General features: G+C 60.7%; 55 protein-coding genes (2 of these 55 cut by a window edge). 31 read left to right on the top strand and 24 right to left on the bottom strand.

From position 1 onward, the window contains the following. A protein-coding gene (locus J5X93_RS00555; protein WP_250034256.1) for an aminopeptidase crosses the window boundary here: on the bottom strand, positions 1 to 684 show its 5' portion. Its footprint begins 408 nt before the window's first position; only the first 684 of its 1,092 coding nucleotides appear in the window; its start codon is at positions 682 to 684; its stop codon lies beyond the left edge, outside the window. A gap of 66 nt (positions 685 to 750) precedes the next feature. Here J5X93_RS00555 and J5X93_RS00550 point away from each other — a divergent pair, with 66 nt between their 5' ends. Both J5X93_RS00550 and J5X93_RS00545 read left to right on the top strand, forming a co-directional pair. Next, positions 751 to 1,167 (top strand): PA0061/PA0062 family lipoprotein, encoded by a 417-nt coding sequence (locus J5X93_RS00550; protein WP_043207649.1) that lies wholly within the window; start codon positions 751 to 753, stop codon positions 1,165 to 1,167. 78 nt (positions 1,168 to 1,245) lie between these two features. Next, positions 1,246 to 1,659: a PA0061/PA0062 family lipoprotein gene (locus J5X93_RS00545; RefSeq protein ID WP_043207647.1), complete on the top strand. Its 414-nt coding sequence runs from the start codon at positions 1,246 to 1,248 to the stop codon at positions 1,657 to 1,659. A 20-nt stretch (positions 1,660 to 1,679) separates the two neighbouring features. Here J5X93_RS00545 and J5X93_RS00540 read toward each other — a convergent pair whose 3' ends face one another. Then, the gene (locus J5X93_RS00540) at positions 1,680 to 1,913 is read right to left on the bottom strand and encodes a DUF1161 domain-containing protein (protein ID WP_043207645.1); all 234 of its coding nucleotides are present in this window, start codon (positions 1,911 to 1,913) and stop codon (positions 1,680 to 1,682) included. 70 nt (positions 1,914 to 1,983) lie between these two features. Continuing rightward, on the bottom strand, positions 1,984 to 2,409 hold the full coding sequence (locus J5X93_RS00535; RefSeq protein ID WP_043207643.1) for an OsmC family protein: 426 nt from the start codon (positions 2,407 to 2,409) through the stop codon (positions 1,984 to 1,986). 151 nt (positions 2,410 to 2,560) lie between these two features. Between J5X93_RS00535 and J5X93_RS00530 the strand changes: the two genes are divergently transcribed. Next, the gene (locus J5X93_RS00530) at positions 2,561 to 3,565 is read left to right on the top strand and encodes an LLM class flavin-dependent oxidoreductase (protein ID WP_070575681.1); all 1,005 of its coding nucleotides are present in this window, start codon (positions 2,561 to 2,563) and stop codon (positions 3,563 to 3,565) included. 82 nt (positions 3,566 to 3,647) lie between these two features. Here the strand turns inward: J5X93_RS00530 and J5X93_RS00525 are convergent, their stop codons facing one another. Both J5X93_RS00525 and J5X93_RS00520 read right to left on the bottom strand, forming a co-directional pair. Next, positions 3,648 to 3,869, bottom strand: a complete 222-nt coding sequence (locus J5X93_RS00525; protein WP_043207638.1) for a DUF1161 domain-containing protein — start codon at positions 3,867 to 3,869, stop codon at positions 3,648 to 3,650. A 106-nt stretch (positions 3,870 to 3,975) separates the two neighbouring features. Continuing rightward, a complete protein-coding gene (locus tag J5X93_RS00520; protein WP_043207635.1) occupies positions 3,976 to 4,191 on the bottom strand; it encodes a dodecin in 216 nt (71 codons plus the stop codon). Positions 4,192 to 4,345: 154 nt separating this feature from the next. Between J5X93_RS00520 and J5X93_RS00515 the strand changes: the two genes are divergently transcribed. Continuing rightward, positions 4,346 to 4,669, top strand: coding sequence for an ElaB/YgaM/YqjD family protein (locus J5X93_RS00515; protein ID WP_043207633.1), 324 nt, complete (start codon positions 4,346 to 4,348; stop codon positions 4,667 to 4,669). Here J5X93_RS00515 and J5X93_RS00510 read toward each other — a convergent pair. After that, positions 4,666 to 5,562, bottom strand: coding sequence for a LysR family transcriptional regulator (locus tag J5X93_RS00510; protein ID WP_043207631.1), 897 nt, complete (start codon positions 5,560 to 5,562; stop codon positions 4,666 to 4,668). The genes J5X93_RS00515 and J5X93_RS00510 overlap by 4 nt on opposite strands. Before the next feature lie 161 nt (positions 5,563 to 5,723). Here J5X93_RS00510 and trpB point away from each other — a divergent pair, with 161 nt between their 5' ends. Together trpB and trpA are read left to right on the top strand one after the other, a co-directional pair. Further along, positions 5,724 to 6,941: a tryptophan synthase subunit beta gene (gene trpB / locus J5X93_RS00505; protein ID WP_043207629.1), complete on the top strand. Its 1,218-nt coding sequence runs from the start codon at positions 5,724 to 5,726 to the stop codon at positions 6,939 to 6,941. After that, positions 6,938 to 7,747 carry a tryptophan synthase subunit alpha gene (trpA, locus tag J5X93_RS00500; RefSeq protein ID WP_043207627.1) on the top strand — a complete coding sequence of 270 codons (810 nt, stop codon included), beginning with the start codon at positions 6,938 to 6,940 and terminating at the stop codon, positions 7,745 to 7,747. Before trpB ends, trpA begins: the two co-directional genes overlap by 4 nt. Positions 7,748 to 7,831: 84 nt before the next feature. On the opposite strand, the gene J5X93_RS00495 is transcribed toward trpA, so the two are convergent. After that, positions 7,832 to 8,161: a DOPA 4,5-dioxygenase family protein gene (locus tag J5X93_RS00495; protein ID WP_043207625.1), complete on the bottom strand. Its 330-nt coding sequence runs from the start codon at positions 8,159 to 8,161 to the stop codon at positions 7,832 to 7,834. Positions 8,162 to 8,215: 54 nt separating this feature from the next. On the opposite strand from J5X93_RS00495, the gene J5X93_RS00490 reads away from it, so the two are divergent. Further along, positions 8,216 to 8,833 carry an NAD(P)-dependent oxidoreductase gene (locus tag J5X93_RS00490; protein WP_090344094.1) on the top strand — a complete coding sequence of 206 codons (618 nt, stop codon included), beginning with the start codon at positions 8,216 to 8,218 and terminating at the stop codon, positions 8,831 to 8,833. A gap of 45 nt (positions 8,834 to 8,878) precedes the next feature. Here J5X93_RS00490 and J5X93_RS00485 read toward each other — a convergent pair whose 3' ends face one another. Further along, positions 8,879 to 9,778 (bottom strand): choline sulfate utilization transcriptional regulator, encoded by a 900-nt coding sequence (locus J5X93_RS00485; protein WP_250034255.1) that lies wholly within the window; start codon positions 9,776 to 9,778, stop codon positions 8,879 to 8,881. A gap of 109 nt (positions 9,779 to 9,887) precedes the next feature. On the opposite strand from J5X93_RS00485, the gene betC reads away from it, so the two are divergent. The 3 genes from betC (at position 9,888) to J5X93_RS00470 (ending at position 13,998) form a co-directional block, all read left to right on the top strand. Further along, a complete protein-coding gene (gene betC, locus J5X93_RS00480) occupies positions 9,888 to 11,405 on the top strand; it encodes a choline-sulfatase (RefSeq protein ID WP_043207615.1) in 1,518 nt (505 codons plus the stop codon). A gap of 14 nt (positions 11,406 to 11,419) precedes the next feature. Next, the gene (choX, locus tag J5X93_RS00475; RefSeq protein ID WP_102082100.1) at positions 11,420 to 12,346 is read left to right on the top strand and encodes a choline ABC transporter substrate-binding protein; all 927 of its coding nucleotides are present in this window, start codon (positions 11,420 to 11,422) and stop codon (positions 12,344 to 12,346) included. 86 nt (positions 12,347 to 12,432) lie between these two features. Next, the gene (locus J5X93_RS00470; protein WP_250034254.1) at positions 12,433 to 13,998 is read left to right on the top strand and encodes a SulP family inorganic anion transporter; all 1,566 of its coding nucleotides are present in this window, start codon (positions 12,433 to 12,435) and stop codon (positions 13,996 to 13,998) included. A 27-nt stretch (positions 13,999 to 14,025) separates the two neighbouring features. Here the strand turns inward: J5X93_RS00470 and aroE are convergent, their stop codons facing one another. Next, positions 14,026 to 14,850, bottom strand: coding sequence for a shikimate dehydrogenase (gene aroE, locus J5X93_RS00465; protein ID WP_070575653.1), 825 nt, complete (start codon positions 14,848 to 14,850; stop codon positions 14,026 to 14,028). A gap of 24 nt (positions 14,851 to 14,874) precedes the next feature. Next, positions 14,875 to 15,786, bottom strand: coding sequence for an oxygen-dependent coproporphyrinogen oxidase (gene hemF / locus J5X93_RS00460; RefSeq protein ID WP_043207607.1), 912 nt, complete (start codon positions 15,784 to 15,786; stop codon positions 14,875 to 14,877). Positions 15,787 to 15,918: 132 nt separating this feature from the next. Between hemF and J5X93_RS00455 the strand changes: the two genes are divergently transcribed. Next, positions 15,919 to 16,896: an NADPH:quinone reductase gene (locus tag J5X93_RS00455; protein WP_250034253.1), complete on the top strand. Its 978-nt coding sequence runs from the start codon at positions 15,919 to 15,921 to the stop codon at positions 16,894 to 16,896. Positions 16,897 to 16,976: 80 nt separating this feature from the next. Here the strand turns inward: J5X93_RS00455 and J5X93_RS00450 are convergent, their stop codons facing one another. The 3 genes from J5X93_RS00450 to dprA form a co-directional block, all read right to left on the bottom strand. Continuing rightward, positions 16,977 to 17,285, bottom strand: coding sequence for a hypothetical protein (locus J5X93_RS00450; RefSeq protein ID WP_043207602.1), 309 nt, complete (start codon positions 17,283 to 17,285; stop codon positions 16,977 to 16,979). Positions 17,286 to 17,641: 356 nt separating this feature from the next. After that, a complete protein-coding gene (gene tsaC / locus J5X93_RS00445; RefSeq protein WP_043207599.1) occupies positions 17,642 to 18,199 on the bottom strand; it encodes an L-threonylcarbamoyladenylate synthase type 1 TsaC in 558 nt (185 codons plus the stop codon). A gap of 37 nt (positions 18,200 to 18,236) precedes the next feature. Further along, the gene (dprA, locus tag J5X93_RS00440) at positions 18,237 to 19,334 is read right to left on the bottom strand and encodes a DNA-processing protein DprA (RefSeq protein WP_372240774.1); all 1,098 of its coding nucleotides are present in this window, start codon (positions 19,332 to 19,334) and stop codon (positions 18,237 to 18,239) included. 208 nt (positions 19,335 to 19,542) lie between these two features. On the opposite strand from dprA, the gene def reads away from it, so the two are divergent. From def to J5X93_RS00415, 5 genes are read left to right on the top strand one after another with little or no spacing between them, the layout of a single operon-like run. After that, positions 19,543 to 20,049: a peptide deformylase gene (gene def, locus J5X93_RS00435; protein ID WP_016394290.1), complete on the top strand. Its 507-nt coding sequence runs from the start codon at positions 19,543 to 19,545 to the stop codon at positions 20,047 to 20,049. 60 nt (positions 20,050 to 20,109) lie between these two features. Next, positions 20,110 to 21,042: a methionyl-tRNA formyltransferase gene (fmt, locus tag J5X93_RS00430; protein ID WP_043207598.1), complete on the top strand. Its 933-nt coding sequence runs from the start codon at positions 20,110 to 20,112 to the stop codon at positions 21,040 to 21,042. Continuing rightward, positions 21,039 to 22,349 (top strand): 16S rRNA (cytosine(967)-C(5))-methyltransferase RsmB, encoded by a 1,311-nt coding sequence (rsmB, locus tag J5X93_RS00425; RefSeq protein ID WP_250034252.1) that lies wholly within the window; start codon positions 21,039 to 21,041, stop codon positions 22,347 to 22,349. Before fmt ends, rsmB begins: the two co-directional genes overlap by 4 nt. A 22-nt stretch (positions 22,350 to 22,371) precedes the next feature. Continuing rightward, complete coding sequence (gene trkA / locus J5X93_RS00420; RefSeq protein ID WP_043207594.1) at positions 22,372 to 23,745, top strand: Trk system potassium transporter TrkA; 1,374 nt, start codon at positions 22,372 to 22,374, stop codon at positions 23,743 to 23,745. A gap of 12 nt (positions 23,746 to 23,757) precedes the next feature. Further along, positions 23,758 to 24,072: a tetratricopeptide repeat protein gene (locus tag J5X93_RS00415; protein WP_043207591.1), complete on the top strand. Its 315-nt coding sequence runs from the start codon at positions 23,758 to 23,760 to the stop codon at positions 24,070 to 24,072. A 95-nt stretch (positions 24,073 to 24,167) separates the two neighbouring features. Here the strand turns inward: J5X93_RS00415 and J5X93_RS00410 are convergent, their stop codons facing one another. Both J5X93_RS00410 and J5X93_RS00405 read right to left on the bottom strand, forming a co-directional pair. After that, complete coding sequence (locus J5X93_RS00410; protein WP_043207587.1) at positions 24,168 to 25,055, bottom strand: lysophospholipid acyltransferase; 888 nt, start codon at positions 25,053 to 25,055, stop codon at positions 24,168 to 24,170. A 41-nt stretch (positions 25,056 to 25,096) separates the two neighbouring features. After that, the gene (locus tag J5X93_RS00405; RefSeq protein WP_043207586.1) at positions 25,097 to 25,648 is read right to left on the bottom strand and encodes a DNA-3-methyladenine glycosylase I; all 552 of its coding nucleotides are present in this window, start codon (positions 25,646 to 25,648) and stop codon (positions 25,097 to 25,099) included. Positions 25,649 to 25,735: 87 nt separating this feature from the next. Here J5X93_RS00405 and glyQ point away from each other — a divergent pair, with 87 nt between their 5' ends. From glyQ to J5X93_RS00385, 4 genes are all read left to right on the top strand, one after another. After that, positions 25,736 to 26,683: a glycine--tRNA ligase subunit alpha gene (gene glyQ / locus J5X93_RS00400; RefSeq protein ID WP_043207584.1), complete on the top strand. Its 948-nt coding sequence runs from the start codon at positions 25,736 to 25,738 to the stop codon at positions 26,681 to 26,683. Continuing rightward, positions 26,680 to 28,734 carry a glycine--tRNA ligase subunit beta gene (glyS, locus tag J5X93_RS00395; RefSeq protein WP_250034251.1) on the top strand — a complete coding sequence of 685 codons (2,055 nt, stop codon included), beginning with the start codon at positions 26,680 to 26,682 and terminating at the stop codon, positions 28,732 to 28,734. Before glyQ ends, glyS begins: the two co-directional genes overlap by 4 nt. A 3-nt stretch (positions 28,735 to 28,737) precedes the next feature. Next, positions 28,738 to 29,265: a D-glycero-beta-D-manno-heptose 1,7-bisphosphate 7-phosphatase gene (gene gmhB, locus J5X93_RS00390; protein ID WP_043207580.1), complete on the top strand. Its 528-nt coding sequence runs from the start codon at positions 28,738 to 28,740 to the stop codon at positions 29,263 to 29,265. A gap of 64 nt (positions 29,266 to 29,329) precedes the next feature. Further along, complete coding sequence (locus J5X93_RS00385) at positions 29,330 to 30,100, top strand: lysophospholipid acyltransferase family protein (RefSeq protein WP_070575627.1); 771 nt, start codon at positions 29,330 to 29,332, stop codon at positions 30,098 to 30,100. A 249-nt stretch (positions 30,101 to 30,349) separates the two neighbouring features. On the opposite strand, the gene J5X93_RS00380 is transcribed toward J5X93_RS00385, so the two are convergent. Both J5X93_RS00380 and J5X93_RS00375 read right to left on the bottom strand, forming a co-directional pair. After that, the gene (locus tag J5X93_RS00380; protein WP_043207576.1) at positions 30,350 to 31,972 is read right to left on the bottom strand and encodes an MFS transporter; all 1,623 of its coding nucleotides are present in this window, start codon (positions 31,970 to 31,972) and stop codon (positions 30,350 to 30,352) included. A gap of 96 nt (positions 31,973 to 32,068) precedes the next feature. Further along, a complete protein-coding gene (locus tag J5X93_RS00375; protein ID WP_043207574.1) occupies positions 32,069 to 33,715 on the bottom strand; it encodes a GMC family oxidoreductase in 1,647 nt (548 codons plus the stop codon). 238 nt (positions 33,716 to 33,953) lie between these two features. Here J5X93_RS00375 and J5X93_RS00370 point away from each other — a divergent pair, with 238 nt between their 5' ends. Continuing rightward, a complete protein-coding gene (locus tag J5X93_RS00370) occupies positions 33,954 to 34,841 on the top strand; it encodes a LysR family transcriptional regulator (protein WP_070575617.1) in 888 nt (295 codons plus the stop codon). Here the strand turns inward: J5X93_RS00370 and J5X93_RS00365 are convergent. From J5X93_RS00365 to J5X93_RS00355, 3 genes are read right to left on the bottom strand one after another with little or no spacing between them, the layout of a single operon-like run. After that, positions 34,830 to 35,648: a sulfite exporter TauE/SafE family protein gene (locus J5X93_RS00365; protein WP_102082094.1), complete on the bottom strand. Its 819-nt coding sequence runs from the start codon at positions 35,646 to 35,648 to the stop codon at positions 34,830 to 34,832. The genes J5X93_RS00370 and J5X93_RS00365 overlap by 12 nt on opposite strands. Then, positions 35,645 to 36,925 (bottom strand): NAD(P)/FAD-dependent oxidoreductase, encoded by a 1,281-nt coding sequence (locus J5X93_RS00360; RefSeq protein ID WP_182816832.1) that lies wholly within the window; start codon positions 36,923 to 36,925, stop codon positions 35,645 to 35,647. Before J5X93_RS00360 ends, J5X93_RS00365 begins: the two co-directional genes overlap by 4 nt. Positions 36,926 to 36,957: 32 nt before the next feature. Further along, a complete protein-coding gene (locus tag J5X93_RS00355) occupies positions 36,958 to 37,842 on the bottom strand; it encodes an MBL fold metallo-hydrolase (protein WP_197852501.1) in 885 nt (294 codons plus the stop codon). A gap of 317 nt (positions 37,843 to 38,159) precedes the next feature. Here J5X93_RS00355 and J5X93_RS00350 point away from each other — a divergent pair, with 317 nt between their 5' ends. The 5 genes from J5X93_RS00350 (at position 38,160) to J5X93_RS00330 (ending at position 44,230) form a co-directional block, all read left to right on the top strand. Next, positions 38,160 to 39,464, top strand: a complete 1,305-nt coding sequence (locus J5X93_RS00350) for a sigma-54 interaction domain-containing protein (RefSeq protein WP_232092061.1) — start codon at positions 38,160 to 38,162, stop codon at positions 39,462 to 39,464. A 741-nt stretch (positions 39,465 to 40,205) separates the two neighbouring features. Then, the gene (locus J5X93_RS00345; protein ID WP_250034250.1) at positions 40,206 to 40,469 is read left to right on the top strand and encodes a hypothetical protein; all 264 of its coding nucleotides are present in this window, start codon (positions 40,206 to 40,208) and stop codon (positions 40,467 to 40,469) included. A gap of 81 nt (positions 40,470 to 40,550) precedes the next feature. Continuing rightward, positions 40,551 to 41,852: an ISL3-like element IS1411 family transposase gene (locus J5X93_RS00340; protein ID WP_011920678.1), complete on the top strand. Its 1,302-nt coding sequence runs from the start codon at positions 40,551 to 40,553 to the stop codon at positions 41,850 to 41,852. 263 nt (positions 41,853 to 42,115) lie between these two features. Continuing rightward, positions 42,116 to 43,513, top strand: coding sequence for a hypothetical protein (locus J5X93_RS00335; protein WP_224765890.1), 1,398 nt, complete (start codon positions 42,116 to 42,118; stop codon positions 43,511 to 43,513). 189 nt (positions 43,514 to 43,702) lie between these two features. Then, positions 43,703 to 44,230, top strand: coding sequence for a hypothetical protein (locus tag J5X93_RS00330; RefSeq protein ID WP_012269855.1), 528 nt, complete (start codon positions 43,703 to 43,705; stop codon positions 44,228 to 44,230). 101 nt (positions 44,231 to 44,331) lie between these two features. Here J5X93_RS00330 and J5X93_RS00325 read toward each other — a convergent pair whose 3' ends face one another. Further along, complete coding sequence (locus J5X93_RS00325; protein WP_010951457.1) at positions 44,332 to 44,655, bottom strand: hypothetical protein; 324 nt, start codon at positions 44,653 to 44,655, stop codon at positions 44,332 to 44,334. Positions 44,656 to 44,772: 117 nt separating this feature from the next. Further along, a complete protein-coding gene (locus tag J5X93_RS00320; RefSeq protein WP_003253420.1) occupies positions 44,773 to 45,447 on the bottom strand; it encodes a heavy metal response regulator transcription factor in 675 nt (224 codons plus the stop codon). Between the two features lie 114 nt (positions 45,448 to 45,561). Here J5X93_RS00320 and J5X93_RS00315 point away from each other — a divergent pair, with 114 nt between their 5' ends. Beyond that, positions 45,562 to 46,863: an ISL3-like element IS1411 family transposase gene (locus tag J5X93_RS00315; protein WP_011920678.1), complete on the top strand. Its 1,302-nt coding sequence runs from the start codon at positions 45,562 to 45,564 to the stop codon at positions 46,861 to 46,863. Between the two features lie 380 nt (positions 46,864 to 47,243). Here J5X93_RS00315 and J5X93_RS00310 read toward each other — a convergent pair whose 3' ends face one another. Continuing rightward, on the bottom strand, positions 47,244 to 48,545 hold the full coding sequence (locus J5X93_RS00310) for an ISL3-like element IS1411 family transposase (protein ID WP_011920678.1): 1,302 nt from the start codon (positions 48,543 to 48,545) through the stop codon (positions 47,244 to 47,246). A gap of 244 nt (positions 48,546 to 48,789) precedes the next feature. After that, complete coding sequence (locus tag J5X93_RS00305; protein ID WP_250034248.1) at positions 48,790 to 50,133, bottom strand: OprD family porin; 1,344 nt, start codon at positions 50,131 to 50,133, stop codon at positions 48,790 to 48,792. A gap of 403 nt (positions 50,134 to 50,536) precedes the next feature. On the opposite strand from J5X93_RS00305, the gene J5X93_RS00300 reads away from it, so the two are divergent. The 4 genes from J5X93_RS00300 to J5X93_RS00285 form a co-directional block, all read left to right on the top strand. After that, positions 50,537 to 51,808, top strand: a complete 1,272-nt coding sequence (locus J5X93_RS00300) for a TolC family protein (RefSeq protein ID WP_010951456.1) — start codon at positions 50,537 to 50,539, stop codon at positions 51,806 to 51,808. Between the two features lie 68 nt (positions 51,809 to 51,876). Then, a complete protein-coding gene (locus J5X93_RS00295; protein WP_010951455.1) occupies positions 51,877 to 53,127 on the top strand; it encodes an efflux RND transporter periplasmic adaptor subunit in 1,251 nt (416 codons plus the stop codon). 24 nt (positions 53,128 to 53,151) lie between these two features. Next, positions 53,152 to 56,313, top strand: coding sequence for a CusA/CzcA family heavy metal efflux RND transporter (locus J5X93_RS00290; RefSeq protein ID WP_010951454.1), 3,162 nt, complete (start codon positions 53,152 to 53,154; stop codon positions 56,311 to 56,313). Between the two features lie 162 nt (positions 56,314 to 56,475). Further along, a protein-coding gene (locus J5X93_RS00285; RefSeq protein ID WP_003253432.1) for a DUF2790 domain-containing protein crosses the window boundary here: on the top strand, positions 56,476 to 56,489 show its 5' end (the start). Its footprint extends 310 nt past the window's final position; 14 of the gene's 324 nt are visible here — the first part of the coding sequence; the start codon lies at positions 56,476 to 56,478; its stop codon lies beyond the right edge, outside the window.

The following is a 56,489-nucleotide window of genomic DNA, read 5'->3' as shown; positions in this document are numbered from 1 at the left end:
ACGGGCTGCGCGCCATTGCCGCGATCCTTCCTGCTCGACGAACGAGGCAAAAGACTCGTTGAACTCTGTGTCGTCCTGCACATAGAAACGCTGGTGCGCCAGCTCGTGGAAGATCACCGCGGCCAGACGCTCGTCGCCCCAGCCGACCATCGAGGAGAGAATCGGATCGTCGAACCAGCCCAGGGTCGAATACGCTTCGACGCCCCCCACATAGGTGTCCAGTCCTTGCTGGCGCATCAGTGCCGCCGCCCCCCGGGCCGCGCCTTGTCGGTAGTAGCCGCGGTAGGCGACACAACCGGCGATCGGGAAGCAATGGGTCACCGGCTGCAACGAAAGCTCCGGCGTGGCGAACACGTTCCAGACCACATAGGGTCGGCCCAGATCGGCGTAGACGCGGTAACTGCGGTTGTCCGGCAGTTTCAGGTGCTCGCTGGCGAACGACCGGGCCAGCTCGGCCTGCGCCAGTCGCTGGCGCAAGGGAGCAGGAGTGGTGGGGTCATCAAGCAGGCGCTGCACCGGCTGGCGTGCGCGCAGCAACTGCCATTGCCCTTCGGCCAGTTGTCCGTAATAGCCAAGGCTGCTGCAACCGTTCAGCAGGAGGGCTGCAAGGACGGGAACCAAACGGGTGAAAACGCGGTCGAGAGGCCCAGGGCTTGAGCGCTGTAAAATAAAAAGTCGGAACATCAAGGCTGTCTATCTCGCTCACGGCCAGTGCGGTCCAAGACTATCTCGCCAGGGGGGCGTTTCGCCATGCGTTCAATGATTGTCATCGCCGGCACGCTCGTGCTGCTGTCCGGATGCTCCACGTTGCCGGCGCCAGACCCTAATCAGGCCTGGGTCGATCTCGCGCCTTTCGACAACACGTCACTGCACGCAGTGCAGGTGGACGAACGCGACTGGGCCGACACCCGTTATTTCGAAGTCCAGCCTGGCAACCATGAGCTCACTGTGCGCTACCAGTTCGCCGTGGAGCCGAGCAACATCGGCCCGGTCGACGAACCCTTGTGGCGTGACTGTCAGCTCAATCTGACCTTCAAGGATTTCAGTGCCGGCCAGCGTTACCAACTGCAAGCCGGCAGCATCGGTTTCCGCCCCTGGATCAAGCTGTACGACCAGCAGCGAAAACTCGTCAGCCAAGGCTTGCCAGCAGGCTGCCAGCGCACCTGAAAGACCACGACTTTCGCGACAGTGCGGGCCTGTCGGCGCTATGCTTATAGCTTGTGAATCGCAAGCGGGAGTTTCGCCATGCGCCAGCCCATGATGCTGATCGCCCTCAGTGCGCTGGGGGCCTGCGCCAGCCCCTTGCCGCCCGTCGACCCCAAGCAGGCCTGGGTCGATCTCTACACCATCACCCCCGGCAGGACCATCATGGCCGACCGCCTGGACGGCAAACGGCTCGATGATGGCCGCTACTTCCAGGTCACACCTGGCAGGCACGAGTTGGTGGTGCGCTTCGACTACGAGGTGTACGCAGGCGGCTTCTCGACCGATCCAACCGAACGCACCTGCTACCTGACCGTGCGCTACGACGACTTCAAGGCCGGTGAACGCTATCGTCTGGAAGCCCGAGCGCCGGTAATGCAGCCGCAGGTGCTGCTGTACGATGCCAAACGCACGGTGGTGGTGGACGAGCCCAGCAACGTTTTCTGCATTCCGTGACCCGCAAGCGCGGGCCCTTTCTACCGATCGTTTTTCTGGTAGATGATTTTCTTGGTCCCGCCATCACAGCTGCCGACGATCATGTTCTGGTCGCGGACCTCGCTATTGGGCACGATTTCCAAAGTGTAGGACGTCACGCCCGCGGCCTGGATCTTCGCTTCGATTTCGGCCTTGAGTTCTTCGCACGGCTTGGGCGCGGCCAGGGCGGTCGTGGCCAGCAGGGAAACCAGCACGGCGGTTGCAACGCGGATCATGGGACGGCTCCTGAAGAGGCAGACCAGCTGCCAACGCTGGTTAGACTACAGGAAACCGCCCCTGTTGCGCCTAAGCAACCAACCTCGCGTCCAGGCTGATCGTGGCGTTCAGTACCTTCGATACCGGGCAGCCGGCCTTGGCCTTGTTGGCGATTTCCTGAAACTGCGCCTCGCTGGCGCCAGGAACCTTGGCCTTGAGGATCAGGTGCACGGCGGTGATGGCGAAACCGTCCGGCTGCTTGTCCAGGCTCACTTCGGCAATGGTGTCGATGCGTTCTGCGGTCAAGCCGGCCTCGCCCAGCATCATCGACAGGGCCATCGAGAAACACCCCGCATGCGCCGCACCAATCAGCTCCTCCGGGTTGGTCCCAGGCGAGCCTTCGAAGCGGGTGTTGAAGCCATAGGGATTCTGCTTGAGCGCCCCACTCTCGGTGGACAGCGAGCCCTTGCCGTCCTTGAGCCCGCCTTGCCAGATCGCCGATGCTGTCTTTTTCATGCTGCCTCCTGGTCATAGGATGAGTACCTATGGGTTCTGAGGACGGCACCCTATGCAAGTTCAGAACAATCCGACGCTCAACATTGAAACCCCGGAAACTGCCCATACAGAGTCTTCAAGGCCCCTTGGCCAAATTTCTGCGGAGGCTCCAATGACGCACCTGCGTGACCTGAAGATTTCTACCCTCGACCTGGTACCGGTGCGCGCCGACGGCGGCCCGGCCCAGTCCCTGCGCAACTCGCTGGATCTGGCGCAGCACGTCGAACGCTGGGGCTACAACCGCTTCTGGGTGGCCGAACACCACAACATGGATGGCATCGCAAGCTCCGCCACGGCGGTGCTGATCGGCTATTTGGCCGGCGGTACCTCGAGCATCCGCATCGGCTCTGGCGGCGTGATGCTGCCCAACCACGCGCCACTGGTCATCGCCGAGCAGTTCGGCACCTTGGCCAGCCTGTATCCCGGCCGTATCGACCTGGGCCTTGGCCGTGCGCCAGGCTCCGACCAGATGACCGCCCGCGCACTGCGCCGCGAACGCTCCGGCAGCGCCGATGATTTCCCGGATGATGTCGAAGAGCTATCGCGCTATCTGGGCCCTCGCACGCCGGACCAGAAGGTCATCGCCGTGCCCGGCCATGACACCGACGTGCCGATCTGGCTGTTGGGCTCCAGTCTGTTCAGCGCCCAGCTGGCCGGCATGCGCGGGCTGCCCTACGCCTTCGCCTCGCACTTCGCCCCACGCTACATGCATGAGGCGATCCGCATCTACCGCGACCACTTCAAGCCCTCGACCGTGCTCGACAAGCCCTACGTGATGCTGGGCGTGCCGATGGTCGTGGCCGACACCGATGAACAGGCCGAGTATCTGGCCACCTCCGTGTACCAGCGCATCCTCGCGCTGATCCGTGGCCAAAGCCTGATGCAGCGACCACCGGTGCCGAGCATGGACGGCTTGTGGCTGCCCCACGAACGCGATGCGGTGGGCAGTTTCCTGGGCTTGGCGATGATCGGCAGCCCGCAGAAGGTGCGGGCCAAGGTGGAAGTGCTATTGGAGCAGACCGGTGCCGATGAGCTGATCTTCACCTGCGACCTGTATGAGCATGCGGATCGGTTGCGCTCTTACGAGCTGCTGGCCCAGGCGCTCAAGACCGAGTAGTGCTTTTCGCGGGTGAACCCGCTTCCACAGGCCTCAACGCAGAGCACGTGGGAGCGGGTTCACCCGCGAAGCGTTCATTCACTCAACCCCGTCGATAGACGATTTCCTTGGTACCGCCTTCGCAGGTACCGACCACTTTGCCCGCCGGCTCGCCCTTGTTCACGATCTCCAGCGTGTAGTCTTTCACGCCCTTGGCATCCAGCTTCGCCGCAATCTCGGCCTTGAGCTCTTCGCACGGCTTCCCAGCCGCAAATGCCCCGCCTGCCAGCGCCATCAAACCCACCGCCAGAATCAGTTTCTTCATCGATCGCTTTCCTTGTTCAGATCAAAAAAGGACAGGGTGCCATTATCGAAATGGCACCCTGCAACCTTTACCCCATCTGGCCGGGCGAAGCCAGCCTGGGCCTGTTTCAGCTGTTGGCGATGCGGAAACCGACCTTCAGCGTGACCTGGAAGTGCGCGACCTGGTTATCGCGGATATGGCCACGGGTATCGACGACTTCGAACCACTCCAAATGCTTGATGCTCTTGCCGGCTTCAGCCAGGGCATTGTTGATCGCGTCCTCGATGCTGGTGGGCGAGGACCCGACCAGCTCGATCTTCTTGTAGGTGCGATGATCGGACATGAGCGCTCTCCTTGGTTGGCGTGTGAGATTTGAGCCTAGCAGCGCAGGCCCGCTTTACCTGCGAACTTGCATGGCAAACGAAAGTTCGATCGCACTTTCGCTTCGCTGCACAGTCGCAACCCTTACAACCCAACCCACGCGAAGGAGAGTCATCATGGCCTACAACTCGCTGCGTAAAGCGTCGCTGGAAAGCATGGAGGCGGAGATCGAAAGCCTGCTCAAGACCCTCGAACACCTCAAGCACGACGCCTCGGAAGAGTCGCAGAAATCCATGAAAGCGATCCGCAGCAACGCCGAGAACGCGCTCAGGCAGTCGCGAACACTGATGGGCGAAGCCTACGAAGAAGTCAAAGCCCGCACCCGCCAGACCGGCATCGCCACCCGCGATTACGCCCAGGAACATCCCTGGACCACCGCAGGCGTCGCCATCGGTGCCCTCGGCCTGCTGGCCGCCTGGCTGATGTGCAAGCGCAACTAAGTCGTTTGAAGGTCCAGCTCGTTGCGCAGCCACTGCGCCAACTGCTCGGCGCGCCCGTCCGCGGCGCGTCGCGGCACCCATAGCGCCAAGGCTGCGCGGGTAGGCGAGAAGCCCCAAGGTGCGCTCAGCCGCCCGGCCCGTAGGTCATCCGCCACCAGCGGTTGCGGAGCGATGGCCACCCCCAGACCGGCCACTGCGGCCTCCAGCAGGTAATACAAATGCTCGAAGGCTTGGCCGAACCTCAACGCGGCCGGGTCAAGCCCTTGCTGCTCGGCCCAGGTCGGCCAGGCCTGTGGGCGCGAGGTGGTATCCAGTAGGGCTTCATCGAGCAACGCTTTGGCCGGCGCGCTGCGCAAGCGCTCGAAACCCGCGAAATGCGGGCTCACCACCGGCCCGATGCGCTCCTGGGCCAACACATGAACCTGCATGTCCGCAGGCCACGGCGGCTCGGCATACACCAGCAAGGCATCCAGTCCGGGGCGCCGGGGGTCCAGGTCGCCTTCACCGGCGGACAAATGCAGCCGCAGCTCCGGCAAGTCAGCCTTAAGCCGTCCCAAACGCGGGATGAACCAGCGCGCCAGCAGACTGCCAGAACACCCCAGCACGAACGGCGCCTCGCTGACATCACGGCTGAGCTCCGCGCAGACCGTGCGCAGCCGATCGAAGGCATCGAAGCTCGCATCGCGCAGGCGTGACCCGGCATCTGTGAGTTTGATGCCGCGCCCATCCTTGACGAACAAGGCCACACCCAGATGCTCCTCGAGTACCTTGATCTGTCGGCTGACGGCGCCGTGGGTCACGTGTAGCTGCTCGGCAGCCTGGCTGACGCTGTTGAGCCGGGCAGTGGCCTCGAAGGCCCGCAAGGCATTGAGAGGGGGGAGATCCTGGCGCATTTTATATGTGAGATTTTCTGACAAGTTATCGCAATCTTATCGGTTTTCAGCCAGCCATGTCGTGGTTAGAGTAGGCCCATCGACGAGAAAGGCCTGTTCGCGGGTTCAGCTGCGCACAGGCCCACACGATTTCACTGATCACATCGCCTATGGAGCGCCCCATGACCCAGACCCAATACCGCGCCGGCCCCGACGCCAACGGCCTGTTCGGCTCGTTCGGCGGCCGCTACGTGGCCGAAACCCTGATGCCGCTGGTCTTGGACCTGGCCCGCGAATACGAAGCGGCCAAGGCCGATCCGAAGTTCCTCGAGGAATTGGCCTACTTCCAGCGCGACTACATCGGCCGTCCCAACCCGCTGTACTTCGCTGAGCGCCTGACCGAACACTGCGGCGGCGCGAAAATCTTCTTCAAGCGTGAAGAACTCAACCACACCGGCGCGCACAAGGTGAACAACTGCATTGGCCAAGTGCTGCTGGCCAAACGCATGGGCAAGAAACGCCTGATCGCCGAGACCGGCGCCGGCATGCACGGCGTCGCCACCGCCACCGTGGCCGCACGCTTCGGCCTGCCCTGCGTGATCTACATGGGCGCCACCGACATCGAGCGCCAGCAAGCCAACGTGTTCCGCATGAAGCTGCTGGGCGCCGAGATCGTCCCGGTCACCGCCGGCACCGGCACCCTCAAGGACGCCATGAACGAGGCCCTGCGCGACTGGGTCACCAACGTCGACGACACCTTCTACCTGATCGGCACCGTGGCAGGTCCTCACCCGTACCCGGCGATGGTCCGCGATTTCCAATCGATCATCGGCAAGGAAACCCGCGCCCAGTTGCATGAGAAGGAAGGCCGCCTGCCTGATAGCCTGATTGCGTGCGTCGGCGGTGGCTCCAACGCCATGGGCCTGTTCCACGACTTCCTCGATGATGCCAGCGTGCAAATCATCGGCGTCGAAGCCGGTGGCCACGGCGTGAACACCGACAAGCACGCCGCCAGCCTCAACGGCGGCGTCCCGGGCGTGCTGCATGGCAACCGCACGTACCTGCTGCAGGACGCGGATGGCCAGATCACCGATGCCCACTCGATCTCCGCCGGCCTGGACTACCCGGGGATCGGCCCTGAACACGCCTACCTGCACGAAGTGAAACGTGTCGAGTACGTCAGCATCACCGACGATGAAGCCCTCGACGCCTTCCACACCTGCTGCCGCCTGGAAGGCATCATTCCGGCCCTGGAGAGCTCCCATGCTCTGGCCGAAGCGATCAAGCGCGCACCGAACCTGCCCAAGGACCACCTGATGGTCGTGTGCCTGTCCGGACGTGGCGACAAGGACATGCAAACCGTGATGAACCATATGGCCGCCCAGGAGAAACAGCCATGAGCCGTCTTGAACACCGCTTCGCCGAGCTGAAGGCCCAAGGCCGCTCTGCGCTGGTCACCTTCATCACTGCCGGCGACCCTGGCTATGACGCTTCCCTGGCCATCCTCAAGGGCCTGCCCGAAGCAGGCGCCGACGTGATCGAGCTGGGCATGCCGTTCACCGACCCGATGGCCGATGGCGTGGCCATCCAGCTGGCGACCTTGCGCGCCCTGGATGCCGGTCAGACCCTGGCGAAAACCTTGCAGATGGTCCGCGAGTTCCGCGTCGGCAACCAGACCACGCCGATCGTGCTGATGGGCTACTACAACCCGATCCATCGCTTTGGCGTGGAGCGCTTCGTGGCAGAGGCCAAGGACGCCGGCGTCGATGGCCTGATCATCGTCGACCTGCCGCCTGAGCACGACGCCGAGCTGGCCACCCCGGCCCAGGCCGCAGGCATCGACTTCATCCGCCTGACCACCCCGACCACCGATGACGCCCGCCTGCCGCGGGTGCTGGAGCGCAGCTCCGGGTTCGTCTACTACGTCTCGGTGGCCGGCGTGACCGGTGCGGGCTCGGCCACCACCGAGCACGTGCAGCAGGCCATCGCTCGCCTGCGCCGCCACACCGACCTGCCCATCAGCGTGGGTTTCGGCATCCGCACACCGGAGCAGGCAGCGGCGATCGCCAAGCTGTCCGAAGGCGTGGTGGTCGGTTCGGCGCTGGTCGACAAGATCGCCCAAGCCAAGAGTGCCGACCAGGCAGTGGCTGATGTGCTGAGCCTGTGCTCGGCACTGGCTGAAGGCGTACGCGGCGCCCGCCTGTAACCTAGCGAGCGCAGCGCCAGCCCCGCGGGAGTCACCGCTCGCGGGGGCTGGCGATAGCCTGCGATGGGCCGCAAAGCGGCCCTTTCATTCGAATATCGACAAGTCCAGTGGCCGCACGGCCCCCATCCAGATCGCATGATCCCGGTGATCCGCCAGCTCATCCCCCGTCAGCGGATGCAGGAACACCACCAACCCCTTGCGATACAGCGCCAACCACGGCAACACCACGCCCACCACTTCCGGCCCGAAGGCCAGCTGGCAGCTCCAGTCCGGATGCGGCCCGACCGGCTTCTGGTGCATGCGCCCCATAGTCACGGGAAACAGCCGCGCCGCTTCCTCGCACAGCGCCCGGGCCTGCTCCATCGTCGCTGCGTCGTAGTACACGTGGGCGTGATAACCCTTGATCCTTTGCACGATTACTCCCAAATGAGGTCAAAGGATCACTGGCCAGCGAAGGGGAGCGATCCTGTGAAAAATGCCGAGACTCCAGTGTTCAAACTGGTTCTGTTCGGTGCCGAAAGCAGCCTGGGCAGTGCATTGATCGTCGAGCTGCTGTCGCGCCAGCACGAGGTCACCGCGGTGGTCGATGACCTTAACCGTCACGCACCGCGTCCTGGGCTGCACTTCAAGCGAGGCGCGCTAGGTGACAAGCACCAGGCCGAACAGAGCGTGGCCGGAGGCTCGGCGGTGATCGCCTTGCTTTCAGCGCTGGCGCCAGACGATCTGCCTGCGCAACGGCAAATGGCCGAAGCCCTGGTGGCAGGCCTTTCGCGTACGACTATACGCCGGCTGTTGCTGGTGGGCGATTTCGATGTGCTGGACAAGCCGGCCGGGCACAGCGAAGCGCAACGGGCGTGCGCAGACCAGATCGTCGATCAACTGCAACGCAGCGCGCTGCGCTGGACGCTGATCAACGCCCCTGAAGAGATGCCAGGCCTGGGCATCGAGCATTTCCGCAACCTCGATGGAACCCTGGAGCCCGGACTGGCCGGGCCTTTGCAGCGATTGGCGCGGATTGCGGCAGGGATGGTCGATGCCCTCGAGTTGAATCTGCATCAGGGCGAGCACGTGAACTTCGTGCTCTAGAACGCGGGGCTGCCTGCGCTGGGCCGCAAAGCAGCGCCCGTGGCATCACAGCCCTCGCTCCTGCTCCAGCCAATCCACGAACCGCTGGATCAACGCCCCACGCCGCTTGCGCGGCGGCAATACCACGTAATACCCGCGCGTCGAGCGCAAACTGCCTTCGAGCGGCCGGCACAATAGCCCTTGGTCCACCAGCCCATCCACCAAATGTCGCCAACCGATCGCCACACCTTGGCCGGCAATCGCCGCCTGGATCAACAGCGTGTAATTGTCGAAACGCATCTGCCCAGGCGGGGGTGGACTGTGTAGACCGAACCCTCGAAAGACCCCCGTCCAATCGAACCAGCGACTGGCCTGTTCACCGTGCAGATGAAGCAGGGGTAATCGTTGCAAAGCCTCGGCTGACGCGGGTTTGCCACGCATCAGGTTGGGGCTGCAGACAGGGAAGACCTCTTCGTCGAACAGCCAGCGACTCTCGCCCTGGTGAAAACGGCCATCGCCAAACAGCACCGCCACGTCGATGTCCGGACGCAGCATGGCCTGACTACGCTCACCGGTCACCAGGCTGACGTCCACCTGTGGATAAGCCTCATGGAAGCGCGGCAACCGTGGCATCAGCCAAAAGGCCGCAAAGGCGAAGTCGGTGGCCACCTGCAACACTTCGCGCTGGCCGCGCCCACTGGCCTGGGCGATGCCGTCGTCCATCGCCAGCAACGCTTGGTGAATCTGCTCGAACAGCGCCTGGCCGGTCTCGGTCAACTCAATTCCCCGGTAGATCCGGTCGAACAGGCGCGTGCCCAACTGGGCCTCCAGGCGCTTGACCTGCTGGCTCACCGCCGGCTGCGTAGTGCCCAGCTCCAATGCCGCAGCGGTAAAGCCCCGCAACCGGGCGGCAGCCTCGAAGACCCGCAAGGTATCCAGAGAAACGTCAGCGAGGTGCTCAAACATAAGCGTAGCTAATCCCACTCATTGCCCGGCATGGGCTTTACCCATGTTATCCACAGTCGCATCCTCGATCGCAAGCGGTTCCCATAACCTCCAACGATGGAAGGCCCCCATGAAGCGACCCAACATCCTGTTCATCATGGCCGACCAGATGGCCGCGCCCTTGCTGCCCATCTACAGCTCATCCCCCATCAAGATGCCGCACTTGAGCCGCCTGGCCGAACAGGCGGTGGTGTTCGAAGCTGCGTACTGCAACAGCCCGCTGTGCGCACCCTCGCGTTTCACCCTGGTCAGCGGGCAACTGCCCAGCCGCATTGGTGCCTACGACAACGCTGCGGATTTCCCAGCCGACGTGCCCACTTATGCTCATTACCTGCGTCGCCTGGGCTATCGCACCGCGCTCTCTGGCAAGATGCATTTCTGTGGGCCAGACCAACTGCACGGCTACGAAGAACGACTGACCAGCGACATCTACCCGGCCGACTACGGTTGGGCCGTGAACTGGGACGCACCCGACCTGCGCCCGAGCTGGTACCACAACATGTCCTCGGTACTGCAGGCCGGGCCCTGCGTGCGCACCAACCAACTGGATTTCGATGAAGAGGTGGTGTTCAAGGCCCGCCAGTATCTCTACGACCATGTTCGCGAGGGCGACGGCCGGCCGTTCTGCCTGACCGTCTCCATGACGCACCCCCATGATCCCTACACGATTCCCAAGCACTACTGGGATCTGTACGACGGTGTGGATATCCCCATGCCGCTTGCAACCATTGCCCAAGACGAGCAGGACCCGCACTCCCAACGCCTGCTCAAGGTCTATGACCTGTGGGACAAACCCCTGCCGCCGCACAAGGTCCGCGATGCCCGCCGCGCCTATTTCGGCGCCTGCAGCTATATCGACGACAACATCGGCAAGCTCCTGCAGACCCTGGAGGAATGCGACCTGGCCGAGGACACCCTGATCGTATTTTCCGGTGACCACGGCGACATGCTTGGCGAGCGCGGGCTCTGGTACAAGATGCACTGGTTCGAGATGTCGGCCCGGGTGCCACTTCTGGTGCACGCGCCCAAACGCTTCGCCCCGGCGCGGATCAGCGCCAACGTCTCCACCTGTGACCTGTTACCAACCCTGGTGGAGCTGGCTGGTGGCGCAGTCGAACCAGCCCTGCACCTGGATGGCCGCTCCCTGGTCGGGCACCTGCAAGGGCAGGGTGGGCATGACGAGGTGATCGGCGAATACATGGCCGAGGGCACCGTCGGCCCGCTGATGATGATCCGCCGAGGCCCATACAAGTTCGTGTACAGCGAGGACGACCCATGTCTACTCTATGACCTGAGCCGCGACCCGCACGAGCGGGAGAACCTCACCGGCAGCCCGGATCATCAGGCGCTGCTGCAGGCATTTGTCGATCAAGCCCGCCAACGCTGGGACATTCCCGTCCTGCGCCAGCAAGTGCTGGCCAGCCAGCGCCGTCGTCGTCTGGTGGCAGAGGCGCTTTCCATCGGCAAGCTCAAAAGCTGGGACCACCAACCCTGGGTGGACGCCAGCCAACAGTACATGCGCAACCACATCGATCTCGACGACCTCGAGCGCAAGGCACGTTATCCACAGCCCGCACCCCTGGATTGAGCAGAGAGACCGCCATGAAGAAGTTCTCCACCGCCCTGATCGCCCTGGCCCTGGGCCTGACCGCCATCCCGGCCCACGCCGACAGCGATAGCCAATGCACCACCGTCAAAATGGCCGACCCCGGCTGGAGCGACATCGCCTCCACCAATGCCGTGGCCCGCCTGCTCCTGGAGAGCCTCGGCTACCAGGTGAAGATCGACAACCTGGCCGTACCGATCATCTTCGGCGGCCTCAAGGACGGCCAGGTGGATGCCTTCCTAGGCAACTGGATGCCCGCGCAGCAGGGCTTTCACGACAAGTTCGTCGCCAACGGCGACGTGCAGCGTCTGGCGCGCAACCTTGAAGGTACGCAATTCACCCTCGCGGTGCCGGATTACGTCTGGGAGGCCGGCGTGAAAGACTTCGCTGACCTGCAAAAACATGTCGACGCGTTCGGCAACAAGCTCTACGGCATCGGCTCCGGGGCACCGGCCAACCTGTCGCTCAAAGAAATCATCGGCAAGAACGCCTTCGGCCTGGGGCAGTGGAAGCTCGTCGAATCCAGCGAACAGGCGATGCTGGCTCAGGTCCAGCGTGCGGTGCAGAAAAAACAGTTCATCACCTTCCTCGGCTGGACACCGCACCCGATGAACGTGAAGCTCAAGATGCATTATTTGACCGGCGGCGAGCAGTGGTTCGGCGATAAGGGGGAGGTGTACACCCTGGTGCGCAAGGGTTATCCACAGGCCTGCCCAAATGCAGCGAAACTGCTGGGCAACCTGCGCTTCAGTCTGGAGATGGAAAACAGCATCATGGCCGAGGTTGTGGACAAGAAGGTGAGTTTCGATGAAGCGGCCAAGGCCTGGGTGAAGGCGCATCCAGAATCGTTGAACACTTGGCTGGCCGGGGTGACCACCAAAGAAGGTGGGGATGCCCAAGAGGCTGTAAAAGCTAGACTTTGATCCGCTGAGCGACCATAACCCCTGTGGACACGGGTATGCCCGCGCCCACAGGGCTGGTGAAAAATCTCCAGGAATCTGTACTCCCCATGCCCCACCTGAGCCACCTGCTGCCCTTCCTCACTTGGCTCCCCCGTCAATCGGGCCGCAGCCTGCGCCAGGACCTGCTGGTGGGCCTCAGCGGCGCGATCCTCGCGCTGCCGCAATCGATCGCCTACGCCCTGATCGCCGGCCTGCCCGCCGAATATGGCCTGTACGCCGCCATCGTGCCGGTGCTGGTGGCCTGCCTGTGGGGCTCGTCCTGGCACTTGATCTGCGGCCCGACCGCAGCCATCTCCATCGTGCTTTACGCCAGCATCAGCCCGCTTGCCGTGGCTGGTAGCGACGATTACATCACCTTGGTGCTTCTGCTGACCTTCCTAGGCGGCGTGTTCCAGCTATTGCTGGGGATGCTGCGTTTCGGCGCGCTGGTCAATTTCGTCTCCCACTCCGTGGTGCTCGGGTTCACCTTGGGCGCTGCGGTGGTGATCGCCCTCGGTCAGTTGCCCAACCTCATGGGCATGGACCTGCCCAGCCAGGCCACGGCGCTGCGCACATTGCACGACTTGCTCAACCATGCCGGCGAGGTCGACCTGCCGTCGCTGGCCATGGGCCTGGCGACCCTGCTGATCGGTGTAGTGCTCAAGCTCTGGCGCCCACGCTGGCCCAGCCTGTTGATCAGCCTGGTGGTGGTCAGCGTCATTGCCTGGCTGCTGCCGAGCGTCTTTGGTCACGTGCCCAGGGTGCCTGCCTTCGTTGGCCAGTTGCCGCCCTTGAGCCCGTTGCCGCTGCTGGATTTGGAACTGATCCTGCGCCTGCTGCCCAGCGCCGTGGCGGTGGGCATGCTCGGGCTGGTGACCAGCCTGTCGATTGCCCGGTCGTTGTCGGCGCGCTCCGAGCAGTTGATCGACGCCAATCAGGAGATCCGTGCCCAGGGCCTGTCGAACATGGTCGGCGCGCTGTTTTCCGGTTATCTGTCATCGGGCTCGTTCACCCGCTCAGGCTTGAGCTACGACGCAGGCGCCCGTTCGCCATTGGCCGGGGTGTTCTCGGCATTGTGGGTGGCCCTGTTCGCCGTCACCGGCGCCGGGCTGATCGCACACCTGCCGATTCCAGCCATGGCCGGCAGCATTCTGCTGATCTGTTGGGGGTTGGTGGATCACCGGGCCATCCGCTCGCTGTTTCGGGTCAGCCGCTCGGAGTTTCTCGTCATGGCGTTGACTGCCGCCGCCACTTTGCTGCTGGAATTGCAGACTGCGATCTATGCGGGCGTGCTGGCATCGCTGTTCTTCTATCTCAAGCGCACCTCGCGGCCACAGGTGCAACAGAGCCGGGAAGGGGGGGTCGATGTGCTGCGAGTGGGCGGGTCGATTTTCTTCGGCGCCGCTCATTATCTGCAGGTGCGCCTGCAACGCTGCCAAGGGCCGCAGGTCGTGATCGACGCTCGGCAGATCAATTTCATCGACTACTCAGGGGTGGACATGCTGCACCGCGAAGCGCGGCGACTGAAGCGTAATGGCGGGAGCCTCACCTTGCATCGTGCCAGGCCGCAGGTGATCGAAGAATTGCAAAAGCTTGAAGGCGCCGCGCTGTGCCCGATCCGCTTCGAAGAGTGATGAGGGCCGCTGTGCGGCCCAACTCTGTCAGCCTCGCGCCAACTGCCGCCGGAGCTCATCCAACACAGGTGCCGTATCCGGCCGCACCCCACGCCAGGTGAAGAACGCCTCGGCCGCCTGCTCGGCCAGCATCCCCAGCCCATCGAGCACCTTGGCCGCGCCCAACCGGGTGGCCCACTGGCAGAACGGCGTCGGCTCCTTGCCATACATCATGTCGTAGCAGACCGTGCGCCCCGGCTCGACCAAGCTGTCGGCAATCGGCGGCAACTCACCCGCCAGGCTCGCCGAGGTGGCATTGATGATCAGGTCCACCGGCTCCTGCAACCAGGCAAAACCACTGGCCACCACCGGCCCCAGGTCATCGAACTCCCGGGCCAGTTGCTCGGCCTTTTCCACCGTGCGGTTGGCGATCACCAGCGACTGCGGGTGATGCGCCAAAATTGGCTGCAACACGCCGCGCACCGCACCACCGGCACCAAGAATCAGGATGCGCTTGCCGGCAAGCTCCACGCCGGCATTGACCGTCAGGTCCCGCACCAGGCCGGCGCCATCGGTGTTGTCGCCCTGTAGCGTGCCGTCGGCCAGTTTGCTCAAGGTGTTCACGGCACCTGCACGCTGGGCCCGTGGCGTGAGGCTGTCGCACAGGCGGAAGGCTTCTTCCTTGAACGGCACGGTGACGTTGGCCCCCGCGCCTTGCTTGAAGAAGCCGCGGGCGCAATCGCTGAAATCATCCAGCGGGGCCAGCAGGGTGCTGTATTCCAAGTCCTGGCCGGTCTGGTCGGCGAACAGGCGGTGGATCAACGGCGACTTGCTGTGGCCGATGGGGTTACCGAAAACGACGTATTGGTCCATGGGAACTCCTCGTTATCCACAGGCTTACTGATTGAGCCAGTCACGGTCCTGCAGGAAGTACTCGGTCAGGCGCGCTTCCTCGCTGCCCGGCTCGGGTTTCCAGTCATAGCCCCAGCGGACCTGCGGCGGCAGCGACATGAGAATCGACTCGGTGCGACCGCCCGATTGCAGGCCGAACAAGGTGCCGCGGTCGTAGACCAGGTTGAATTCCACATAACGCCCCCGGCGGAACTCTTGGAACTCGCGCTGTGCGGGGGTGTACGGCGTGGCCTTGCGGCGCTGGACGATCGGCAGGTAGGCCTCGATGTAGGCATCGCCGATGGCGCGCAGGAAGGCGAAGCAGGTGTCGAAGTCCCACTCGTTCAGGTCATCGAAGAACAGCCCGCCAATGCCCCGTGGCTCGCCCCGGTGCTTGAGGTGGAAGTACCGGTCGCACCAGGCCTTGTAGCGCGGGTACACATCGGCGCCGAACGGCGCGCAGGCCTGCTCGGCGACCCGGTGCCAGTGGATGCAGTCTTCTTCGTTGCCGTAGTAAGGCGTCAGGTCGAAACCACCGCCGAACCACCACACCGGCTCCTCGCCTTCCTTCTCGGCGATGAAGAACCGCACGTTGGCGTGGGAGGTAGGCACATGTGGGTTGTGCGGGTGGATCACCAGCGACACGCCCAACGCCTCGAAACCACGGCCGGCGAGCTCCGGGCGGTGGGCACTGGCCGACGGCGGCAGGCCGGCACCGAACACGTGGGAGAAGTTAACACCACCCTTTTCGATCACCTTGCCTTCACCGATCACCCGCGTGCGGCCACCGCCCCCGGCTTCGCGCACCCAGGCATCCTCGACGAAGCGGGCGCCGCCGTCTTCGTTTTCGAGGGCAGAGCAGATGCGGTCTTGCAGGTCGAGCAGGTAGGCTTTCACGGCCTCGGTGCGGCTGGTCATCGGGTCACCTGGAAGGAGCGGAAAAATGTGCCGGCTAGCATACCATCGGCGCAAGCTACGCCGCAGTTGACGGCGATCAAGCAAAGGCGTCCGATAGAAGGTCTTCCCGATTCCCAGACAACGGAGTGTGAGATGGCCAAGCGTATCCAGTTCAACCAGCACGGCGGCCCGGAAGTCCTGCAGCTGGTCGAGTTCGAACCCGCTCCTCCGGGCCCGCAACAGGTCCGCGTGCGCAACCACGCGATCGGGCTGAACTTCATCGACACCTATTTTCGCAGCGGCCTGTACGCGCCGCCCGCGCTGCCCTCAGGCCTGGGCACCGAAGCTGCCGGCGTGATCGACGCGGTCGGCGAAGGCGTCAGCCGGCTGAAAGTGGGCGATCGCGTGGCTTATGCCGGCGGGCCGCTGGGCGCCTATAGCGAGGTGCACACCCTGCCAGAGGCCAACGTGGTCTTGTTGCCGGAGGCCATCAGCTTCGAACAAGCCGCCGCAGTGATGCTCAAGGGCCTGACCACCCAATACCTGCTCAAGCAGACCTACGCCGTGCAACCGGGCGATTTCATCCTGTTCCATGCTGCTGCCGGTGGCGTGGGCTCATTGGCCTGCCAGTGGGCGAAAGCCCTGGGTGCCAAGCTGATCGGCACGGTCAGTTCCGCCGAAAAAGCCGAGCGCGCCAAGGCTCTGGGCGCCTGGGCGACCATCGATTACAGCCATGAGGACGTGGCCAAGCGCGTGCTGGAGCTGACCGACGGCCAGAAGTGCGCGGTGGTCTATGACGGTGTGGGCGCCGACACCTGGCTCACTTCGCTGGACTGCCTGCGTCCACGCGGCTTGATGGTGAGCTTCGGCAATGCGTCGGGCGCAGTGACCGGGGTGAACCTTGGGATCCTCTCGCAAAAGGGCTCGCTGTACGTGACCCGGCCGACCTTGGGCAGCTATGCCAACAATGCCGAGAACACCCAGGCCATGGCCGACGATTTGTTCGGCATGATCAGCAGCGGCAAGTTGGTTGTGGATATCCAGCAGCGGTATCCGCTGAGCGAAGCGGCCAAGGCCCAGACGGAGCTGTCGGCACGCAGAACCGTTGGCTCGACTGTGCTGCTGCCCTGATCCGAGGCCGTTACGCGGTGGGTTGATTCAGAACGCCACCGGTGGGGAGCGGTTTTACCCGCTCCCACAGCGCCCACCGCTTAGCCGGCGGTCCTGATGGTTGCCGGCGCCGACTCGATGCCATCGAGCATCGCCTCCACCAAGCCCTCTGCCATTTCAATCGCGTGCAGGTTCGACCAGTACATGCCGCGGCCTGACTCGTGCAGGTGTTCGAGTGCCTGCAGGCCAGTCTCGTAGGCGCAGCGCAGGTAAAGCGCTACGTGGACGAGGGCGTCGTGGGCAGAGATGTCACGGTTTGTGGAGAAGAGGGGAGGATGACCGGCGTCGCAGCGGCCGAAAGGGCGAGATGTGGTGTTGGGTAGAGGTGGATCAGGGACAAGCTTTTTCATGGGAACCTACCTGTTGGCGCCAGCACTCAATCCGTTACCACACGAATTAGGTGGCAGCTGTACGCAGGGTGGTAAACCGGCGGTTCCCAATCCGGCAGGCTCGAAAGCCTCCCGCGCACAGCCGCCATGGACTGCCACGGAGAACCTAGACTGCCGGGTTACCACACCCGATCACCAAGTTATTTGGCGACGGTCTGGAGCCTAGAGGCATGGGTTCCCTGCCGGAAGGTGACGGCAGCTGACGGATAGGTAGGGTATTTCCCTAAATTCCAGCTGGACAGCCGGGCGGAGGAAATCAGAAAAGTCCTGCAATACCTAAGGGCCGCGTGGCGATCCATCGCCGGGCCCTCCCTGGGTCAGCCGGCCCGAACGACCTCGCCTGTCACCAGGTCGCGAATCACGCTCGGATTCTTTCGCCCACCCAGCGCTCCGCCGAGCACCAGGTCCAATTGGCCATGGAAATACTGCTCCACCCGCAACCGGCTCTTGGCCGCCGGGCGCCCGCCTGGGTTGCACGAGGTGGAAATCAGCGGCCCGACCAGCGCGCACAGCTCGCGCACCAAGGGGTGATCGCTGACCCGCAGGGCTACGGTGTCGTGCATCCCGGTCACCCATTCAGGCAACAGGTCCTGGTGCGGTACCAGCCAGGTGTTCGGCCCAGGCCAAGTACTGCCCATGCGGTCGATCCAGTCCTGTGGAAAATCCTCGAACAGGAAATCGAACTGTCGAATGTTGTCAGCGACCAGAATCAGCCCTTTATCCACAGGCCGCGACTTGAGCGCCAGCAGGCGATACACCGCGTCCTCGTTCCATGGGTCGCAGCCCAAGCCCCAGACCGCTTCTGTCGGATAGGCGATGACCGCACCTGCCCGAATCTCACGTGCGGCTTGTTGCACACGCCAACTGCTCACCATTTTGTCTCTCCGCATTTAAGCCTGATGCGCAGTGTACTTAGCTGTTTCGGGCAAACCAACGCCCAGCTTCGTTGCTCACCCGCCCACCCAGCTCCAGTTCCGTGAGGCTGGCCAGCACCTGGGCCAGGGGCTGCCCGCTGCTGTGGGCCAGGGCTTCGCTGGTCTGGGGCGCGGCATGCAGCAGGGCGAGCAATGGGTGGTCCGAGTTTTCCACAGGTGCAGGGGGCAGGTTTTGCCAGCCTTTGAGGCTGTCGAGGATCTGCTCAACGCTTTCAACCAGCAACGCACCGTCGCGGATCAGCTGATGGCAGCCCTTGGAGCCGGGGTGGTGGATCGAACCGGGAATGGCGTACACCTCCCGGCCTTGCTCGGCCGCCAGTCGCGCGGTGATCAGCGAACCACTGGCCAGACTCGCCTCGACCACTAGCACTCCTAGCGACAGACCGCTGATGATCCGGTTGCGTCGGGGAAAATTCGCGGCATGCGGATTGGCATCCAAGGGAAACTCCGACACCAGCGCACTGCCACCTTCGATCATGTCCCGGGCCAGCTCGCGATGGCGCTGTGGATAAAGTTTTTGCAGACCCGTGCCGAGCACGCCGATGGTGTGCCCACCGGCCTGCAATGCCGCCCGATGAGCGGCACCATCGACCCCCAGAGCCAACCCGCTGGTGATGGTGAAACCGGCCTGGGCAAGACACCGGGAAAACGCCTTTGCGGTGTCCAGCGCAGGGGGCGTTGCGCGGCGACTGCCGACGACGGCCAGCTGCGGCCGCTCGAGCAATGTAGGGTCGCCGGCCACGAAGAGCAGCGGCGGGGCTGTGTCCGTCTCAGCAAGCAGCGCGGGATACGAAGGGGCGTCCCACATCAGCAAATGCTGGCCCGGACGCTCTAGCCAGGCCATTGCGGCGGCAGCGCCGTCACGAACTTCGGCGCTGCGACGGGCCTCGGCACAGGCCGCCGGCAAGCCCAGCGCACGCCAAGCGCTGGCGGGAGCTGTGAGGGCCGAAGCGGCATCGCCGAAGGCATCGATCAGGGCGTGGAAACGTCGCGGGCCCACCTCGGGCAGCTGATGCAAACGCAGACGCGCCTCGAGTTCGGCAGGTGGACAGGCGGGCACAACAGGCATGTTCATGGCGGATCATCCTTGATCGGCAAGGGGTCATCCACGTGGCACAACCTGTGGATAACTTTGTTGATAACACTTTGACAAGCTGTCCATGGAATGGACCTGATGCAGTCCTTTCACACCCTAGCCGAGCTTTGCCAGGTGCCGAATGCCCCGATTCCCTTTATTATGTGTGCTCAGTTTTCAACCGAACGCACAGTGACTGCCTGACCTTATGGCCATCTTGAACATTCTCGAATTCCCGGACCCGCGCCTGCGCACCATCGCCAAACCGGTGACGGAGTTCGACGACGCCCTGCGTCAGCTGATCGACGACATGTTTGAAACCATGTACGAAGCCCCTGGCATCGGCCTGGCCGCCACCCAGGTCAATGTGCACAAGCAGGTCGTGGTCATGGACCTCAGCGAAGACCGCAGCGAGCCGCGCGTCTTCATCAACCCCAGCGTCGAAGAGCTGACCCACGACATGGGCCAGTACCAGGAAGGCTGCCTGTCGGTGCCGGGCTTCTACGAGAACGTCGACCGTCCCCTGCGTGTACGGGTCAAGGCCCAGGACCGCGACGGCAAGCCGTTCGAGCTGGAATGCGAAGGCCTGCTGGCAGTGTGCGTGCAACACGAGTTCGATCACCTCAACGGCAAGCTGTTCGTCGACTACCTGTCACAGCTCAAACGCGACCGGATCAAGAAGAAGCTGGAAAAGCAGCACCGCCAGCAAGCCTGATCCCCACCTTCCAGAAGGCTTGCTTCGGCAAGCCTTTTTCTTTTTCAAAGCGAGAACTCCATGCGCATCGTCTTCGCAGGCACCCCAGAGTTTGCCGCCGAACACCTCAAAGCCCTGCTCGACAGCCCCTACGAAGTAGTGGCCGTCTACACCCAGCCCGACCGTCCGGCTGGCCGTGGCCAGAAACTCATGCCCTCGGCGGTCAAGCAGCTGGCCGTTGAAAACGCCATCCCGGTGTACCAACCGCAGAGCCTGCGCAACGCCGAGGCCCAGGCGGAGCTTGCCGCGCTCAAGCCAGACCTGATGGTGGTAGTCGCCTACGGCTTGATCCTGCCTCAGGTGGTGCTGGATATCCCGCGCCTGGGCTGCATCAACAGCCACGCCTCTCTGCTGCCGCGCTGGCGCGGCGCCGCGCCTATCCAGCGGGCAGTCGAAGCCGGCGATGCCGAAAGCGGCGTGACCGTGATGCGCATGGAGGCCGGCCTGGACACCGGCCCCATGCTGCTCAAGGTCGTGACCCCGATCAGCGCCGAGGACACCGGCGGCACCCTGCACGACCGCCTCGCCCAGATGGGCCCAGGCGCCGTGGTGCAGGCCATTGCAGGCCTGGCAGACGGCAGCTTGCAAGGTGAGGTTCAGGATGACGCTCTGGCCACCTACGCCCACAAGCTGAACAAAGACGAAGCACGCATCGACTGGAAACGCCCAGCCATAGAGCTGGAGCGTCTGATCCGCGCTTTCAACCCGTGGCCGGTGTGCCACAGCACCCTGGACGGCGAGAGCGTCAAGGTCCTGGCTGCGCAGTTGTCCACAGGCAAGGGCAACCCTGGCGAGATCCTTTCCGCCAGCAAGGATGGCCTGGTGGTCGCCTGCGGCGAAGGCGCCCTGAGCCTGACCCGCCTGCAACTGCCGGGCGGCAAGCCGCTGGCCTTCAGCGACCTGTTCAACAGCCGCCGCGAGAAGTTCGCTAGCGGTAAGGTACTCGGCCAATGAATCCTCGCCTGGCCGCCGCCCGTGCCTTGGCCGCCGTGCTCAGCGGCAAGGCCTCGCTCAACAGCTCGTTGCCCGCGCAACTGGACAAGGTCGAGGAGCGTGATCGCGGCCTGGTCCAGGACCTGGCCTTCGGTACCGCCCGCTGGCAGCCGCGCCTGGATCTGTTGGCCGCCCAGCTGCTGCAAAAGCCCTTCAAGGCCGCCGATGCCGATGTTCAGGCCTTGCTGCTGGTCGGCCTGTACCAGCTGTTCTACACCCGCATTCCGGCCCACGCCGCCATTGGCGAAACCGTCGGTTGCGCCGACAAGCTCAAGAAGCCGTGGGCCAAAGGCTTGCTCAATGCCGTGCTGCGCCGCGCCCAGCGTGAAGGCGAGGCACTGCTCGCCGACATGGAGCGCGACCCGGTGGTGCGCACCGCTCACCCACGTTGGCTGCAAAAGGCGCTCAAGGCATGCTGGCCGCAGCAGTGGGAAGCGATTTGCGCTGCCAACAACGCCCATCCGCCGATGATCCTGCGGGTCAACCGCCGCCACCACAGCCGTGACGCCTACCTGGCGCTATTGACCGAGACCGGCATCAGCGCCAGCCCTTGCCAATACAGTCGCGATGGCATCCTGCTGGCCGAAGCCTGTGACGTGCGCGGCCTGCCAGGCTTTGCCGAGGGCTGGGTCAGCGTGCAGGACGAGGCCGCGCAACTGGCCGCCGACCTCATGGAACTGGCGCCCGGCCAGCGTGTGCTGGACGCCTGCTGCGCCCCGGGCGGCAAGACCTGCCACCTGCTCGAAGCCGAAGCCGGGTTGGCCGAAGTGGTCGCCATCGACCTGGAAGCCAAGCGCCTGGCGCGGGTGCGCGAGAACCTCGACCGCTTGCAGCTGGACGCCCAGCTGATCGTCTGCGATGCCCGCGACACCGCCAGTTGGTGGGACGGCAAGCCGTTCCAGCGCATCCTGCTCGACGCGCCCTGCTCGGCCACCGGCGTCATCCGTCGCCACCCGGACATCAAGCTGACCCGCCAGGCTGACGACATCCCGGCCCTGGCCGCGCTGCAAGGCGAGCTGCTCGATGCCCTGTGGCCGACCCTCGAAGTCGGCGGCATGCTGGTCTACGCCACCTGTTCGAGCCTGCCGACCGAAAACACCGAAGTGATCGAGGCCTTCCTCGCCCGCACCCCCGGTGCCCGCGAGCTGGACCTGGCACTCGAGGCCGGCCTGCGCCAGCCCCACGGCCGCCAGCTGCTGGCCCAGGAGGGCGGCCACGACGGCTTCTACTATGCCAAGCTGATCAAGATCGCCGCCTCGCGCGGATAAGCACAAGGACTAGGAGTAGCGGATGAAGATCATCATCCTCGGCGCAGGGCAGGTGGGCGGCACGCTGGCAGAGCACCTGGCCAGCGAAGCCAACGACATCACCGTGGTCGACACCGACGGCGACCGCCTGCGCGACCTGGGCGACCGCCTGGACATCCGCACCGTGCAAGGCCGCGGCTCGCTGCCTACGGTGCTGCGCCAGGCCGGTGCCGACGACGCCGACATGCTGGTGGCGGTAACCAACAGCGACGAGACCAACATGGTCGCCTGCCAGGTGGCCTATTCGCTGTTCCACACCCCGACCAAGATCGCCCGGGTGCGCGAGTCGGCCTACCTGACTCGTGAAGAGCTGTTCGACAACGACCACATCCCGGTGGATGTGCTGATCAGCCCGGAACAGGTGGTGACCAACTACATCAAACGCCTGATCGAGCACCCCGGCTCCCTGCAGGTGATCGACTTCGCCGACGGCAAGGCGCAACTGGTGGCGGTCAAGGCCTACTACGGCGGCCCACTGGTGGGCCAGCAGCTGCGCCAGATCCGCGCCCACATGCCCAACGTCGATACCCGTGTGGCGGCCATCTTCCGTCGCGACCGCCCCATCACGCCGCGAGGCGATACGGTGATCGAAGCCGATGACGAAGTCTTCTTCATTGCCGCGCGCAAGGACATCCGCGCGGTGATGGGCGAGCTGCGCCGCATCGATGAAAGCAACAAGCGCGTGGTCATCGCCGGGGGCGGGCAGATCGGCGAACGCTTGGCCGAGGCCATCGAAAGCCGTTACCAGGTGAAGATCATCGAGATGAGCCCGACCCGCTGCCGCCATCTCTCCGACACCCTGGAAAGCACCGTGGTGCTGCAGGGCAGCGCCTCGGACAAGGACCTGATGCTCGAGGAGAACATCGCCGACGCCGACATCTTCCTGGCCCTGACCAACGACGATGAGGCCAATATCATGTCCTCGTTGCTGGCCAAGCGCCTGGGTGCACGCAAGGTGATGACCATCATCAACAACCCGGCCTATGTCGACCTGGTCCAGGGCGGCGATATCGACATCGCCATCAGCCCGCAGCTGGCTACCATCGGTACGCTGTTGGCCCACGTGCGCCGCGGCGACATCGTCAGCGTGCACTCGCTGCGCAGGGGCGCGGCGGAGGCCATCGAGGCGGTCGCGCATGGCGATGCCAAGTCGAGCAAAGTGATCGGCAAGGCCATCGAAGACATCGCCCTACCGCCAGGCACGACCATCGGCGCGATCATCCGCGACGAGCAAGTGCTGATCGCCCACGACGACACAGTGATCGAAGCGGGTGATCATGTGATCCTGTTCGTTGTGGATAAAAAGCACATCCGTGACGTGGAAAAGCTGTTCCACGTCGGCCTGAGTTTCTTCTAGGGAGAAAACGGCATGCGCGAATCGCTGGAAAAGATGTTGGCCAAGGGTGTGGATAACGCCCTGCTACGCTTTGGCCTGGGCAAGGCGTGGCTCGATGAAGGCAACGGTGCCGAGGCGGCGGTGCACTTGGCGCGCTGCGTGGAGCACGATCCGAAGTACTCGGCGGCCTGGAAGCTGCTGGGCAAGGCCTACCAGCTACAGGGCGACCTGGCGGCGGCGCGCAAGGCCTGGGAGGAGGGGATCGCGGCGGCGCAGGCCCACGGGGACAAGCAGGCCGAGAAGGAGATGGCGGTGTTCCTGAAGAAACTCGACAAGGCAGCAGGTTGACGCGGTCCCTATGGGGGCGGGTAAACCCGCTCCCACAGGGGCCCTGCTGAAACAGGCAGAGTTGTATGGAGCCTGTTCCAGCGGCGGTGGATAACTCAATACCAGCGCGCTTCGCCCGCCGGACGCTTCTTGAAGCGCTTCATGCTCCACATGTACTGGCTTGGATACTCGCGTACGTAACGCTCGACGACCTTGCTCATGGCGGCGGCCGCCACGGTCACATCCTCGCTGTACATCTCCTCGGGCGCAGCTTCCAGGAACACCTTGAAGCCAGAGCCATCCGGCAGACGCAGCGCATGCAGGAACACGCCTACCGCCTTGCCGCCCGCCAGCATGTTGGGCACGAACTTGCTGGTCAACGCCTGGGTGCCGAGAAATGGCACGAACACTCCAGCGGACTCGGCCGGCTCCGGGTCGGCCGGAATTCCCACCTGACCGCCCCGACGCACTTCCTTGATCACGCTGAGGATGCCTTCCTTGGTCGAAGGCGCCACGCGGTTACCCATCTGCACCCGCTGCTCGCGCAGCAGATCATCCACAGCTTTGAGCTTGGGTGGGCGGTAGAAGATGATCGGTTTGCACTGGCTGCAATAGAAGTGGTTCAACACCTCCCAATTGCCCAAGTGACTGGTGATGCCCACAACGCCCTTGCCCGAGGCCAGGGCCTGCTCCAGGACCTCCAGGCCATGCACTTCCTTGATCAGCTCCAGCGAGCGCTGGGGAGGCCAGATCCAGGCGCAGGCGCTTTCGACGAAGGACTTGCCGATGTCCTTCAGTGCACGGCCCACGAGTTGTTCGCGCTCGGCCGGGTTCATTTCCGGGAAGCACTTGGCCAGGTTGATGCGCACCACATTGCGCGAACCGTTGGGGATCTTCCACATGAGCCAGCCGATACCCGCGCCGACCCGCTGCACTGCGCCCCAGGGCAGCTTGGCGAACAGTCGCAGCACCCCGACCATCAGGGCGCCTTTGAATTTTTCCACAGCCGGATTCCTTATTTCTGCAAGGCGGGCATTGTAACGCTTCAGCGCAGCAACGCGGCGTAGCGATCACAGTCGGTGGTGTGGTCCATGACCATGCCGGTGGCCTGCATGAAGGCGTAGCAGATGGTCGGCCCGACGAACGTGAAGCCGGCCTTCTGCAGGGCCTTGCTCATGGCCCGGGCCTCGTCGGTAACCGCTGGCACCTCGCCGCGCGTCTTGAAGTGGTTGATCCTGGGCGCGCCACCGACGAACGACCACAACCACTCGGCCGGGTTATCCACAGCCAGCCAGGCCTGGGCATTGCGCCGCGCGGCCTTGAGCTTGAGGCGATTGCGGATGATCCCCGCGTCGAGCATCAGCTCTTCGATCCGCTCGTCGCTCATCTGCGACAGCTTCACCGGGTCGAAGCCATGCAGTACCTCGCGGTAGCGCTCGCGTTTCTTCAATACCGTGATCCACGAAAGCCCGGCCTGGAACCCTTCGAGTAAAAGCATCTCGAAGAGCAACGCCGGGTCACGCTGAGGCGTTCCCCACTCCTGGTCGTGATAGGCCTGGTACAACGGATCGTCAGTACACCAGAAGCAGCGTGGCATAAGGCTCCATTCCATGGGTAGAGGGCGAGGCGAATCGGGTTATACTCCCGCTCTTTACATCCGCATCCCCAGATACAGGTGAATTTCGTGAGCCAGCCTACGCCAGCCGTGCGTACCTTCCAAGACCTCATCCTCGCCCTGCAGCAATACTGGGCGGAGCAAGGTTGTGTGGTGCTTCAGCCCTACGATATGGAAGTAGGCGCCGGCACTTTCCATACCGCCACTTTCCTGCGCGCCGTCGGCCCGGAAACCTGGAACGCCGCCTATGTGCAGCCTAGCCGTCGCCCAACCGACGGACGGTATGGCGAAAACCCCAACCGCCTGCAGCACTACTACCAGTTCCAGGTGGTGCTCAAGCCGAACCCGGCCAACTTCCAGGAGCTGTACCTCGGCTCGCTGAAGGCGATCGGCCTGGACCCGCTGGTCCACGACATCCGTTTCGTCGAAGACAACTGGGAATCGCCGACCCTCGGCGCCTGGGGCCTGGGTTGGGAAATCTGGCTCAACGGCATGGAAGTGACCCAGTTCACCTACTTCCAGCAGGTCGGTGGCATCGAGTGCTTCCCCGTTACCGGTGAAATCACCTATGGCCTGGAGCGTCTGGCCATGTACATCCAGGGCGTGGACTCGGTCTATGACCTGGTCTGGGCCGACGGCCCGTTCGGCAAGGTCACCTATGGCGACGTGTTCCACCAGAACGAAGTGGAGCAGTCGACTTACAACTTCGAGCACGCCAACGTCGAGAAACTGTTCGAGCTGTTCGACTTCTACGAAAGCGAAGCCAACCGCCTGATCAAGCTGGACCTGCCGCTGCCGACCTACGAAATGGTCCTGAAGGCGTCCCACACCTTCAACCTGCTCGACGCCCGCCGCGCCATCTCGGTGACCGAGCGTCAGCGCTACATCCTGCGCGTGCGTACCCTGGCCCGGGACGTGGCGCAAAGCTATCTGCAAGCCCGCGCACGCCTGGGCTTCCCGATGGCGACCCCTGAACTGCGTGACGAAGTGTTGGCTAAGCTGGAGGCTGCACAATGAGTGCTCAAGATTTTCTGGTCGAACTGGGCACCGAAGAGCTGCCACCGAAGGCCCTCGCCAGCCTCGGCGACGCCTTCCTGGCCGGCATCGAGAAAGGCCTGCAGGCCGCCGGCCTGAACTACACCGGCAAGCAGGTCTATGCTGCCCCGCGCCGTCTGGCCGTGCTGATCCGCCAGCTGGACGTGCAGCAGCCTGACCGCAGCATCAACATCGACGGTCCGCCCCGCCAGGCCGCCTTCGACGCCGAGGGCAACCCGACCCAGGCCGCCCTGGGCTTCGCCAAGAAATGCGGCGTCGACCTGGCCGAGATCGACCAGAGCGGTGCCAAGCTGCGCTTCTCGCAGCACATTCCAGGCAAGGCCACCGCCAGCCTGCTGCCAACCATTGTCGAAGACTCGCTCAACGATCTGCCGATCCCCAAGCGCATGCACTGGGGCGCCAGCCGTGAAGAGTTCGTGCGTCCGACCCAGTGGTTGGTGATGCTGCTCGGTGACCAGGTCGTCGAATGCACCCTCCTGGCCCAGAAAGCCGGTCGCGAATCCCGTGGCCACCGCTTCCACCACCCGGAAAACGTGGTCATCACCATCCCGGCCAACTACGTCGAAGACCTGCGCAAGGCCTACGTGCTGGCCGACTTCGCCGAGCGTCGCGAGCTGATCGCCAAGCGCACCGCGGAGCTGGCGATGCAGCAGGAAGGCACAGCTGTCGTGCCGCCGGCGCTGCTGGACGAAGTGACCGCTCTGGTCGAATGGCCTGTGCCGCTGGTGTGCTCCTTCGAGGAGCGTTTCCTGGAGGTGCCGCAGGAAGCCTTGATCACCACCATGCAGGACAACCAGAAGTACTTCTGCCTGTTGGACAGCGAAGGCAAGCTGCTGCCGCGCTTCATCACCGTGGCCAACGTCGAGAGCCGTGATCCGAAGCAGATCGTGCTGGGCAACGAGAAGGTCGTGCGTCCGCGCCTGACCGACGCCGAGTTCTTCTTCAAGCAGGACAAGAAACAGCCGCTGGAAACCTTCAACGAGCGCCTGAAGAACGTGGTCTTCCAGGCTCAGCTGGGCACTGTCTACGACAAGGCCGAGCGCGTTTCCAAGCTAGCTGCGTTCATCGCTCCGCTGATTGGCGGCAATGCCCAGCGCGCAGGCCGCGCAGGCCTGCTGTCCAAGTGCGACCTGGCCACCGAGATGGTCGGCGAATTCCCTGAGATGCAAGGCGTTGCCGGCTACTACTACGCCCAGAACGATGGCGAGCCGGAAGACGTGGCCCTGGCGCTGAACGAGCAGTACATGCCGCGCGGTGCTGGCGCCGAGCTGCCGCAGACCCTGACCGGTGCCGCCGTGGCCATCGCCGACAAGCTCGACACCTTGGTCGGCATCTTCGGCATCGGCATGCTGCCGACCGGCAGCAAGGACCCCTACGCGCTGCGCCGCGCCGCCCTGGGCGTGCTGCGCATCCTGATCGAGAAGCAGCTGGACCTGGATTTGACCACCGCGGTCGAATTCGCCGTCAAGCAGTACGGTGCCAAGGTCAAGGCCGCCGGCCTGTCCGAGCAGGTGCTGGAGTTCATCTTCGACCGCCTGCGCGCGCGCTACGAAGACGAAGGCATCGACGTCGCCACCTACCTCTCGGTGCGTGCCCTCAAGCCGGGCTCTGCCCTGGACTTCGATCAGCGCGTGCAGGCCGTGCAGGCCTTCCGCAAGCTGCCTGAAGCCGAAGCCCTGGCCGCGGTGAACAAGCGCGTGTCGAACCTGCTGAGCAAAGCCGAAGGCGCCATCGCCGAGCACGTCGAGCCCAAGTACTTCGACAATGCCAACGAGTTCTCCCTGTATTCGGCCATCCAGCAGGCCGACCAAGCCGTGCAACCGATGGCTGCCGCGCGTCAGTACAGCGAGTCGCTGGCCCGCCTGGCCGCCCTGCGTGATCCGGTCGACGCCTTCTTCGAGGCGGTGATGGTCAACGCCGAAGATGCCAAGGTCCGCGCCAACCGTTATGCCCTGCTCAGCCGCCTGCGCGGCCTGTTCCTGGGCGTGGCCGACATCTCGCTGCTGGGGTAAGCCTTGAAACTGCTGATTCTTGATCGAGACGGAGTGATCAACCACGACTCCGACGCCTACATCAAGTCGCTGGATGAATGGATTCCCATTCCGGGCTCGATCGAGGCCATCGCGCAGTTGAGCAAGGCGGGCTGGACGGTGGCCGTGGCCACCAACCAGTCCGGCATCGCCCGCGGCTATTATCCGCTGGCGACCCTGGAGGCCATGCATGCACGCCTGCGCGCGCTAGTGGCCGAGCAAGGGGGAGAGGTGGGTTACATCGTGCATTGCCCGCACGGCCCGGACGACGGTTGCGATTGCCGCAAACCCAAGCCTGGCATGCTGCGGGCGATTGCCGAGCATTATCAGGTCGATCTGGCTGGCGTCTGGTTTGTCGGCGACAGCAAAGGTGACCTGGAGGCCGCCCTGGCCGTCGATGCACAACCTGTGCTGGTGAAGACCGGCAAAGGACAAAGGACGCTGGAAAAAGGCGTTCCGCAAAACACTTTGATTTTCGACGATCTGGCAGCCATCGCCAGAGAACTAATTTAAGTAGTGCGCCCGCTGTAGCGCACTTTTCCTTAGGCGGGCAGGCCCCGCAACGGTACATGCCACTATGTCGATCCTGCAGGCGATCAGAATCTTTCTTTTTTACCTGCTGTTGGGCACCAGTTCGCTGCTGTGGTGCTCGCTGAGTTTCTTCGTCGCACCGTTTCTGCCGTTCCACAAGCGCTACCGGTTCATCAATGTTTACTGGTGCCGCTGCGCCGTATTCCTGGCACGGGTGATCTTGGGCATTCGCTACAAGGTCACCGGCGCCGAGAATGTGCCCAAGGAGCCCTGCGTGATTCTGTCCAACCACCAGAGCACCTGGGAGACGTTCTTCCTGTCCGCCTATTTTTCGCCGCTGAGCCAGGTGCTCAAGCGTGAGCTGCTGTACGTGCCGTTCTTTGGGTGGGCAATGGCGATGCTTCGCCCGATCGCCATCGACCGGAAAAACCCAAAGGAGGCCCTGCGCCAAGTCGCCAGCAAGGGCGACGAGCTGCTCAAGCAGGGCGTGTGGGTACTGATCTTCCCCGAGGGCACCCGGGTCCCCCACGGACAGATCGGAAAGTTTTCCCGAGGCGGCACCGCCCTGGCGGTGAATGCCGGGCTGCCGGTGCTGCCGATCGCGCACAATGCAGGCAAGTTCTGGCCACGTGAAGGTTGGGGCAAGCGCCCGGGGACCATCGAAGTGGTGATCGGCGAGCCGATGTACCCGGTGGGCACTGGCCCGCGGGCGATCGCAGAGCTCAACGACCGCGCCCAGGCCTGGAACGAGGCGGCACAGCGGGCCATGGGATCGCTGCCGCCGGTGGCGGAAAGCCAGGCGGAACACAATGTTTGACGATCTGTGGATAACTTGTGAGCAAGTTTTGGATCATTACCTCGAAATGCTACTTAAGTGATTGATTTAAAAGCTTATTTCTTTGTATGACCTTTTCTTGGAAATCGTGCATAAGTTTTTTCGCAGCATAAAAAAACCGGCTTTTACGCCGGTTTTTTTGTGTCCGCAGCACCGCTGATAGCGTGAAGACTTGCGGGAGCGGATAAACCCGCTCCCACAAACTACCCTGCGCGCGACCAAGGCCAGGCACTAGACCTTGTCGATATCCACATCCTTGGTCTCTTTCAGGCAGAACAACCCCACCACCAGACTCACCCCGGTAATCAGCACCGGGTACCACAGCCCATAGAAGATATCCCCGGTGTACACCACCAAGGCGAACGACACGGTCGGCAGGAAGCCACCGAACCAGCCATTGCCAATGTGATACGGCAGGGACATGGAGGTGTAGCGGATGCGGGTCGGGAACAGCTCGACCATTACTGCCGCCAAAGGCCCATAGGTCATGGTGGCAATCAGGATCATGGCGACGATCAGCACCACCACCATCACCTGGTTGACGCTCGCGGGATCCGCCTTGGCCGGGTAGCCAGCCTGCTCGATGGCCGAGCGCATGGCCGCCTCGTCAAACCCATCGATGCGCTGCTCGCCGATGGAGACCTGCACCGCAGATCCCGCTGGCGCATCCACCGAGCTGTACGGCAGGCCTTGCTTGACCAGGAACGTCTTGACCTTGTCGCAAGGGCTGTCGAAACGAGCCTTGCCCACCGGGTCGAACTGGAATGTGCAGCCTTGTGGATCGGCCGTGACGACGATCGGCGCCTGCCGGCTGGCCGCGTCGATCTGTGGGTTGGCGTAGTGGCTCAGGGCCTTGAACATCGGGAAGTACAGCACCGTGGCCAGTAGCAGGCCGATCATCAGGATCGGCTTACGCCCCACTCGGTCGGACAACCAGCCGAAGAACACGAAGAACGGCGCACCAATCACCACGCTGATGATCAGCAGGGTATTGGCCTGGGCCGGGTCCATCTTGAGCATCTGGGTCAGGAAGAACAGCACATAGAACTGCGCCGTGTAGAAGGTCACGGCCTGGCCGGCGTTGATACTGAACAGAGCGGTCAACACGACCTTGAGGTTCGGCCAGGAGGTGAAAGATTCGCGGATCGGCGATTTGCTGACCTTGCCTTGGGCCTTCATCTTCACGAAGGCGGGCGACTCTTCCATGCTCATGCGGATCCACGTGGAGATCGCCAGCAGGAAGATCGACAACAGGAATGGCAACCGCCAGCCCCAAGCCTCGAATTGGTCACCACTGATGTAGCGGCTGCCCAGCACGACGACCAGCGAAAGCAGCAAACCAAGCGTTGCGGTGGACTGGATGAACCCGGTATGAAAACCACGCTTGCCAGGCGGTGCGTGCTCGGCGACGTAGGTTGCTGCGCCGCCATACTCACCGCCCAGAGCCAGGCCCTGAAGCATGCGCAGCACCACCAAGATGATGGGTGCGGCGATGCCGATGCTGGCATAGGTGGGCAATAGACCAACGGCGAAGGTCGACAGGCCCATCAGCACGATGGTCACCAGGAAGGTGTACTTGCGCCCGATCATGTCACCCAGGCGGCCGAAGACCAGCGCGCCGAACGGGCGGACCAGAAAGCCGGCTGCAAAGGCCATAAGCGCGAAGATGAACGCCGTGGTGTCGTTGACCCCTGCAAAAAACTGCTTGCTGATCACCGCCGCCAATGCGCCATAGAGAAAAAAGTCATACCACTCGAACACCGTCCCGAGGGATGACGCGAAAATGATCTTACGTTCCTCACGTCGGCTGACCGTGCTGGCAGCCGTACCTTGCTCTTGGATGTAATCCGACATCGTTGCTGTCCTCGGCCCGCAGGCCACAGTGATTATTGTTGTTTTCCACTGTCGGCGGCCTCTGACCGCAAGCCGCCGGTGTTGCACGCACCCGGGTCAGGGCGTCGGTATCGCGGTGTCGCTGAGGTTGGTCTGAGTGAGAGCCCCCTTGAGGATCAGTTGCGCCGCCTTCTCGGCGATCATCAACGTGGGTGAGCAGGTATTGCCCGAAACGATCTGCGGCATGATCGAGGCATCGGCTACCCGAAGGCCAGGCACGCCATGAACGCGCAGCTGGTTATCCACAACGTCCAGTGGGCCGCTGCCCATGCGGCAGGTGCCCACGGGATGGAAGATAGTGGTGCCGATCTTGCCGGCAGCCTCGTGCAATTGTTGTTCAGTCTGCAGTGCCGGGCCTGGCAGGTACTCACGCGGATCGAATGCTGCCAGGGCAGGGGCCTGAACGATGCGCCGAGTGATGCGAATGGCATCGGCGGCGACTTTGAGGTCTTGCGGATCACTCAGGTAATTGGGATCGATCAATGGCGCAGCAAGCATGTCCGCGCTGCGGATATCGATGCGCCCACGGCTGACCGGGCGCAGGTTGCACACCGAGGCGGTGAACGCCGGGAAGCGGTGCAGCGGCTCGCCGAAGCGCTCCAGCGACAAGGGTTGTACGTGGTATTGCAGGTTGGCGGTGGCCTGCTCAGGGCCCGAACGCACGAAGGCACCCAGCTGGCTTGGCGCCATGGCCAACGGGCCACTGCGGTCATAGAGGTAGCGCAGGCCCATGCCCATCTTGCCCCATAGACTGTTGGCCATCTGATTGAGCGTGCGGGTGTTGCGGATCTGGTAGATCAGGCGCAGTTGCAGGTGGTCCTGCAGGTTGCCGCCCACACCCGGCAGCTCATGACGAACCCCGATGCCTAACCCCTCGAGCAACTTGCGCGGCCCGATGCCAGAGCGCTGCAGGATGCCAGGCGAGCCGACCGAACCGGCGCACAGAATGATCTCCCGGCGCGCCTTGAATGCCTGCCAGGCCCCTTGCCAGCGGGCCTTGACCGCTGAGGCCCGAGCATTTTCGAGGATGATCTGGTCGACCTGAACACCGGTGAGCACCGTGAGGTTCGGACGCCCTTGCACCGGCCGGAGGAAGGCCTTGGAGGCGTTCCAACGCACACCGCTGCGTTGATTGACCTGAAAGTATCCACAACCTGCGTTGTCGCCGGTATTGAAATCCGCCACCTTGGCGATGCCGCTCTGCTCGGCCGCATCGCGGAAGGCATCGAGGATCGGCCAGCTGTAGCGCTGCTGTTCGACACGCCATTCGCCCTCGGCGCCATGGCTGTCGCTGGCACCGGCGAAGTGACACTCGCTGGCCTTGAACAACGGCAACACATCCTTCCACGCCCAGCCGTCATTGCCTTGTTCGGCCCAGCGGTCGTAGTCGGCTGCCTGGCCGCGCATGTAGATCATGCCGTTGATCGAGGAGCACCCACCCAACACCTTGCCCCGGGGATACCCCAGGCTGCGTCCACCCAAGCCTGGCTGCGCCTCGGTCTTGAAGCACCAGTCGGTGCGTGGGTTGCCGATGCAGTAGAGGTAACCGACGGGAATGTGAATCCAGGGGTAGTTGTCGCGGCCACCCGCTTCGAGCAGCAGCACGCGGCAGGACGGGTCGGCGGACAAGCGGTTGGCCAGCAAGCAACCGGCTGGACCGGCACCGACGACCACATAGTCGAAGACTGAATCGGCTGATGGCATGTGAAACCTCGCGCCTGATTTTTATTCTTGTCCCTGACCATCTTATTGATTAATTTCGAGGACGAAACACGAGATTTCGCGCAGCCGCTGTGCGTTTTAGCACAGCGCTATACCTGAGCCGGCCCCTTCGCGGGTAAACCCGCTCCCATAGGTTATCGCCGAACTCAGGATCGGCGGAGAACCTGTCGGAGCGGGTTTACCCGCGAAAGGGCCAGCGCGAACAGCCAAAAGGATCAGCATGTTCGACTGGAACGATCTGCGGTTTTTCCTCGAGTTGCAGCGCAGCGGCCGTTTGCTCAGCGCCGCCAAACGCCTCAACACCACCCACAGCACCGTGGCTCGGCATATCGAGAGCATCGAGCAGAGCCTGGGTACTGCGCTGTTCGTCCAGCACGCTCAGGGTTATGAACTCACGCCGTCCGGACAGGCTCTGCTCAAGCATGCCGAAGCCATGGAGAATGTGGCCTTGCTCGCTCAGGAAGAGATCACCCAGGCCATCACGCCATTGGGCAAGATCCGACTGGGGGTCACCGAGGGCATCGGCATCATGTTCTTCACCCCACGTATGAACGCCCTGTTCGAGCGCTACCCGGGGCTGGAAGTGGAACTGGTGGCGGTGCCGCGGTTCGTCAGCATCCTCAACCGGGAAGCAGAGATCAGCATCCACCTGGAGCGACCCAGCGCAGACCTGCTGATCACTCGCAAACTCACCGACTACCGCCTGGCGCTGTACGCCAGCCAGGCGTACCTGGATCGGGCGCCGCCGCTGCGCAACCGTGAGGACCTGGCCCGGCATAGCTGGATCGGCTATGTCGACGATCTGCTGTTCAGCCAAGAGCTGCTGTTTCTCAACAGTTTCTGCCGGGCGCCCAACGTGGTGTTCCGAAGCACCAGCGTGATCGCCCAGCAGCATGCCGCACGCGCCGGGCTGGGCATTGCCGTGCTGCCCAATTACATGGCCCGCCATGACCCCTCGCTGGTGCGGGTGCTGCCCAGTGAAACCATCCAGCGCAGCTACTGGATCTGCACCCGACGGGAGCTACACAAGTCGGTGCGCCTGCGGGTGGTCTGGGACTACCTGCTGGCCTTGTGCAACGCGGAGCAGGACGAACTGCTAGCCGAGTAGCGCCTTGCCCGCCAACAGCAATGCAGCGCCGATCCCCGTCACGGCAAATAACTGCTGCAGGCGTGGCCCGGCCAGCTTACTCGCCAGGGGCCGGGCCAGCAGCAGACCCAACACAGCCCCGACAGCAAACGGCGCGCCCACTGCCCAGTGCATGACACCGGCCAGGCTGGCGCTGACCACGCTGCCTGTGGATACCAGGGCGATCACCGCCAGGGAAGTGGCTACGATGCTCTTCATGTCCAGGTTGGTGTAGCGGTTCAGGGCCGGAATGATGACGAAGCCGCCACCGACGCCCAGCAGGCCGGACAGCAGCCCAGACAGCACACCGGTAAACGCCAGCGCGCGAGCACAAGGCAGGGTCCAGCGTAAGCGCCCCTGCAACGGGTTGAGCACGCAAGGCATGATCTGGCGCTCACCGCAGGCCGGTTCGCCGCGCAGTTCACGGCCGGCTTTGCGCCAAATGCGCTGGCAGGCATAGACCAACACGCCAGCGAACACCAACGCCAATGGCGTATTGGGCAGACGGTGCGCCAGCATCAGGCCGAGCGGTGCCGCGATGACCCCGAGGGCCGCGATGAACAACGCCGCACGGTAGCGCACCACCCCCTTGCGCAAACCCAGCACGGCGCCGACCCCGGCTGCCAACCCCACGGCGAGCAAGCCGATGGGCGCCGCTTCGACCATCGACAAACCGAGACCGAACACCAATAGGGGTACGGCAAGGATGCCCCCACCGGCACCAGTGAGTGCCAGCACGGCCCCAATGATCGCGCCGAGCCCAGCTCCGATCAGTTGATGTTCGATCACTGCCCGACCTCGGCCACCAGCGGTTGAGGTCGCGCCAACCATTCACGACCTTTGAGCATGCCTTTCCAGTACAACGGCGGAAGTATCTGCGCCTTGAGCAGCCAGGCCAGGCGAGTGGGCTGGCGACCATCGAGCAACCAACGCGGAAAGCTCGGCGCCACCTTGCCGCCGTAGGTGAACTCGGCAAGCACGATCTTCCCGCGCTCGACGGTAAGCGGGCAGGAACCATACCCATCGTATTGGGCGAGGGTGGGCAGGCGCCCCAGCGCAACTAGCACATTGTTAGCCACCACCGGCGCTTGCTTGCGCGCCGCAGCGGCGGTCTTGGCATTGCTGGTGTTGGTGACATCTCCCAGCGCATGGATGTTGGCGAACTGGCGGTGACGCAGCGTGGCAGGGTCCACATCGACCCAGCCGGCAGCATCGACCAGCGGGCTCTGGCGGATGAAGTCCGGCGCAACTTGTGGAGGCACTACATGCAGCATCTCGAAGCCCTCGACGCGGGTCTCGCTGCTGCCATCGGGCAATGTGCGCACGAAAGTCGCACGCTTGTTCGGGCCATCCACCGCCACCAGGCGATGGCTGTAGTTGAGGTCCACAGCGTACTTGTCGATGTAAGCCATCAGGGCCGGAACATAGTCAGGCACGCCGAACAGCACCGCGCCGGCATTGAAGAAACGGGCCTTGATCGCGCCCAGGTGGCCTTGGCGCAACCAATGGTCACAGGACAGGTACAACGCTTTCTGGGGCGCACCGGCGCACTTGATTGGCATTGGCGGCTGGGTGAAGAGGGCACTGCCTTTTTTCAGGTTCTGCACCAACTGCCAGGTGTAGGGTGCCAGGTCATAGCGGTAGTTGGAGGTGACGCCGTTGCGGCCCAAGGTGTCGCTTAGACCTTCGATGGCGTTCCAGTCGAGCTTGAGGCCCGGGCAAACCACCAATTGCTCGTAGCTGACGGCGCGACCGTCCTCGAGCATGACCAGTTGCGCCTGGGGATCGAAGCGCTCGACCCGCGCCTTGATCCAGCGTACGCCACGCGGAATGGTCGAGGCCATGGTCCGGGCTGTGCTCGGGGCATCGAACACGCCCGCGCCGACCATGGTCCAGCCAGGCTGGTAGTAATGCACATCGGCCGGATCGATCACGGCGATGTCCAGGGATGGGTCGCGGCTGATCAGGCTGGAGGCGGTAGCGATACCGGCGGCGCCGGCTCCGACAATGACCACCTTGTGATGGTCAGCGCATGAAGAGTCGGCAGGGGACTGCAAGGCAGGCATGGCGGTGTTTCCTTGGAATAGTCGTTATGTGTTCAGAGCACGTTCAGCGGAATCTTCAGATAGCTCACGCCATTGTCCTCAGGCTCGGGGAACTGGCCGCTGCGCATGTTGACCTGCACCGAGGGCAGGATCAGCACGGGCATCTCGAGGGTGGCGTCACGGGCTTCGCGCATGGCCACGAAGTCGTCCTCGCTGATACCTTGGTGGATGTGGATGTTGCTGGCGCGCTGTTCGGCAACGGTCGTGACGAAGCGCATCTCCCGACCACCTGGCAGGTAGTCGTGGCACATGAACAGCTGAGTCGTGTCAGGGAAGGCCAGCAGGCGGCGGATCGAGCGATACAGCGTGCGCGCATCGGCGCCGGGGAAATCACAGCGCGCGGTGCCGTAGTCCGGCATGAACAGCGTGTCCCCTACAAACACCGCCATCTCGCCACAGTCCTCCACCACGTAGCTCATGCACGCCGGTGTATGCCCTGGCGTATGCAGGGCACGGGCACGCAGGTTGCCGATCAGGAAGATCTCCTCGTCTTCGAGCAGTACATCGAACTGGCTGCCATCCCGGGCAAAGCCTGGCGCTTCATTGAACAGTTCGCCGAAGGTCTTTTGCACTTGGGTGATGAGGGCGCCGATCGCTACATGTCCGCCCAGCTTTTCCTTCAGATAGGCCGCTGCGGAGAGGTGGTCGGCGTGGACATGGGTTTCCAAGATCCATTGGACCTGGGCACCCAACGCCTGTACCCGGGCGATCAAGGCATCGGCCGATTCGGTGCTGGTACGGCCCGATTTGGGATCGTAATCCAATACGCTGTCGATCAGCGCGCACTGGCCGGAGCTTCGGTCCAGAACGAGGTAACTGATGGTAGAGGTCACCTTGTCGTACAAGGCTTCCACATGAAGGTTGCTACCGATGATCATTGCACGTCTCCAGATTTATCCACCGCGCCTTCTAGAGGCGTAGGCAGTATTTGGAGGTTTATCAAGATGCATGCCAGTCAGGCGCAGTGGGCAGCGCTGGCTGTTACGCAGACGCGGTGGTGTCGGGAAAGCCAGTAAAAACAGGGAATTCATGGTGAACCCATTGCATCCGGAGCACGGATGACGCGAGCCAGGGTTCCCTCTGAACCACCAGGATCTGCCATGCCTGTCAGCCCCCTTGGCAGTCGACTGTCAGCCAATGGCAGTGTTTGGCAGTCCCTGTTAACCTCGCCGGGTACTTGCCACCGGTCACCGTCATGTCCGCGTTTAGTGTGTCAGCCCAGCATCCCGCCATCCTCGCCCTGGTGTCTTACCTGGAACACGATGTGCTGCCCAGCATCATTCTGGACACCGACTACAACATCCTCGCGGCCAATGCGGCCTATCGCCGTCAGTTCGGCAAGGATGATCACGCCCCCGTGGGAGAGAAATGCCACCGGGTTTCCCACCACTATGCGGTGCCATGTGACCAGGCGGGCGAACATTGCCCCTTGCGCAAGGCGTGGGACAGCAAGGTGCCGGAGCGGGTTTTGCACATCCATCACACGCCTCGCGGGCCTGAGCATGTGGACGTAGAACTTCGACCGATCCTGGATGAACAGGGCGGGGTGGTGGCCTTCGTCGAACGGCTCACCAGCGTGACGCTTGCCTCGGCGCAACCTCAGGAGCAAGGGCTGGTAGGTCGATCAGCAGCATTCAAGACAGCCCTGGCGAGCCTGCAGCGGGCAGCGCCAGCGCAGATCCCGGTGTTGCTGCAAGGCGAGTCCGGTACTGGCAAGGAGCTGTTCGCCCGTGCCTTGCATCTGGGCAGCCCTCGGGCCAATGGCCCCTTGGTAGTGGTCGATTGTACGGGCCTCACCGAATCGCTGTTCGAAAGCGAGTTGTTCGGGTACGAGAAGGGCGCCTTCACCGGTGCCACCCAACGCAAGATCGGCCTGGCCGAAGCAGCCCATGGTGGCACCCTGTTTCTCGATGAGATTGGCGAAGTCCCCCTGGCAATGCAGGTGAAGCTGCTGCGCCTGATCGAGTCCGGCAGCTTCCGGCCCGTGGGCAGCACCCGTACGGTCCACTCCGATTTTCGCCTGGTCTCGGCGACCCACAAGCCTCTAAAGGAAATGGCCGCCGCCGGTACCTTCCGCGAAGACCTTTACTATCGCATCAGCGGCTTCCCCATCCGTTTGCCCGCCCTGAGAGAGCGCGTGGAAGACCTGCCATTACTGGCCGAGAGCCTGCTGCAGCGCATGGGTAAGCAATCACCGAAGTTGCTACCCGAAGCCCTCCAACGGCTGAGCATGCACCCATTCCCGGGGAACATCCGCGAATTACGCAACATCCTCGAGCGGGCACGCCTGTTTGCCGATGAAGGCCTGATTCGACCTGAGCACCTACCGGAGGACATCGGCCCGACGGCAGCTCAGGGTTTACGTCGTCGCAGTCGCAATGAGCTGGGCGACTTGGCCCAGGCCTTGGAAAACTTTCGCGGGTCACGCAGTGAACTGGCCCGTCATTTGGGCATGAGTGAGCGGACGTTGTATCGACGCCTGCGTGAATTGGGGCTGTAGGTTCTACGAGCCCATAAACAAAAAGCCCCGGCAATGCCGGGGCTTTTTGTTTATGCGGTGGACCTGATGTAGGTTCACAAAATAGGTGATAGGCCAGACCCCGTGAAATTGGAATCTTCGCCATTTTTTTTGTGAAATGAAGGGGTGCTTTTCACAGAAAAGCCGAGAAATCCCTACTCACCAATCACAAAAGTTGATTGGCCTGGAAAGGGCCGTTTACGACCGACGCGTGACTTTTCGGTAAGGGATGAGGAGTAGTCGCAGCGATCCTTTAGCTCCTAGTCTGGCGACCTTGGGTTCAGAATCCGACTGGCAATGCCCGCCGTCACTACTTCAGAGGAACCAGCTTCCTCTGCTGCCAAAATTGCGGGGGGCTCATGCTGGTACCCAGGCCCGACAAATGCGCAGTTGCAGCCCTCAATTGCAAGGCTATCCAAAGCGGCACGCGTGTCAATCAAGATCTGATGCATGACGATGGCCGGCCTCACGGAGGTGAAACCGGAGATTCAGATTGACTAAACCGACCCCGTAGACACCAACCTCCACGAAGGCCGCTATCGACCCAAAGCTGTCCTTCAAGAAAGGCAGCTAACGGCGAGAAGCGGTCATTTTGTATCTACAGGTTTCGGGGCGATTCACTCGTCTGATGCTCAGGAGCACCAGGATGGGCGTCAAGGAGGTGGTCATCTTGAGGTGGACTATGCTGACCAGTTGCTCTCAAATCTAATCGTGAGGTCCTCCATGGCAAACCCCAATCTGCTGGCTCTATTCAGAGATGAAGTCCTTCTGACCGGGCCTGAAAGCTCCCTTCCAAGCAACCTATCTCAGTTCTGGCTTGAGGAGCTCCAGAGTCATCTGGAGAGGTATTTCGACGGTTTGAACTCGGATTCAGATGCAGAAGAGAAGGATCTCGACATCTCTCTCCCACTCGCAGCGATCATCCACATCTTGTTCGCGAAGAATGGTGGGGAGGAGATATCCGGCTCTTCGCATTTAAGGGTGTAGAAAAAATCTGACCGGCTGGAAAAGGAGTCGAGGATCTTAGAAAATGTAAGCTCTCACACCAACAAAAACTAAGCCCCCGACGTGAACAATCTTACCTTTTCTAGCCCTGATCTTTCCAGCTTTTGCCAACTGAATAACCTCGGCCTGACTGCCACTGGACAACATCTTTGTGCAGAGCGCGCCGTCATCGAATGTCGTTTAACCAAAGCACCCGAGCCATGCCCCAAGTGCGGGGCTGCTGGTGTTTCACGCGGTACTGTCGATAGGCATCTTGCTCACACACCTTACGGACAACGACCAACCAGATTGCTGCTGCGTATCCGTCGCTGGCGTTGTGCTTGCGGCTGTTTCTGGCATGAAGATACAAACAGTGCAGCACCTCCACGTTCAAAGCTTTCATATGGGGCGATACGCTGGGCATTAGCTGCCATCGTGCTGGATCATCTGTCGGTATCTCGTGTTGCGAGCCAGCTTGATGTTGCATGGCACACCGCTAATAATGCCATTATCAACGAAGGACGGCGCCTGCTTTTTAATGACTCGACACGTTTTGACGGTGTGACCGTGCTGGGCGTGGATGAGCATGTTTGGCGACATACACGCTGTGGTGACAAGTACGTCACCATCGTGGTTGACCTTACGCCCGTGCGTAACAAAAACGGGCCGGCCCGCTTGCTCGATGTGCTGGAAGGCCGCTCCAAACAAGCCTTTAAGCAATGGCTACAGAGTCGCCCCAAATCGTGGCGTGACCAGATCGAAAGCATTGCCATGGACGGTTTTACGGGGTTTAAATCTGCAGCGCAAGAAGCCCTGCCTCAAGCCCAAACCGTGCTGGATCCTTTCCATGTCGTGCGCTGGGCAAGCAACATGCTGGATGAATGCCGCCGGCGTGTGCAACACGACATCCTGGGCCGCAGAGGGCGTAAAAATGACCCGCTCTACAAAAGCCGTCGAACGCTACTGACTCGGATCAGCTACCTGTCTGACGCCAACAAAAAGCAACTGTTCCAGCTGTTTGCAGATGAGCACCACCTCGAAGTGGATTGCACCTGGAGCATGTACCAACGGGTGGTCAGCGCCTACAACGAGCCGGATCGAAAACGTGGTAAAAAACTCATGGAAGAGGTCATAAATATCATTACAGCCAGCGACTTGCCCAAAGCGCTCATCGAGGTGAAAGGCTTGGGGGAAACGCTGAAAAAATACGCTGAGAGCATCCTTGCCTACTTCGACCGGCCAGGAACCAGCAACGGTCCAACAGAAGCTATCAACGGGCGACTTGAGCACTTACGAGGTACCGCCTTGGGCTTTAGAAATTTAACCAATTACATAGCCAGGTGCTTGCTGAAGTCAGGAGGGTTTAGAAATCAGCTACACCCTTAAATGCGAAGAGCCAGATATCCGAGAGCTCTGAAAAGCTGTACGAGTATTTCCAAGACTACCGGCTCGAACTGGCCCTTGAAGAGATCACGCGAAAGACTCATGTGGCTGCCGAGGCTGCAACCATTGAGACCATCTTCACCAACCGAGATGTCCTGGTGGAACAAGGCCCCCTTCTTCAATAGGTACCTCCACCGATGCCATCGCCGGCGGGCACGCTCCGAGGCATTGATGGAATGCATTTTGACGGCTGCCGAGATCAGCGAATGAAAGAAATTGCTGCGCCGATGTTCGATCTAATCGCTTTGTCGCTTCCACGAGGGTTGGGGTTTGGGGACAGCCCGCCAGTAGGGGCATGGCTTAGTGAGGACGGAATTTCTTGTGCCGCTCTAACCCGAAATATCCATTCCGGCAGCTTCGGAATTGTCACCTTGCGGCGTCGTGTCGATAGCGTGTGGGTGCTCCTCAGCCATAGTGAGCGCACCACTGGCGAGTCTGAAGCCCGCGCCTCAATCAGCCATTTTCTCTATACCCAAGCCCATCCGCTTCCACTCCCTTCAGGTGAACGACGACGTGCTCCTCTAAGCAGAATGGGTAAGCGCACACCAAGCGTGGTGTTCAAATCACTATTTGATCCAAGCCGCCGTATTGGGGCGTGGGCGCTGAATCAACTGTATCTCGCACTGCCATCCCCAGACAGAAATTGGGTTCCCGATTGCCAGACTGAGAATTTTCACACCCGCCTCTGGGAAGCCCACCTATTAGCGATTTTTCGTGAACAGGGACTCTTGGTCACCCAGCCTAAAGAATCACCCGATTTTCACATCGAGAATAGGCTGGGAGATGAGGCCTGGGTTGAAGCAGTGACAGCCAACCCGGAAGAGCGGTATGAGCATTTTGGCGCCTCGCCGGTCCCCCCACCCGCTGACCGACATGAGCGTTTCTTAGGAGCGGCTGCAGAAAGGTTTGCGAGGACCATCCAAAACAAATTGGACAAGCGTTACGAATCCCTACCGCACGTGGAGGGTAAGCCGCTCATTCTGGCCTTAGCCGATTTCCATGCGCCCAGTTCAATGCTGTGGAGCAGGGAGTCGCTCATCAGCTATCTCTATGGCTTTGCAGTTCACTCATCTGCGCATCGTGGTACGCACCTGATAACTGTGGAGGAAGAGACATCTCTGCTATCAGGGCGCCCCAACGGCCTATTTACGCTAATGGAAAATGCCCATCTTTCAGCGGTCATTTTCACCAATGCCTGCACAGTGCCAAAGCTCAGCCGAGTGCCGATCTCAGGTGGAGCTCATCTAGACGGGTACCGATACTTGCGGTTTGGTGAGTTTTTCGACCGTTCTCCGGGAGCATCACGAGGTATCCCATTTCTGTTGGATGTAGCGTCCAGCGACTACGGTCAGCTCTGGCCGCAATATGGCTACGAGCCGTGGTCTGCTGAAGTGGAGGTATTCCATAACCCTATGGCACTATACCCGGTGCCTAATGAGTTGATACCAGAAGTCACCCACTGGAGAGAAGTAAACGGAAGAGTCGAGTGCGAATCTTTCTTTGATGTATCCATACTCCGATCCAGAACACTCGTCCTCAGTGCAAACGCTAAGGTTCCGTCACTCGATGAGTTGCTGACAGCAGCCAGTCCTCCAGAGCTCTGACGGCGGCGGGGTGGCCGCATCGTTGCCACGCAGGTAGATGAGAATTTCTCAGCAAGCTACCCAGCCAGGGGAAGGACATGAGATCCCCTGCGCAATTCAGGACCGTTGAAGCGTCACCTCTCTTCGGGTAAAAGCATGACCGTCATACAACGCTACAACAGCGTCATACCCGAGAGCATAGGAAGAAAAATGTCGATCCAAGGACTAAAACGATACTTTGGAAACAAGATTCACGCAGTGATAATGATGGCCCCGCTTAAGCGGGAAATGATACGCCTCGGCATATGCACCCTTATGGCGATTATTCTGAATATCATCTTGTATACCGGCGTTGAAGTAGACGGCACCATCAAGCCGTGGGCAGAAACCCCGATAAAACTGTTTGCATCGTCGATGTTATTCGCCTTCATGATCAAGGCTTTTCTGCCAGTTCTCGGCTGGACGATACTGAAAGCAATGCTGTTGAGTGCGAACAATGCCTTCAGCGGCATACTGAGTTTTTTGGGCAATCAGTTCACAGGCGTCATGTACTGTACCGGAATTATTATGGGTTCTATCACGATTAAATTGTATATGGTTTCCGGGGTTTTAGACTCTGAGTTTGCTTATCTGTCCGCAATCGTATTTGCTTCCGGGGTTTTATATTTCTATGTGCTGCAATGCGCCATTCAAAAAACAATGAGTCCGGCCCTGCGTACACCAGCAGTACCGCGTTAAACCACTAGGCTGTGACTATTCATCTCTGGTGCTCAGTAGGCGCTCGCTCTGCTGAACCCTCACCCATACACAACCATTAATGGACTGGCCCGCCTTCGACTTTATGAAGAAGGCGAGCGAGCACGTGACTGATTGCGCATGTATTCCGAGATGAGACTTTCGAAATTGATGTCCGCCTCCTCAACGAGAATATTGACGTGACAGTACAGCTCTTCAGGACCTCTGAGATAATTGAAAATCCTTGATCTAACGATGCCGCAAACCCCTTCTTTGACCGCCGTAGAGGGGAGGTTGATAACATCGCCAACGCACGGGATAAGAGCTAGGCCATGGTCGCTGTTGAAGACAATGTCAGCTGGACAGGCATCAATGCTGGCATCGGATTGTCCTTGCGAAACCTGCTGATAATCAATGCTATACCTCATGTACAGCCTACCTCATTTGTTGAGTGAGGAATCAGCGCCGCGGATCGTAAACAGAAACCTCAAGTTCGCAAGCGACGGGAGCATGTAGCGGATTTTCGGTACTAGAGAGCTTGGCAACTATCGTTTTTCAAGCACATACCCTACGCCCCGAAGCGTATGTATCAGTTTGGTCTCGAAAGGGTCATCTATCTTGGCTCTGAGTCTTCGAATCGACACCTCTACAACGTTTGTGTCGCAGTCAAAATTCATATCCCAAACCTGCGAAATAATTTGGGTGCGGCTCAGCACCACACCGGTATTACGCATCAGGTAATGCAGTAACGCGAATTCTTTCGTGGTCAGGTCAATGCGCTGACCGTCCCTGAATGCCCTGTGCCGGCTCTGATCAAGCTCCAGGTCAGCGACGCGAATGACCTCTACGGATGCAGGGTGATCTGACCTGCGCATCAAGGCGCGAACCCGGGCCAGCAGCTCAGGGAACTCAAATGGCTTGATCAGGTAGTCATCTGCTCCGTTCTCCAGCCCCCGGACCTTATCCGCCAGCCGGCTTCTCGCCGTCAGCATCATGATACGGGAAGGGCAGTTTTTACGACGCAACAACTCAAGGACCTGCCAACCGTCCATCTCTGGCAGATTTATATCCAGGATAATCAGCTCATATTCGTGCTGCTTAGCCAAGAATAATCCATCTGACCCGGTGTGGACGCAATCTACGACATAGCCACATTCCGTCAGACCTTGACGCACATACTCCGCAGTTTTTACTTCATCCTCAATTACCAGAATTCGCATGGGATTTTGGGCTCTTCGCATTTAAGGGTGTAGAAAAAATCTGACCGGCTGGAAAAGGAGTCGAGGATCTTAGAAAATGTAAGCTCTCACACCAACAAAAACTAAGCCCCCGACGTGAACAATCTTACCTTTTCTAGCCCTGATCTTTCCAGCTTTTGCCAACTGAATAACCTCGGCCTGACTGCCACTGGACAACATCTTTGTGCAGAGCGCGCCGTCATCGAATGTCGTTTAACCAAAGCACCCGAGCCATGCCCCAAGTGCGGGGCTGCTGGTGTTTCACGCGGTACTGTCGATAGGCATCTTGCTCACACACCTTACGGACAACGACCAACCAGATTGCTGCTGCGTATCCGTCGCTGGCGTTGTGCTTGCGGCTGTTTCTGGCATGAAGATACAAACAGTGCAGCACCTCCACGTTCAAAGCTTTCATATGGGGCGATACGCTGGGCATTAGCTGCCATCGTGCTGGATCATCTGTCGGTATCTCGTGTTGCGAGCCAGCTTGATGTTGCATGGCACACCGCTAATAATGCCATTATCAACGAAGGACGGCGCCTGCTTTTTAATGACTCGACACGTTTTGACGGTGTGACCGTGCTGGGCGTGGATGAGCATGTTTGGCGACATACACGCTGTGGTGACAAGTACGTCACCATCGTGGTTGACCTTACGCCCGTGCGTAACAAAAACGGGCCGGCCCGCTTGCTCGATGTGCTGGAAGGCCGCTCCAAACAAGCCTTTAAGCAATGGCTACAGAGTCGCCCCAAATCGTGGCGTGACCAGATCGAAAGCATTGCCATGGACGGTTTTACGGGGTTTAAATCTGCAGCGCAAGAAGCCCTGCCTCAAGCCCAAACCGTGCTGGATCCTTTCCATGTCGTGCGCTGGGCAAGCAACATGCTGGATGAATGCCGCCGGCGTGTGCAACACGACATCCTGGGCCGCAGAGGGCGTAAAAATGACCCGCTCTACAAAAGCCGTCGAACGCTACTGACTCGGATCAGCTACCTGTCTGACGCCAACAAAAAGCAACTGTTCCAGCTGTTTGCAGATGAGCACCACCTCGAAGTGGATTGCACCTGGAGCATGTACCAACGGGTGGTCAGCGCCTACAACGAGCCGGATCGAAAACGTGGTAAAAAACTCATGGAAGAGGTCATAAATATCATTACAGCCAGCGACTTGCCCAAAGCGCTCATCGAGGTGAAAGGCTTGGGGGAAACGCTGAAAAAATACGCTGAGAGCATCCTTGCCTACTTCGACCGGCCAGGAACCAGCAACGGTCCAACAGAAGCTATCAACGGGCGACTTGAGCACTTACGAGGTACCGCCTTGGGCTTTAGAAATTTAACCAATTACATAGCCAGGTGCTTGCTGAAGTCAGGAGGGTTTAGAAATCAGCTACACCCTTAAATGCGAAGAGCCGGATTTTGTCTCGATATCACTGAGCAATTAACCGCGCACGCGCGCCGGCATTATTGAAAGGGATGGTAAATCAAAATGAGCGTGCCGGGGCTCAAATGACGGATTTGTAATTTCTAGGTAATACAGTTGATAGTCTGGCGGTATATCTTGTCGCGGTTTGGGTTTGACAGTTGCGGGCCCTCTCTCCAGCAGGTGATTTGACCTTATGAAGTATTGGGTTATTTTCTTCTTTGTGCTGGCTTCGTTCCGCTCAGATGACGGCGAGGTCGCTCACATTGAAGAGACTGGTCATTGGTGTAGTCATGAACTTCACCGGCATGCGATGCGTACAATCGAACGCCTACTTGAATTTTAGGGGCTCTTCGCATTTAAGGGTGTAGCTGATTTCTAAACCCTCCTGACTTCAGCAAGCACCTGGCTATGTAATTGGTTAAATTTCTAAAGCCCAAGGCGGTACCTCGTAAGTGCTCAAGTCGCCCGTTGATAGCTTCTGTTGGACCGTTGCTGGTTCCTGGCCGGTCGAAGTAGGCAAGGATGCTCTCAGCGTATTTTTTCAGCGTTTCCCCCAAGCCTTTCACCTCGATGAGCGCTTTGGGCAAGTCGCTGGCTGTAATGATATTTATGACCTCTTCCATGAGTTTTTTACCACGTTTTCGATCCGGCTCGTTGTAGGCGCTGACCACCCGTTGGTACATGCTCCAGGTGCAATCCACTTCGAGGTGGTGCTCATCTGCAAACAGCTGGAACAGTTGCTTTTTGTTGGCGTCAGACAGGTAGCTGATCCGAGTCAGTAGCGTTCGACGGCTTTTGTAGAGCGGGTCATTTTTACGCCCTCTGCGGCCCAGGATGTCGTGTTGCACACGCCGGCGGCATTCATCCAGCATGTTGCTTGCCCAGCGCACGACATGGAAAGGATCCAGCACGGTTTGGGCTTGAGGCAGGGCTTCTTGCGCTGCAGATTTAAACCCCGTAAAACCGTCCATGGCAATGCTTTCGATCTGGTCACGCCACGATTTGGGGCGACTCTGTAGCCATTGCTTAAAGGCTTGTTTGGAGCGGCCTTCCAGCACATCGAGCAAGCGGGCCGGCCCGTTTTTGTTACGCACGGGCGTAAGGTCAACCACGATGGTGACGTACTTGTCACCACAGCGTGTATGTCGCCAAACATGCTCATCCACGCCCAGCACGGTCACACCGTCAAAACGTGTCGAGTCATTAAAAAGCAGGCGCCGTCCTTCGTTGATAATGGCATTATTAGCGGTGTGCCATGCAACATCAAGCTGGCTCGCAACACGAGATACCGACAGATGATCCAGCACGATGGCAGCTAATGCCCAGCGTATCGCCCCATATGAAAGCTTTGAACGTGGAGGTGCTGCACTGTTTGTATCTTCATGCCAGAAACAGCCGCAAGCACAACGCCAGCGACGGATACGCAGCAGCAATCTGGTTGGTCGTTGTCCGTAAGGTGTGTGAGCAAGATGCCTATCGACAGTACCGCGTGAAACACCAGCAGCCCCGCACTTGGGGCATGGCTCGGGTGCTTTGGTTAAACGACATTCGATGACGGCGCGCTCTGCACAAAGATGTTGTCCAGTGGCAGTCAGGCCGAGGTTATTCAGTTGGCAAAAGCTGGAAAGATCAGGGCTAGAAAAGGTAAGATTGTTCACGTCGGGGGCTTAGTTTTTGTTGGTGTGAGAGCTTACATTTTCTAAGATCCTCGACTCCTTTTCCAGCCGGTCAGATTTTTTCTACACCCTTAAATGCGAAGAGCCATTTTAGGCAAAAAAAGGCGCCCAATGGGCGCCAAATATCCACCTTTTACCAAAGGAGCACTTAAGCCACTCAAGGTGAATTCGTAATGCTCGTTTTACTAATAGGACCAGTTAATGAATAACTGGTCCAGTTAGCGAATTACAGAATCGAAAGCGGGTACTCAATGATCACACGGGTTTCATCCAGATCCGATTCGAATGCAGTGGCACGTGTGGTTGCCTGGCGCAACCGGAAGGACAGATCTTTTGCTGGACCGGTTTGGACAACGTATTTGACTTCGACGTCACGCTCCCAACGCTTCTGATTGTCGAGCGGGTTGCCGTTGTCATCAGTGCGCATGTAGAACTGGTTAGCGTTCGAGTAATCCGCGCCCGAGCCTCTGGCGTAGCGGGTCATGAACGTCAGGCCTGGAATGCCGTAGCTGGTGAAGTTCAGGTCATAGCGCAGCATCCAGGAACGCTCTTTCGGCGAGTTGAAGTCGCTGTACTGGATGGAGTTGTCGACGAAAATCGAGCCCGACTGACGCAGGTAGTCAAAATCGTCGTCGCCGTTGTTGCGCTGGTGCGACAGGGCTAGGGTATGGGCACCGTAACGCACGCCGACCTTGGCACTCCAGATGTTGTTGTCGAATTCACCCAGGCGCTTCTTACCTTCATCTACGGCTTTGTAGTAGTTGAAGCCACCGATCAGCGCCAGATCGTCGCTCAGCGGGTAAACCACGCTGGTGCCGGCGTAGTACTGATTCCAGACGTCTTTCAGCTGGCTGGCGTAGACGCTCACAGTCCAGTTGTCGTTGATCGAGTAGTCACCGCCACCGTAACCGATCCATGGCGAGTTGACCGGGCCGCCGTAGAACGTCACGAAGTTGTCGTTCAGGTTGCTTGAGACCGGCTGGCTCATCGCATGCAGACGACCACCCTGCAGGGTGAGGCCTTGGATGCTGGTGTTCTCAACGGTCACGCCGCGGAAGCTTTCTGGCAGCAGGAGAGAGTCGCCGGATGCAACGACCGGAGTCGATGGGAAAACATCACCTACTTTCACGATGGTATCGAACAAGCGGACTTTGGCTGCGCCGCCGACCTTGGTGTATTCGTCGCGAGCTTCGCCCTTGTTATCAACGGGTAGCACGTCGAAGGAGCTACGGCCGCCGTTGCGCCCATCACCGGTGTCGAGCTTGAGGCCGATCATGGCGAAGGCATCAACGCCAAAGCCAACGGTTCCCTGGGTAAACCCAGAGTTGAATTTGCTGATGATCGCGTGCGCCCAGGCTTCGGAGTAGCCGTTGGTGTTGCCCTTGCCACTGTTATAAGTGGGGGCAGTGCTGTCGCGGTTATCACGGTTGAAGTAGAAGTTACGGTTCAGCACTGTAAGGCTGCTGCCTTCAATGAAGCCTTCTGGCTTGTCTTCTGCCTGTGCCGAAATAGCATAGCTTCCAGACAGCGCAGAAACTGCCGCCAAATACAGTGGTACTTTGATTTTCATCCGATGCTCCTTTGATTCACGGCAGTTTTTATTATGTTTACCGGCGCGGGTGTCGTTAATTGTTCTGACCAGGCGGCGCGCCTAGCGTAGCGCGAGCTCATATTTGCAGGCCGAAGATAACGGGGGGGTGATAGGAAAATTACAATTTCGTCATCTACCTGTTGTTCGGGCCTTCGCACCGCGTGTTTGCCATCTCCGTTGCTTGTAACGAAATCATCGTGTCGGGTTTGGTTTCCCAGTATTTTCGGGCATTACAGGACATTCTTACGGAATTGTAATTTTCTAGCCACCCCTCTGATAGCTACCGCTCATTAGAGTGCCATCACCTAATCAAGTGGGGCTTGGCAGCTGTTTCGGCGTTCTCGCCAAGCTTTATCGAAGTTTGTGCACGAGGACCATCAAAGTGCCCCGGTATAACCGCAATGTCTTACCCAAGACCCCCGTCTCGCCCTGGAAGATCGCTGCACTCTGTGCAGTCATCTCTGGGTTGATGGCGCCTGCAGCCCTTGCCCAAAGCATCAGCTTGCCCCAGGCGCTTTCGACGGCCATGGATGCCAACCCAGACCTGGCCGCGGCCAGGCAAGAAATTGGGATCGCTGATGGTGCTCGCAAGCAGGCCGGGCTTATCCCCAACCCCACAATCTCGTATGACGTGGAAGACACCCGTCGTAACACCAGCCAGACGACTGTCTCTCTCAGCCAGACCCTTGAGCTGGGCGGTAAGCGGGGGGCTCGTGTTGACGTCGCCACATACGGGCAGACCGCCGCACAGCTTGAGTTAGACCGTCGCGTTAACGGCCTGCGTGCAGATGTCGTCCAAGCCTTTTACGCCGCGTTGCGGGCCCAGACAGGTCTCGACCTGGCCAAGCAATCTCTCGAACTGACTGAGCGCGGTCTTCGCATCGTCGATGGCCGTGTTCGCGCAGGTAAGTCGTCCCCAGTGGAGGCGACCCGCGCTCAAGTGCAACTGGCCGAAGCCCAGCTGCAAGTTCGACGTGCAGAAACGGAAAAAGCGACCGCTTACCAACAGCTCGCTCAAATTACCGGGAGCTCAGTCACCGTGTTTGATCGACTCGAATCGCCAACCCTCTCCCCGGGCTTGCCACCTCGCACTGAAGATCTGCTGGCTAAGCTCGACCAAACAGCAGAAATGCGTCAGGCCGTGGTGCAGATAGACAAGAGCGATGCCTCGCTCGGCTCAGAGAAAGCTCAGCGTATCCCGAACCTTACTGTCAGTGTAGGTAGCCAGTACGACCGCTCTGTGCGCGAGCGGGTCAACACTGTGGGCCTGTCTATGCCTTTGCCGCTGTTCGATCGTAACCAGGGCAACATTCTTTCCGCTTCTCGTCGTGCAGATCAGGCCCGGGACCAGCGCAATGCTGTTGAGCTGCGCCTGCGCACCGAAACCCAAACCGCGTTGAACCAATGGTCCACCGCCATGCAGGAGGTCGAGTCCTACGACAAGACCATTCTGCCTTCAGCCCAACAAGCCGTAGAGACCGCAACCCGCGGCTTCGAGATGGGCAAATTCGGTTTCATCGAAGTGCTGGATGCCCAGCGCACCTTGATCGTCGCTCGTGGCCAATACCTCGAATCGTTGGCAGCGGCGACCAATGCGCGTGCGCAGGTGGAAAGGGTTTATGGCGAAGTCGGCTCAACCGCCGGCACTCGCTGAACGGGCCAAACATTTTCTTCGGCACACAGCCTTGAACAAGCCGGTGCCTACGATCAGCAGGAGTAGCAATGGATAACAAACGCAAGATCGCCCTCGCGGTAGCCGCTGTGGCAGCCCTCGGATTTGGCAGCCTTGCCTGGAACAACAGTTCCGGACAGCAGGCCGCCAGTACTGCCGAGCATGGCGCTAACGATGGCCATGGCGACGAAAAGAAAGCCGCATCTGCCGCCAAAGAGGAAGGTGATGAGGGCCATGGTGAAGAAGGCCACAGCGAAGAGGGCGGTGAAGAAGAGGGCAAGCTGACGCTCAGCGCTGAACAGATCAAGGCCGCTGGTGTTGCCCTGGAAGCTGCAGCGCCTCGTGACCTCGGTACCGTCGTGAGCTTCCCTGGCGAAATTCGCTTCGACGAAGATCGTACTGCCCACGTGGTTCCTCGTGTTCCTGGCGTTGTTGAGGCTGTCCAGGCCAACCTGGGCGAGACGGTCAAGAAAGGGCAAGTCCTCGCGGTAATCGCCAGCCAGCAGATCTCTGACCTGCGCAGCGAACAACAGGCCGCACAGCGTCGCGTCGAACTGGCGCGTGTGACCTTCGAACGTGAGAAGCAACTGTGGCAGGACAAGATCTCTGCAGAGCAAGACTACCTCCAAGCACGCCAAGCGCTGCAAGAAGCGGAGATCTCCTTGGCCAACGCCAAGCAGAAGGTCGGCGCAATCGGTGCCTCGGTTAACTCCGTTGGCGGTAATCGTTACGAGCTCCGCGCTCCCTTCGACGCCGTGGTAGTGGAGAAACACCTGACCGTCGGCGAAGTCGTCAGCGAGGCGACCAACGCCTTCATCCTTTCCGACCTGAATCAGGTCTGGGCGACCTTCGCAGTTCCGCCGACAGATCTGGGCAAGGTCACGACTGGCCGTGCAGTGAAAGTCTCTTCGCCTGACATGAACGTCGAGGTCGAAGGGAAGGTGGGTTATGTCGGCAGCCTGCTGGGCGAGCAAAACCGTGCAGCTACTGTCCGCGTCACCTTGACCAACCCCAACGGCGCCTGGCGTCCAGGCCTGTTCGTAAACATTGCGGTCACCTCCCAGACCGATCGAGTTGCCGTAGCGGTCCCTGAGCACGCTGTGCAGACCGTTGAAGACAAACCTTCGGTATTCGTACGCACCCCAGATGGCTTTGACACCCGCCCGGTAAAACTGGGTCGCCGCGACAATGGGTACGTGGAAATCATCGACGGTATTGAAGCCGGCGCCCAGGTAGCAACCAGTGGCAGCTTCACACTCAAGTCCGAGCTCGGCAAAGCTTCTGCCGAACACGGTCACTGATGCGAACTGACAGGATGATTTCTCATGTTTGAACGTATCATCAGATTCGCCATCGAGCAGCGCATCGTAGTAATGATCGCCGTTCTGATCATGGCGGGTATCGGTATCTACAGCTATCAAAAGCTGCCCATCGATGCGGTACCCGATATCACCAACGTCCAGGTGCAGATCAACACTGCAGCGCCTGGTTACTCGCCCTTGGAAACCGAACAACGGATCACGTTTCCAGTTGAAACGGCCATGGCCGGTCTCCCGGGCCTTCAGCAGACCCGTTCCCTGTCTCGCTCTGGCCTGTCTCAGGTCACCGTGATCTTCAAGGATGGCACTGACATCTTCTTTGCCCGCCAGTTGATCAACGAGCGGCTGCAGGTTGCGAAGGAACAGCTGCCAGAAGGTGTAGAGGCCGTCATGGGTCCGGTATCTACCGGCCTCGGCGAGATCTTCCTGTGGACTGTTGAAGCCGAAGATGGCGCGGTCAAAGAGGACGGTACGCCGTACACCCCGACCGACCTGCGCGTGATCCAGGACTGGATCATCAAGCCTCAGCTGCGTAACGTCCCGGGTGTGGCCGAGATCAATACCATCGGCGGTTATGCCAAGCAGTTCCTGGTTGCGCCGGATCCAAAGCGCCTGGCTACCTACAAGCTGACACTCAATGACCTGGTCGCAGCGTTGGAAAGTAACAACGCCAACGTCGGTGCCGGCTACATCGAGCGTAATGGTGAACAGTTGCTCATCCGTGCACCGGGTCAGGTAGGCAATATCGAAGACATCGCCAACATCGTGATCACCAGTGTGGATGGTGCACCGATTCGCATCAGCAGCGTTGCTGACGTCAGCATCGGTAAAGAGCTCCGTACAGGTGCTGCTACTGAGAACGGCCGCGAAGTCGTGCTCGGTACCGTGTTCATGCTGATTGGTGAAAACAGCCGCACCGTATCTCAAGCTGTCGCCGCCAAATTGGCGGACATCAACCGCACCCTGCCAAAGGGCGTGGTGGCTGTGACTGTTTACGACCGTACCAACCTGGTTGAAAAAGCCATCGCGACGGTGAAGAAGAACCTGGTGGAAGGCGCGATCCTGGTTATCGCCATTCTGTTCCTGTTCCTCGGCAACATCCGTGCGGCTCTGATCACCGCGATGGTGATTCCGCTGTCCATGCTGTTCACCTTCACAGGCATGTTCAACAACAAGGTCAGTGCCAACTTAATGAGTTTGGGGGCACTCGACTTCGGCATCATCGTCGACGGTGCCGTGGTTATTGTAGAAAACGCGATCCGTCGACTGGCTCATGCGCAACATAAGCATGGCCGCATGCTCACCAAAACCGAACGCTTCCACGAGGTCTTTGCCGCGGCGCGAGAAGCTCGCCGGCCGCTGATCTTCGGTCAGCTGATCATCATGGTGGTGTACCTGCCGATCTTCGCCCTCACCGGCGTCGAAGGCAAAATGTTCCACCCGATGGCCTTCACCGTTGTGATGGCGCTGCTGGGTGCAATGGTCCTGTCCGTTACCTTTGTTCCTGCAGCTATTGCCATGTTCGTCACTGGCAAGGTGAAGGAAGAGGAAGGCGTGGTCATGCGCACAGCTCGACTGCGCTATGAACCGGTTCTGCAATGGGTGCTGGGACATCGGAACATCGCTTTCTCGGCCGCAGTAGCCTTGGTCGTGCTCAGTGGTTTGCTGGCAAGTCGTATGGGTAGCGAGTTCATCCCAAGCCTCAGTGAGGGTGACTTTGCGATGCAGGCCATGCGTGTGCCTGGAACGAGCCTCACTCAATCTGTCGAGATGCAGCAGCGTCTGGAGAAAGCGGTGATTGCGCAGGTGCCTGAAGTTGAGCGGATGTTCGCACGCTCGGGTACCGCAGAAATTGCATCTGACCCGATGCCGCCGAACGCCTCTGACGCCTACATCATGCTCAAGCCTCAGGATCAGTGGCCTAACCCGAAGAAGCCTCGTGATGAGCTGATTGCTGAAGTGCAGAAGGCCGCAGCGGGTGTTCCAGGAAGCAACTACGAGTTGTCGCAGCCAATCCAACTGCGTTTCAACGAGCTGATTTCGGGCGTGCGTAGTGACGTCGCTGTGAAAGTCTTCGGCGATGACATGGACGTGCTCAACAACACCGCCAACAAGATCGCGGCAGCGCTCAAAGCGGTCCCGGGCTCATCGGAAGTGAAAGTTGAGCAGACATCCGGCCTGCCGGTGCTGACCATCAACATTGACCGCGAAAAAGCAGCACGCTACGGCCTGAACATCGCGGATGTTCAGAACTCGATCGCTATCGCCGTGGGTGGCCGTCAGGCCGGCACGCTGTATGAGGGCGACCGTCGGTTCGACATGGTAGTACGCCTACCAGAGACCGTTCGCACCGACGTAGCGGGTATGTCCAGCTTGCTGATCCCGGTACCTGCCAATGCGGCACAGGGTGCCAATCAGATCGGCTTCATCCCGCTGTCCCAGGTCGCCAATCTGGACCTGCAACTGGGCCCGAACCAAATCAGCCGCGAGAACGGCAAACGTCTGGTTATCGTCAGCGCCAACGTTCGAGGCCGCGATCTGGGGTCCTTCGTTGAGGAGGCGACCGCATCGCTGGACAAGAAGGTGCAAATCCCTGCGGGCTACTGGACGACTTGGGGGGGCCAGTTCGAGCAGCTGCAGTCGGCTGCCAAACGCCTGCAGATCGTTGTTCCAGTCGCCTTGCTGCTGGTCATGACCTTGTTGTTCCTGATGTTCAACAACCTGAAGGACGGCATGCTGGTCTTCACCGGTATTCCATTCGCACTCACCGGTGGTGTTGTGGCGTTGTGGCTGCGGGACATCCCACTGTCGATCTCGGCAGGTGTCGGCTTCATTGCACTGTCCGGCGTTGCAGTACTGAACGGCCTGGTGATGATTGCCTTCATCCGCGGGCTAAGGGAGGAGGGACGAACGCTCAGACAGGCAGTCGATGAAGGTGCATTGACCCGTCTGCGACCTGTTCTGATGACAGCCTTGGTAGCGTCCCTGGGCTTCATCCCGATGGCTTTGGCCACCGGCACCGGTGCCGAAGTTCAGCGGCCATTGGCGACGGTGGTGATTGGCGGGATCCTGTCCTCCACCGCACTGACCTTGCTGGTACTGCCTGCCCTGTATCACTGGGCACACCGCAAGGATGAAGACGGCGACGAGGCCGAAGTGGTTAGCTAACAGCCTCCGCTAAAGAGAAGCCCACAACACGTGTTGTGGGCTTTTTTGTTTAAAGTGAAGTAGATGCACTTACCTTTCAAAATTGTAAGTTTCTCGTCATGCCGGTGATGCCTATGCATTGCTAAGGTTACGCCCGAGAAGTTTTGAAATTGAGAGGGTTTTATGAAAAAGCTAAT

It is taken from the genome of Pseudomonas sp. BYT-1 (genome assembly GCF_023611805.1).
In the GTDB taxonomy this organism is placed as follows: Bacteria; Pseudomonadota; Gammaproteobacteria; order Pseudomonadales; family Pseudomonadaceae; genus Aquipseudomonas; species Aquipseudomonas guariconensis.
This window is presented reverse-complemented; position numbering and strand designations above follow the sequence as displayed.

Coding starts and splice junctions, on each gene's coding strand:
- J5X93_RS00345 (WP_250034250.1), top strand. CDS start 40,206: ATGGCAAACCCCAATCTGCTGGCTCTATTCAGAGATGAAGTCCTTCTG.
- J5X93_RS00510 (WP_043207631.1), bottom strand. CDS start 5,562: ATGCGCCAGGATCTCCCCCCTCTCAATGCCTTGCGGGCCTTCGAGGCC.
- J5X93_RS00450 (WP_043207602.1), bottom strand. CDS start 17,285: ATGAAAAAGCTTGTCCCTGATCCACCTCTACCCAACACCACATCTCGC.
- J5X93_RS00385 (WP_070575627.1), top strand. CDS start 29,330: ATGTCGATCCTGCAGGCGATCAGAATCTTTCTTTTTTACCTGCTGTTG.
- J5X93_RS00520 (WP_043207635.1), bottom strand. CDS start 4,191: ATGTCCGATCATCGCACCTACAAGAAGATCGAGCTGGTCGGGTCCTCG.
- J5X93_RS00535 (WP_043207643.1), bottom strand. CDS start 2,409: ATGAAAAAGACAGCATCGGCGATCTGGCAAGGCGGGCTCAAGGACGGC.
- J5X93_RS00405 (WP_043207586.1), bottom strand. CDS start 25,648: ATGCCACGCTGCTTCTGGTGTACTGACGATCCGTTGTACCAGGCCTAT.
- betC (WP_043207615.1), top strand. CDS start 9,888: ATGAAGCGACCCAACATCCTGTTCATCATGGCCGACCAGATGGCCGCG.
- J5X93_RS00295 (WP_010951455.1), top strand. CDS start 51,877: ATGGATAACAAACGCAAGATCGCCCTCGCGGTAGCCGCTGTGGCAGCC.
- J5X93_RS00525 (WP_043207638.1), bottom strand. CDS start 3,869: ATGAAGAAACTGATTCTGGCGGTGGGTTTGATGGCGCTGGCAGGCGGG.
- J5X93_RS00330 (WP_012269855.1), top strand. CDS start 43,703: ATGTCGATCCAAGGACTAAAACGATACTTTGGAAACAAGATTCACGCA.
- J5X93_RS00485 (WP_250034255.1), bottom strand. CDS start 9,778: ATGTTTGAGCACCTCGCTGACGTTTCTCTGGATACCTTGCGGGTCTTC.
- J5X93_RS00350 (WP_232092061.1), top strand. CDS start 38,160: ATGTCCGCGTTTAGTGTGTCAGCCCAGCATCCCGCCATCCTCGCCCTG.
- J5X93_RS00470 (WP_250034254.1), top strand. CDS start 12,433: ATGCCCCACCTGAGCCACCTGCTGCCCTTCCTCACTTGGCTCCCCCGT.
- def (WP_016394290.1), top strand. CDS start 19,543: ATGGCCATCTTGAACATTCTCGAATTCCCGGACCCGCGCCTGCGCACC.
- aroE (WP_070575653.1), bottom strand. CDS start 14,850: ATGGACCAATACGTCGTTTTCGGTAACCCCATCGGCCACAGCAAGTCG.
- J5X93_RS00370 (WP_070575617.1), top strand. CDS start 33,954: ATGTTCGACTGGAACGATCTGCGGTTTTTCCTCGAGTTGCAGCGCAGC.
- J5X93_RS00540 (WP_043207645.1), bottom strand. CDS start 1,913: ATGATCCGCGTTGCAACCGCCGTGCTGGTTTCCCTGCTGGCCACGACC.
- J5X93_RS00305 (WP_250034248.1), bottom strand. CDS start 50,133: ATGAAAATCAAAGTACCACTGTATTTGGCGGCAGTTTCTGCGCTGTCT.
- hemF (WP_043207607.1), bottom strand. CDS start 15,786: ATGACCAGCCGCACCGAGGCCGTGAAAGCCTACCTGCTCGACCTGCAA.
- dprA (WP_372240774.1), bottom strand. CDS start 19,334: ATGAACATGCCTGTTGTGCCCGCCTGTCCACCTGCCGAACTCGAGGCG.
- J5X93_RS00290 (WP_010951454.1), top strand. CDS start 53,152: ATGTTTGAACGTATCATCAGATTCGCCATCGAGCAGCGCATCGTAGTA.
- J5X93_RS00320 (WP_003253420.1), bottom strand. CDS start 45,447: ATGCGAATTCTGGTAATTGAGGATGAAGTAAAAACTGCGGAGTATGTG.
- trpB (WP_043207629.1), top strand. CDS start 5,724: ATGACCCAGACCCAATACCGCGCCGGCCCCGACGCCAACGGCCTGTTC.
- J5X93_RS00415 (WP_043207591.1), top strand. CDS start 23,758: ATGCGCGAATCGCTGGAAAAGATGTTGGCCAAGGGTGTGGATAACGCC.
- J5X93_RS00335 (WP_224765890.1), top strand. CDS start 42,116: ATGAAAGAAATTGCTGCGCCGATGTTCGATCTAATCGCTTTGTCGCTT.
- fmt (WP_043207598.1), top strand. CDS start 20,110: ATGCGCATCGTCTTCGCAGGCACCCCAGAGTTTGCCGCCGAACACCTC.
- J5X93_RS00360 (WP_182816832.1), bottom strand. CDS start 36,925: ATGCCTGCCTTGCAGTCCCCTGCCGACTCTTCATGCGCTGACCATCAC.
- J5X93_RS00355 (WP_197852501.1), bottom strand. CDS start 37,842: ATGATCATCGGTAGCAACCTTCATGTGGAAGCCTTGTACGACAAGGTG.
- J5X93_RS00375 (WP_043207574.1), bottom strand. CDS start 33,715: ATGCCATCAGCCGATTCAGTCTTCGACTATGTGGTCGTCGGTGCCGGT.
- J5X93_RS00455 (WP_250034253.1), top strand. CDS start 15,919: ATGGCCAAGCGTATCCAGTTCAACCAGCACGGCGGCCCGGAAGTCCTG.
- J5X93_RS00380 (WP_043207576.1), bottom strand. CDS start 31,972: ATGTCGGATTACATCCAAGAGCAAGGTACGGCTGCCAGCACGGTCAGC.
- glyS (WP_250034251.1), top strand. CDS start 26,680: ATGAGTGCTCAAGATTTTCTGGTCGAACTGGGCACCGAAGAGCTGCCA.
- J5X93_RS00530 (WP_070575681.1), top strand. CDS start 2,561: ATGACGCACCTGCGTGACCTGAAGATTTCTACCCTCGACCTGGTACCG.
- choX (WP_102082100.1), top strand. CDS start 11,420: ATGAAGAAGTTCTCCACCGCCCTGATCGCCCTGGCCCTGGGCCTGACC.
- J5X93_RS00325 (WP_010951457.1), bottom strand. CDS start 44,655: ATGAGGTATAGCATTGATTATCAGCAGGTTTCGCAAGGACAATCCGAT.
- J5X93_RS00550 (WP_043207649.1), top strand. CDS start 751: ATGCGTTCAATGATTGTCATCGCCGGCACGCTCGTGCTGCTGTCCGGA.
- trkA (WP_043207594.1), top strand. CDS start 22,372: ATGAAGATCATCATCCTCGGCGCAGGGCAGGTGGGCGGCACGCTGGCA.
- trpA (WP_043207627.1), top strand. CDS start 6,938: ATGAGCCGTCTTGAACACCGCTTCGCCGAGCTGAAGGCCCAAGGCCGC.
- rsmB (WP_250034252.1), top strand. CDS start 21,039: ATGAATCCTCGCCTGGCCGCCGCCCGTGCCTTGGCCGCCGTGCTCAGC.
- J5X93_RS00545 (WP_043207647.1), top strand. CDS start 1,246: ATGCGCCAGCCCATGATGCTGATCGCCCTCAGTGCGCTGGGGGCCTGC.
- tsaC (WP_043207599.1), bottom strand. CDS start 18,199: ATGGTGAGCAGTTGGCGTGTGCAACAAGCCGCACGTGAGATTCGGGCA.
- J5X93_RS00515 (WP_043207633.1), top strand. CDS start 4,346: ATGGCCTACAACTCGCTGCGTAAAGCGTCGCTGGAAAGCATGGAGGCG.